The sequence below is a fragment of the Hymenobacter sp. BT18 genome (genome assembly GCF_012273015.1).
Classification (GTDB): domain Bacteria; phylum Bacteroidota; class Bacteroidia; order Cytophagales; family Hymenobacteraceae; genus Hymenobacter; species Hymenobacter lutimineralis.
In genome coordinates, this window is sequence record NZ_CP050954.1 from 2,323,182 (window position 1) to 2,380,852 (window position 57,671).

Here is a 57,671-nt window from a genome sequence, read left to right on the forward strand (position 1 = left end):
TCATCAAATTGTGGACGGAAGGCGGGCGTGCACTGCAGATCATCCGGCAGCCACTCAGCCACATCCAGTGCTGCCACCACTTCCCGGGCCGCTTCCCGGGCCTCCACCGGTTCGCCATCCAGTTCCAACGCCTGCAAATTCTGCTGTCCCCAGTACCCAATACGCCGATCAATGTAAGCCAACTGACTGTGGCAGGCATCCAGTTGCGTAACAAGGTCCTCAACGCGGCGGTTTGTAGCGGCAGGGTCCAGACGCTGAACCTCCTCGGCGATGCGCTGCACCGCGTGTTCAAATTGCTTCAGGCCCTCCCGCTCACTGGTTAGCAGGCTGATGGTCAGGGGCTGTACGGTGACCGGCAGCTTGTCACGTAGCACGGCCAGCGCAGGGTCCTTCATGGAGGTGACGAGTACCCGCCGGCCCAGTGCCAGGTAGTGGCAGATGACGTTGGCTATAGTATGTGTCTTGCCTGTACCCGGTGGTCCTTGTACCACCACACCCGGAGCATGCTCCAAGAGCTGCACGATGCGTACCTGCTCATCGTTGAATGGCAACGGAAAGTACAGCTCCTGGACACTGCTGCCCGGGGCCGGCTCACCCACCAGGGATAAACCGCGGAAAGAGGGCAGCACGTTATGGGTGTGGTAAGTGGCTGGGTTCCGCACTAGTGCAGCTACTGCAGCGGGCAGCTCAGCCGCCGGCCGCTCCACCTGGGCATGTAAGGCATCAAGGTCCTGCAACAAGACGTTATTGCTACGGGGACGGGCATACAGTACCCAGGTATCAGTAACCTGAAGTTGGGGTGTAGCCCGGGGCAGCAACCGGGCGGCATTAGGCGCATCATCGGGCAGGTAACGCCCTTGGGCGTCAAGGACTGCCGCCGCCAGTCGGAGCACGGCTTCGTAGCTGGAGGGCTCCGCAGGCGACAGATAAGGCTCGTTTTCCAACAGTGGGCGGCTACCTTGCTCCAACTGGGCAAGTCCCGCCACATCCAGCGCCACGTACGCATCCAGCTCCAGCCGGCTTGGCAGCTGCCGCGGGCGAACTTCCAGCGCCATATCGTCGGGATTTAGCGTCAGTTCTACCAGACGTGTCAGAAGAGGGTAGCGCACTTCTGACATGCCTGTTTGCCAGACGGTTACACCCATCCCCCATACTAGTTCCAGAGCGGTTTCACTCAGGCCACCTTCGAGCTGCTGCTTGAGCGCATAAAGGCGCGAGTACCAGTTTATGGTACGGCGACGTTGGGTTTCGGATAGCGCCCAGGGCTGCCACTGCTGCTTTGTGTACTGACTCAGCGCCGACTCAAGAAGAGGTGCTGCCGCCAAACGCCTGATGGACACCGGCACCAAGGGGTCGTAGCCGACGGCGGTGGCGGCTTCGGGGGGCAGTAAACCAAGCCGCAGAGCTGTTTGAGCGGATAGTTCGTTTTTTAGCTGAGGTGGCCGGCTTGGGTCGTTGTGCAGTTCCGTGAGGGTTGCCAGCTGAAGATCGGCAATCGGGGGCGGGGCCTGTTCTTTCAGCCGTTCCACCCGTAACCAAACCTCCGCGTTCGGGCTGATTCCGGAAGCTAAGCCCGGGCCCTTCGTATTGAGCCATACCCCGGGAAGTCCGTCGAGCTGTGCCTCCAACACGTGAAAAGGATGGTGCGTTACATCGGCTACCGGAACCGTCCGTAATCGTACGCTTTCTTTGGTATAGGCCAATAGAGCCAGGAGCCGCTCCCGCTCAACAGACCGGCCGGAAGATGAAGAGGATAGCATAAAAAAACCGTCCGGCTCTTACGCAAGTGTAGAAGCCGGACGGGTTCAAGATAATCTAAAATCTGTTTCGGCTTAGCTAGCCACCGGGCGGTTTTTCAAACCCAGCTTGGAGTGTTTGTAGCCGTAGTTGAAGTACAAGGCCAGCCCGATAATCAACCAGCCGAAGAACAGCAGCCAGTTGTTGATGCCCAGCTGCGTCATCAGGTAGAGGTTGGTGAGCAAGCCCAGCGTGGGCAGCAAGCTCAGCTTCTTGCGGAACGACAGCCAAGCCAGCGCCAGGCAGAACACGATGAACACCAGCATAGGAATATAGTGACGGAACTCCTCGTAGCCCCCGTCGCCGCGCACGGCGCTGCCAAACTCGCGCAGGCCGGCTTGGTTGTAGGCAAACAGCAGGCCCAGCCCGATGAGCATGATGAGCGGCGTCAGGAATTGCCCGTTGATGTAGGGTACCTTGAAGCGAGCATCGGAGCGGCCGTAGGGGTCGATGATGAGGATGCCGCCGCACACCAGCGCAAAGGCAAACAAGGTGCCGATGCTGGTCAGGTCAATTACCAGGTCCATGTTCAACAGCATGGCCGGCACGCCCACGAAAAAGCCCGTGACGATGGTGCTGAACGAGGGCGTGTGGAAGCGCGGGTGCACCTTCGCAAATACCGGGGGCAGCAGCCCGTCCCGGCTCATGGTCATCCAGATGCGGGGCTGCCCGATCTGGAACACCAGCAGCACCGAGGCCATGGCGAAGATGGCACTCACGGCTACTACGCCGGCCAGCCAGTTGAGGCCTACTTTCTGGAACACGAAGGCCAGCGGGTCGCCCACGCCCAGCTCCGTGTAGCTCACCATGCCGGTGAGTACCAGCGTGATGATGACGTAGAGCACGGTGCAGATAATGAGGGCGTAAATCATGGCCCGGGGCAGGTCGCGCTGGGGGTTTTTGCATTCCTCGGCCGTGGTGCTGATGGCGTCGAAGCCGATGTAAGCGAAAAACACTGCCGACACGCCCTTGAGTACGCCGCCGATGCCGTTGGGGGCAAACGGGCTCCAGTTGGCCGGGTTCACGTAGAACACGCCCACCCCGATAACGGTGGCTACCACAATCAGCTTGAGCAACACCAGCAGGTTGGAGGCGTTTTTGGATTCCTTGATGCCGATGTACACCACCGCCGTAATGAGCAGGGTGATGAGGCCAGCAGGCAGGTCGATAACCAAGCGAAGGCCGCCGAACAGCTCCGGGGCGGTGCTCCAGGCACGGTAGCCCACCATCTGCGCCGACTCGGCCGCGGGCAGGGGCTGGCCGGCCTGCATCAGCGCCAGCACTTCGTTGTAGTACTTGTGGGCGCTCTGCATGCCCATCGTAAGCCAAACAGGCACATTCACGCCTATCCCCGAGAGTAGCCCGGTAAAGTAATCAGACCAGGATATGGCCACCACGATGTTGCCAACGGCGTACTCCATGATCAGCGCCCAGCCGATAATCCAGGCAGCCAGCTCCCCGAAGGAGGCGTAGGCGTAGGTATAGGCCGAGCCCGAAACCGGAATGGTGGCCGCAAACTGCGCGTAGCACAAAGCCGAAAATGCGCAGGCTATGGCCGTGAACACAAACAGCAGCGACACGGCCGGGCCGCCGTCGTGGGAGGCATTGCCAATGGTGCTGAAGATGCCCGCCCCGATAACGGCGGCAATGCCCAGGGAGGTCAGGTCGCGCACGGTGAGGTGGCGGGCCAGGCCATGCTCGCCGGGGTGGGAGCCGTGCAGGTCCTCATCAGCCGGCGGGTTGGACAGCAGATCCGTGAGGGATTTGCGGCGGAACAGGCCGCTGGTACGCGTGGGAAGAAGCGGAGTAGACAATGTGGGTGTAGGGGCTGGTAGATGGGGTGAGGGAATTTCAGGCCCAAAAGATAGAGAATAATGCGGCGGGGCGCGGTATTCGGCGCCCTACCGACGAACAGGCCACCGATTTTTCCGGGGAAATGCCAGGATGCCGGTATGGAATCCGGCTGGCGGGCGCATCAACAAATAAACCTCGCCTTGCTATCTATGCCGGCCCGCCCTACTCTCACCGTTCCTTCACCCTGCCACGAAAGCTGGGCCGCCATGACACCCGACAATCAAGGACGCCATTGTGCCGCTTGCAATAAAGTGGTGGTCGACTTTACCCGCATGAGCGACGCGGAACTACTGGCTTTTCTACACCGGCAGCCAAGCACAAGCTGTGGCCGATTTACTTCGCAGCAACTCAACCGCCCCTTGATGATGCCAGCAGCGCCCACGCCGTGGCGGCTGTGGCTGGCGGCCGTTGCGCTGGCGCTGGGGTTGAGCGAGGTTGTAGCAAGTAGTGCTCGAGCACAAGCGCCAGCTTCACAGCTGGGGCAGCAGCCAGAGCCGGAGGGACAAGCGGCTGGCCTTTCGTCATTGCCATCCATTTCCTGTAAGCAGTCAACGAAGCTGGCTGCTACAGCTGTGCTATTTCACGGACGGGTAATAGCACCCGACACCAAAAAGGGCATCCTGGGGGTTACGGTTACGGTAGTGGGCCCCGGCATGAGCACATCAACACAAGCAGACGGCTCCTTTACCCTCCTGATTCCGGAAGACCAATTAACCCATAAGCGTAAAATCACACTGCGCTATTCCTTCGTTGGGTTTGTCAGTCGGGAGCAGCGGGTTCGAGTCAATGGCTCCTCCGTCGAGCTTGCACCCGTGCTACTACACTACGAAACTATCCTGCTAGGCGGTATAGCATTTCTACCCGCCTCAGATAGTTGGTACCGCCCTGCCAGGGTGGTTCAACAAGCCCGACTTGCCTGGCATACGATTGTCGGTTAATTCAGCCTTGCAGCAACCTAACAACTACCCTTATAACTCTATCATCAATAGATTTTTATGTTCACAATTCCTACCCCCTGCGGCGAGTCCTGGTCGGCCATGGCGCTGACAGCTGCCGGCCGTTTCTGCGGGAGTTGCCAGCACGAAGTAGTTGATTTCACCCGCATGACGGATGCGGAGCTGCTGGCGTTTCTGCAGGGGCAAACCAGTGGCTGCGGGCGGTTTCGGGCAGATCAGGTGCGACCAACGCTTCGCCAGCACCGGCGGGCTTGGCACCTTTGGGCGGCAGCGGTGGCTTGGGTGGGCAGCGTGCTGGTTGTTCCGCGTCCGGCGTTTAGCCAGCAAGCTGTTCAGGTTTCACCGTCGTGGCAGCCGGTAGCGTCGGTTCAGCCGAAACGCTTAATACACCCGGAACATGACGCACGTATTCTGCGAGGGGCGGTGGTCGACTCGCTACGTAACCCGTTGCCGTGCGTAACCGTGCTACTGAAAGGTACGCTGGTGGGAACCTTGACCGATGATACCGGACAGTTTGAACTGGCTCTGCCTGAGAGTTCATCAGCGGTAGAATATATAACTGTCACCTATATCGGCTACCAACCGCAGAGCTTACCTGCTACGCAATTTCTGCAGGCCGATGCCGTTGTCATACTCTATGCGGATTGGGTAATCATGAAGGATTCGACGGTAACCGGCGGCTACTGCGCCTTCCCTCATTGGTATACACCACGCGGGGTGTGGTGGCGGGTTACCCAACTATTCCGCCGCTAAGACTCTGCTAGCTCTTTCCTAACTTATGCTTACTATCAATATCCCCTGCGCCCAGCCCTGGGCAGGTATGACCCCAATTGCTGGTGGCCGCCATTGCGCCGCCTGCGAGAAGACGGTGGTTGATTTCACCCGGTTGACCGATGAACAACTACTGGCAGCCCTGCACCAGCCGGAAAAGGTATGCGGCCGGTTTCGGCCAGATCAGGTGCAGGCCCCGGCCTTGCCTGCTAGCCGCGCAGCCCGGAACTGGACACAATGGGTGGCCGCGGCAGCTATAACACTCAGCAGTTGCGGTACGCCCGACGCCCTGCCCCTACAGCTCCGGACTTCGCCCGTTACGGTTGACGGCAACTATGTGCTAGTGAAGGGCAAGGTGGTAGACAAAACAGACGGCCGCCCGCTACCCGATGCGCTGATCATCAGCTTAGCCGATACCTCCTTTCGCACCACATCCGATTCCACGGGGCACTTCACGCTGAAGCTACCGCAGCAGCTGCGCGACTCCCTGTTGTATGCGGTTGGCCACACTTCACCACAGGGGTATACCCAAGGCTACATCGGCCGGCGGCTGCGCCCGGAGCAAACGGCCGAGATACGGTTGCGCCCGGATCCTAACGCCGGGGTATTGGGCGAGCCAGCCCCAGTGACGCTGGAAGCCGGCGAAATGCGCTACCCCCTGCGCCTGCTGGCTCCCCCGCCCCCACCACCCCGCTTGTCTACCGTTCAATTCCCGGCGGCTGAAAGCGCCGGACCTACCGAAGACTCTGTCGAAGTATTTGAGGCTCCCTAGCTGCTTATCCCAAACCTTTCCCGCTCCAAAATCCTTATTCCAGCAGTATGAAACACCTGCTGCTGGCTTCCCTGCTATTCTTAGGCACCCTCTCGGGCTGCGTCCTCAAGCCTACCAACAAGTTCGACGTGTTCACGGAGCGGGCCCAGCTGCCCCAGGAGGAAGCCGTACATGCGCGCAACTCTCTGGAATGGTGGTATTTTACCGGCCACCTGCGCGACAAAGCCACCGGCGAAACCTTCGGGGTGGAGTACGTTTTCTTCCACTTCAACCTCACCGGCAAGCAGGACTGGCAGATGGTGAACTTTGCCCTCACCGACCCCAAAACCCAGCAGTTCCGCTACGACTACAAGGTGGAGAAGCTCCCCACGCTGCTGGCCCCCACCCTGCCCCTGGCCCTGAGCATGACCAAGCAAAACCAGCAATGGACGCTTTCCGGGCAGGAAGGCCGCTACCAGCTGCAGGCCCGCATGGCCCAGCACCCCGGTCAGGCCATCAACCTCAGCACCACGCCCAGCAAACCCATTCTACTACACGGCGGCACCGGCTACGAAAACTACGGCGACGTGGCCCGCGCCGGCTACTACAGCTACCCCCGCCTCCAGGCCACCGGCACCATCGAGGTCGATGGCAAAACCCACGAGGTGGAGGGCGAACTGTGGTACGACCGGCAGTGGAACTGCAACTCCGTCACCAACAAGGGCATTGGCTGGGACTGGTTCAGCATCCAGCTCGACGAGCCCCGGGAAGAGCTGATGGCCTACCACCTGTTCGACAAGAAAACCGGCAAAGCCGTGGATGGTGGCTCCCACTTCGGCCCCCAGGGCCAGAACACTCATCTGGCCGGCACCGACTTCCAGCTCGAAACCCTGGAGTACTGGACCAGCCCTACCACCCGACGGCGCTACCCCAGCAAGTGGCGCCTGCGCGTGCCCAGCCAGGGCTACGACCTCACCATCACCCCCGTCATGGCCGATCAGGAGCTGACGCTCCGGCTGTTTGCGGGCATCGGCATGAGCTACTGGGAGGGCATGTGCCGCGTGGAAGGCACCCACCACGGCCGTCCCGTCACCGGCAACAGCTATGTTGAAATTACCAACCGGGGGAAGGAGTGAAGTTTTATAGAACTGTCATCCTGAGCAAAGCGAAGGACCATATCCCGGTAGAACAAGTCGTTTACACGGGATAAGGTCCTTCGCTTTGCTCAGGATGACAGTTGCTTTTGTCTACTCTCTCATTTACTCATTGAGTATCAGCCGGAAGGTGGTGCCACGGCCTACTTCACTCCACTTCACGAAGAGCTTGCCCTCGTGGTAGTTCTCGATAATGCGCTTAGCCAAGGCCAGTCCCAGCCCCCAGCCGCGCTTTTTGGTGGTATAGCCCGGCAGGAATACCCGGTCTACTTTGCTTTTGGGAATGCCTTTGCCGGTGTCGGTAATATCAATGGCAATCTGGTGCTTGCTGCGCACGGGACGGCGCAGGTGCAGCGTGATGCTGCCCTTGCCGTTCATGGCATCCACGGCATTCTTGCAGATGTTCTCAATCACCCAGTCAAAGAGCGGTACGTTTACCTGGGCTGTGGTGCCCGGCAGCAGGTCGTCCTGAATGGTAAACACCACTTTCCGCGACAACCGGCTTTGCAGGTACTCGATGGCGTTGCGGGTGGTGGTGGCAATGTCTTCAGGCTTCAGAATGGGGACCGAGCCGATGTTACTGAACCGCTCCGTAATAATCTGCAGCCGCCGGATATCCTTGCTGAGTTCCTCCACAATGGGCTCATCCTTGAACCGCTCACTCTCAGCCAGGTAGCTCTGCCAGGCCATCAATGACGACAGCGGCGTACCCAACTGGTGGGCCGTTTCCTTGGCCAAGCCCACCCACACGCGGTTTTGCTCGGCCCGCCGCGAGTAGCTGAACGCGAAGTAGGCTATGACGCTCAGGCAGGTAATCACGGCCAGCTGCACCAGCGGGTAGGTGCGCAGTTGCCCCAGCAGCACCGAGTCGCGGTAGTAGATATAGTTGCGCAGGCCGGCGCCCAGTTCCACCACAATGGGCGGGTGCAGCTGCTTCATCTCCTCCACTTCCTCCCGCAGAAAGGCAATGCGCTTTTCTTCCGACAGCCGCGCCGGAATCGTCAGGTTGCGGGCATCCAAGGGGTTGCCGTCCCCATCGGTCAGGATAACGGGAATGGTTTTGTTGGCGTCGATGATTTCATTGGAGACGAAGTTGGTGTTGGCATCGTCTACCTCCGAGCTGATCATGAAGCGCAGGGTGCGGGCGTAGAGGTCAATTTGCTGCTGCTCCCGCTCCGAAAGGCGCTGCACCAGCAGGTTGGTATAAATCACCGTAATGGCCCCGATAAACAGCGCCACGCCCACAATGACGAGCTTAATGCGGGACTTCTGGTCGTAGATGGGCAGAGAGGGCACGGGCAGAGACGAGAGGTGTGGCCGCCAGCCCAAGGCACGGCGGCGTGAGGTAGGGGTACGAAAGTACGGGCTTCGTGGGCACAGCCCGGTGGTTTTTTGACTTTTTACGAACGCCCAGGCATCCCATAATGATGGGATGCCGAGTAGGGAAATGCATGATTTTTATCATCCTTTTCCAGCGCAGAGGCCTTTTTCAGCGAATTAGGCTTCATCAGTGCTTCCCCCGAACCCCTTAGGTGGATTGGCTGTTAGCATACTACTTAATTGTACCGTAATTTTGCCGCCTACCATACGCACTAATCCGCGCTATGCTCCACCCGTTCAAGGCCATTAGTCTTTCCTTCAAAAAAACGCCGCTCGCCATCCGCGAGCTGATTGCGTTGGACGAAACGGCCTGCCGCCATTTTCTGCACACCCTGCACCACGACCTGGGCCTTTCCGACCTGCTCGTGCTGAGTACCTGCAACCGCACGGAGGTCTACTACGCGTCTGAGCGCGACCATAGCCCCGCCATCATTGAGGCGCTGGCCCAGCTCAAAGGTCTCACCGATACCGACATCACGGAGTACTACCCCTACTTCGATCTGCTGAACACCTACGAAGAGGCCGTGCAGCATCTGTTTGAGGTAGCCATGGGCCTCGATGCCCAGGTAGTCGGCGACCTGCAGATCAGCAACCAGGTAAAGATGGCCTACCAGTGGTCGGCCGATGCCGATGCGGCCGGACCTTTCCTGCACCGCTTGCTGCACACCGTGTTCTTCACCAACAAGCGCGTGCAGCAGGAAACCTCCTTCCGCGACGGCGCCGCTTCTACCGCCTATGCGGCCCTGGAGCTGGTAGAGGAACTGACCGCCGACGTAGCCAACCCGCGCGTGCTCGTGGTAGGTCTCGGCGAAATCGGGGCGGATGTGTGCCGCCACCTCGGCGACAGCAAGGTGTTCCAGAACGTGACCATCTGCAACCGCACGCGCAGCAAGGCCGATGCCCTGGCCCAGGAGTGCGGCCTGCAGGTGCTCGACTTCGAGCGACTGGTAGAAGGCCTAAAGGATGCCGACGTCATCATCAGCAGCATAGCCCGCGACGAACCGTTCTTTACCCGGGAGCTGGTAGAGCGCCTGGAAGTGCTGAGCTACAAGTTTTTCATTGATCTTTCCGTCCCGCGCAGCATTGCCTCCGAGGTAGAGCAGGTACCCGGGGTGCTGGTATACAACATCGACGCTATTCAGAGCAAGGCCTCGGCCGCCCTGGAGCAGCGCTTGGCCGCCGTGCCGCACGTGCGGACCATCATTGCCGAAAGCATTGCCGGCCTCGCCGACTGGGCTAAGGACATGCTCGTCTCCCCGCTGATCCAGCGGATGAAAGCCGGGCTGGAGCAGTTGCGCCAGGAAGAGCTGGACCGCCACCAGAAGAAGCTCTCCGCAGAGGAAGCCAAGCGCCTCGACGACATCACCCGCAACCTCATGCAGAAGGTACTGAAGCAGCGGGTATTGCAGCTCAAAGCCGTGTGCCGCCGCGAAGATGCCGAGCAGCTTATCGATGTGCTGTCGGAGCTGTTCGATCTGGAAAAGCAGCCCACTTCCGCCTAAGCGTCCCTACTGTACACGAGCACGCCCCGTTTCTGCCAGCTGGCAGAAACGGGGCGTGTTTGTTTGTGGCCACAAAAAAGCCGCTTCGAAAGCGGCTTCTCTGCGGTAGGCAGCCAAGCTACCCGGCTTACATCGTATCGCAACACTCTTCGAGCGAGTCGATAACGTCCAGCAGTTTAGGAATTGAGAGGGAGTAGTAGATCTTGGTGCCGACCTTGAAGGAGGACAGAATCCCCCGGTCTTTCAACGTGATAAGATGCTGGGAGGCAATAGCCTGCGGCAAATCCAGGTTGCGGTATATCTCCGTAACGGTGAGTTTGTCTTCTTTACCCAGCAGATCGACGATGGCGAGACGCTTGGGGTGCGCTAGCACCTTCAGCATCGCGGCAGCTTTATCTACTTTCTTCGATTCGACGCGAGAAAGCAATGGTTTCATATAAAATGACGGTGTGAAAAGGCGGGGGGAGTTGAGTATGGTTAATACGCTATACACCACCCCCAAAGTTCCGATTATCCAATGTTATGCCTGAAAGATTTCCTCTGACCTGCTCAAAAAGCAGCTTTACGAATGACAAATAGCGACTAGGGGCGTTAAAATATCCAAAAATATTCAGAATCGGCGGCCTTTGCGGGGCGTGCTTACCTTTGCGCGCAATTCTACTCCACCCACCCTACCCCCTGCTGCCCATGCGCGACCTGTTAGCCAAGTTCGAAAACAAGCGCCCGGAAATCGTTTTTGAATGGAAAGATGCCGAAACCGAAGCCGAAGGCTGGGTCGTCATCAACTCCCTGCGGGGCGGGGCGGCCGGCGGCGGCACGCGCATGCGTAAAGGGCTGGACAAGCGCGAGGTAGAGAGCCTGGCCAAAACGATGGAAGTGAAGTTTACCGTTTCGGGGCCGGCCATTGGCGGGGCCAAGTCGGGCATCAACTTCGACCCGCAGGACCCGCGCAAACGCGGCGTGCTGGAGCGTTGGTACCGCGCCGTGATTCCGCTGCTGAAAAGCTACTACGGCACCGGCGGCGACCTGAACGTGGACGAAATTCACGACGTGATTCCGATTACGGAGGACTATGGCCTCTGGCATCCGCAGGAAGGCGTAGTAAACGGCCACTACCGCGCCACCGAGCCCCAGAAGATTCAGAAGGTAGGCCAGCTGCGCCAGGGCGTCATCAAGGTGGTGGAGAACGAGGAGTTCACCCCCGACCGCCGCCGCCGCTACACCGTGGCCGACCTGATTACGGGCTACGGTGTGGCCGAGGCCGTGCGCCACTACTACGAGCTGTGGGGCGGAGAGCTGGCCGGCAAGCGCGCCATCATCCAGGGGTGGGGCAACGTGGGGGCCGCGGCAGCTTATTACTTAGCGCAGCAGGGCGTGCGCATCACCGGCATCATCGACCGGGCCGGCGGGCTGCTCAAGCCCGAGGGCTTCTCGTTTGAGGAAATCCGGGCGCTGTTTCTGCGCCGCGAAGGCAACGCCCTCACGGCCGAAAACCTGCTCTCCTTCGAGGAAATCAACCAGCAGATCTGGACCAGCGGGGCCGAAATCTTCATTCCGGCGGCGTCCTCGCGCCTCGTGGCGCAGGGCCAGGTAGAGCAGCTGATTGCGGCCGGCCTGGAGGTCATTAGCTGCGGGGCTAACGTCCCGTTCCAGGACCCGGAAATCTTCTTCGGCCCCACCGGCGAGTACGCCGACCAGCACGTGTCGGTCATCCCCGATTTTATTGCCAACTGTGGTATGGCTCGGGTGTTTGCCTACCTGATGGAAACCAACGCCGAAATCACCGACGAGGCTATTTTCAGCGACACCTCACACATCATCCGCACGGCCCTGGCCCGCACCCGCCAGCAGGGTGAGCAGCGTACCGGTCTGGCCATGAAATCCTTCGAGCTGGCTTTGCGGCAATTAGTATAACAGGGAGTTAGGATTTTAAAGGCTTGGGTGGCGTTTAACTAACCGTTGTTCAGTAGAACGCCAACCAAATCCCTAAAATCCTGAGTTCCCAATACCCTAACCATGACTTTCCAGGAAATTCTGCGGATTCGGTTTCTCGGCAACGACGTAGCGGCGTATTTGTGGTGCGCGGGCATTCTGCTGTTTGGCTACATCTTCAAAACGCTGCTTTCCCGCCTGCTCTCCAAGCTGGTATTCCGGGCCATTCGCAAGCGTACCGAGGGCGTATCGGAACAGCAGTTTCAGGCTTTGCTCATTCAGCCGCTGTCCATCGTTATCTTCCTGATTACGGCTTACTTCGCCTTTCAGGTACTCGATTACCCGGTGCGCAGCTCCGAACTGACGCGCAACGAGCCGTGGCCGCAGGTGGCGCTGTTTCGGCTGTTTCAGCTGGCCGTGTTCATGGGCATTGGCTGGATTGGACTACGCCTGATTGATTTTCTGGTGCTGGTATTTCAGCGCCGCGCCGAAGCCACCCCGTCGCGCCTCAACAACCAGCTGATTCCCTTCGCCAAAGACCTACTGAAGGTGCTGGTGCTCACGCTCACGTTTCTGGTGATGCTGAGCCGGGTGTTTGGCGTCAACGTCACGGCGCTTATCGGGGGTTTGGGCATAGGCGGCCTGGCGGTGGCCTTTGCCGCCAAGGAAAGCCTCGAAAACCTGATTGCCTCCTTCACCATCTTCCTCGACCGGCCCTTTGCCGTGGGCGACCTGGTGATGGTGGGCGGCATTACGGGCACGGTGGAGAAGGTAGGCTTCCGGAGTACCCGCCTGCGCACGGCCGAGAAAAGCTACGTGACGGTGCCCAACAAAAGCATGATTGACAAGCCCCTGGACAACCTGTCCTTGCGCACGGCCCGGCGCGTGGGCTTTACCCTTTCCTTGAGTCAGCATACGACCAGTGAGCAGCTGCGCGCCATCGTGGAAGACGCCCGCGCCGTGATCAAGGCACACCCCTTGGTGACCGACGAGCCCGAAGTAAAGTTTGCAGCCCTCACGCCCACGGCCAAGGAAGTAACCGTGCAGTATTTCGTGAACACCACCAATTACGACGAGTACCTCAACGCCAAGGAAGCCCTGAACTACGAGCTGATCCATGCGGTAGAGCAGCACGGTGGCTCCTTTGCCAATGCGGGCACCACCGTGGTGCAGCTTGCTGGCCCCCTTGGGGGCATAGGGGGCAACCCTAGCCCCGCCGGGGCGGAATAGCCCAAAGCCCCCGAAGACAAGCCCATGAAAAAGCCCCGACCAGTTATGTGGCCGGGGCTTTTCTATATGATTTCCGGGTACTCTAACGGCCGCCGAGCAAACCGCCGAGCAAGCCACCCATGCCGCTGCCACCGAGCAGGCCGCCGAGGCCGCCCCCACCGGCACTGCGCGGCGCCGAGTTGGGCTGGCCGCCCAGGCCACCCAGGATAGAAACCAAAGAACCCAGGCCGCCGCTGCCCATGTGCGTACCCTGTTGCGGGTAGTCGCCGTAGCTGCCGGTGTTGGCCGAAGAGCCACCACCCAGCACGCCGCTCAGCAAACCGCCACCGAGCAGGCCGCCGAGCAAGCCACCCATCGAGCTGCCGCCCATCGCGCCGCCTAGCAGGCCGCCCATGCCGCCCATCTGGCCGCCCCGGCCGCCCATTACTTTGGAAATAACCATGGGGGCCACTACGCCGAGCAAGCCAGCCATCAGCGCCCCTTTTGGAATGCCTACGCTGTCGAGCTTGTCGCCGATGCCACCCAGGAAGCTTTGCTTGGCTGGGTCGCTGGCCGAGTGCGGCACCTGGGCCGCCTGGTCTACTACCTGCTCCAAAGCATGAGTCTGCTGGGGCGTGATGCCCAGGTAAGTTGAAATCTTATTGACCATTTCCTCCTCCGTGTTGGAGTAGGCCCCGTCGGCGCGGGCAAAGCTGATCAGGTCCGTCACCAGCGAAAAGCGCAGGTCGCTCTGGCGCAGGGCGTCTAGGTTGGCTTTCACGCTTTCGTTGGTGGAGTCGCGGGCGGCGGCAATGATTTGCTGGGTGGCGCCGCCGCCTAATCCGGCGGTATGGGCGAGTTGCTGTAAGAATTCTACTTCGGCGGCCGAGGCCTCGCGGTCGGCGGAGGCCAGACTGGCAATAACACTTAGATAGGCCGTTTTTTCAGCTTCGGAGTATTGCTGAAGCAGTTGCGTTTCGTTCATGGTGCGGGAGTTTTAGGAGAAAAAACAATTCCGCGTTTCTTAACGGTGGTGCGCCAGGAATGTTGACCTGCTCCACCGCCACCTTGCTGGCCGGTAGTGAGTCGCGTTTACTCGTCGGGAGTCTGGCCGAGCCGAAGGTCTTTTCCTTTCCGGCGCCTTACCGCCAGCTTTCTGCATCTACTTTATTATGGGTGGCTGCTCGCTCCAGCCCACTTCGCTGGGCAAAACCAGGGCTTCAGCAAAAATTTTCGTAATTTTTTTTACTTCCTGCACTTTTCTGATTCAGAATGATTTATGCCTTTTACAGCTACCAGAAGCCTGTTTTTCAAGAAAAAAAAGACGTTTTATCCAGCTCGGGTTTGGTGTAGCCAAAAACACCTGCCATATTTGTACCACCAAACGGGACATACCCGGTAAGGAAAAGGGAGATTAGCTCAGCTGGTTCAGAGCATCTGCCTTACAAGCAGAGGGTCACTGGTTCGAACCCAGTATCTCCCACCATTAAGAAGCCTCTCAGATGCACATCTGAGAGGCTTCTTCGTTTTTGATGCCTAGGCTGGAACATTGTATTGCTTTGGCAGTGCCCTAGGGCTCTACCGCTCCGTTCCGCCGTCGTCGCTGAGATGGGCATAGGGTGTGAGAAGAAACGTTCTGGCTTCGCGGTGTTTCACAGCAAAAATCCGCAACCACCATCCTATTATCCTGGTAGAACATTGCTGCGTAGATTTGGCATCTGAACTCTTCCTCAACACTACCCCACCTTGCGACTCTACTTTGAGAACCCTGTCGGCCGAATTCTCGAGCACCCTGCCGGCTACGTGGTCATTCAATACCATCCTGGAACGCGAGAAATATCCCATCTGCAGTCCTTTCTTACCCACACCGGTCGGCTACTTCAGTTACGGAGCTGGAATAAGTTATTCGGCGACCAGCGCCAGATGACTCCTTTCACGGAAGAAGAAAGCCAGTGGATTGTAGAATATTGGCTCAGCGAAGAAAGCCGAGGGCAACGGATTTACGCGGCCGTACTGCTGGACCCAGCCGCCTTTGCCAGCATTCCGGCGCAGGTAGCTTCCCAGGAGGCCACTGCCGCGGCCCTTACTTATCGGCTGTTCGACCAGACAGACGACGCGGAAGCCTGGTTACTCCAACGCTTCCGTAGCTAATACGCTGGTATTCCGGTACCCGCGTAGTCTGCCCCATCCTGCCTTCTTCCCGTCCCATCCCGACCATGGCCTCTGTTTCTCCTGACTACCAATACCTGTTTCGCCTTTTGCCGCACAACTACTTGTTGCTGTTGCCTGATGGTACAATCGTTGACAACTCTGACAAGCATGTGGGTGTGTCGATGCTAAACCGGGAGCAGGCGGTTGGCCGAAACATCTTTGAGGCCTACCCTTCCGCGCCCAAAAGCCAGCAGGAGCTGAACGACTCCCACGACTATGTGCGCCAGCATAAGCAGCCGCACACGATGCCGGTGATGCGCTACGACTTACTGCGGCCAGAGGCCGAGGGCGGGGGCTACGAGCAGCGCTACTGGCGCATCACGCATTATCCCGTTTTGGATGAACAAGGCGAGCTGCTTTACATTCTGCAGCACCCGGAAGACATTACGACGCAGCATCTGGCTGACCAGCAACGCTTGGCGGCCGAGCAAGCCCTGAGTCAGGCCCAGAAGCAGGCTCTCTTCACCTTAGAGGCTCTGCCGGTGATGGTTTGGACGGCTCAACCGGATGGCACCATTGACTATTTTAACCAGCGCTGGCTACAGTTCACCGGCCGTACCGGGCAGGAAGACCCTGCTGGCTCCTGGCAGGCAGTGATTCACCCCGAGGATTTACCCCACCTGAGCGAGTCCTGGGGCCAGGCCATTGCGGAGCGGCAGCCCTACGAAGCCGAGTTCCGCATGCGCCGTCACGATGGGCAGTATCGGTGGGTGCTGGCCCGCACCGTGCCCCAGCGCGAAGCCGATGGCAGTGTGCTGATGTGGGTTGGCTCCGGTATTGACATTCAGGAACAGAAGCAGCTGGTGCTGGAACTCACGGAGGCAAATGAGCAGCAGCTACTGCTATCGGAGCAGTCTTATCAGGCCGCGCAACTGGCGCAGCGGCAGCGCGAAACGTTCTACAACCTATTCATGGAAGCCCCCGCGCTGATTTCTATCGTGCGCGGATCGGAGTACCGGATTGAGTTTGCCAACCCGCCTTATCACGAGCTGTTCGCTACCAGCGAACTGGTTGGCCGTACCGTTCTGGAGGTGGTGCCGGAAGCCGCGGAGCAAGGCTTCATTGCGCTGCTCGATCATGTTTACCAAACCGGGGAGGCCTTCCAAGGCAGCGAAATGAAACTACAGCTGCATCGCCGGGCAACTGGCCAGATCGAAGAGCGGTATTTCGACTTTTCGTACCAGGCTTTCCGGGAGAACGGGCAGATTGTCGGCATTTTCAGCTTCGCCTTCGACGTTACGGAACGGGTGCACATGCGCCAGCAGCTCAATCAACTGCAAAACGCCCGTGGGACATCGCATGACTAAGCTGCTCCCGATGCCATTTTTCCCGCCTACCAGCCCGCCTTATGAACATCGATAGTCTGGATTTCCAGCAGGCCCGCATCAAGCTGGTCGTGTTCAAGTCCCGGCTGCGCTCGGTACTCTACGGCGTGCGCGAACCTGACCCGGCCCTGTTTTCGTTGGTCGACAATCCTTTTGGCCAGTGGCTGACCACGACGTTGGTGCCGCGCTACGGCAAGGTGAGCGAAGTGCAGGCCATGGAGCGCGTACTACAGCAAATGCTGCGATACGGCCAGGAGCTTGTGACCTTGTTCCGACAGGGCCGCATTGAGAATGCCCGGAGCGGACTGGAACAGATTGAAACCTATGCGGCGGAAATTGACGGCCTGTTGCGGCAGCTTGAGCAGCGCAATGCCGCCTAACCAGCCCGGCACTTCGCTGGGCCAAACGCCGGGGCGCCGACTGCTCGTCTTTCGCACCGCCGGCAGACTTCCCGGCATGAATTAGAACAAATTGCGGCAAGAGCCTTTAAATAAACGCCCCTGCTATTCTGCCCTACAAGGGAGAGTCCCTGCAAGGAGCCCAATACGACCCACCTCTGGGAAGCCGCTTAGTCGAATGATTAAGCGGCTTTTGTTTGCGGCCCGAAGGTCTCCATTGGCTGAAGCAGGGCGCCAACTTTCTGCCACCCGGCATTTTAGTGGCGCGCAACTACGGTAGGTTGTGTATATTTGATTAGGCTGCCCTTATTCCGGGGACACACAACTCCTAGCTTACCAGAAGGTTGCTTTCCTACCTGCGTTTCTACTCACTGCTCGCCGTTGGCTTGGCTCTTTTTGCCGGCTGCACGCATCAGCCGACGCCAGCCTACCGCATTGGTTTCTCCCAGTGCAGTATGAGCGGACCGTGGCGGCAGGCCATGCTGGCCGGCATGGAGCGGGAGCTGAGCTTTCATCCCGAGGTCCAGCTGCACATGCTGGATGCCCACGACAACAGCCGCGTGCAGCAGCAGCAGATTCGGGAATTGCTCCACGATGGAGTTGACCTGCTGATTGTGTCACCCTACGAAGCCGAGCCCGTCACACCCGCGGTGGAGGAGGCCATTGCCCAGGGCGTGCCCGTGGTGTTACTTGACCGGCGCACGGCCTCGCCCCAGTACTCAGCCTATGTGGGCGGCGACAACTTAGAAGTAGGCGAAACGGCCGCCCGCTACGCCGCTCGCCTACTGCAGCAGCACGGCTACGTAGCGGAGGTGATGGGCACCCCCGGCTCGTCGGCCACGGCCGAGCGGCACCAGGGCTTTGCGCAGGGCCTGCGCCGTTACCCGGGCATCCGCTCGGTGGGGCAGGTGACGGGCGACTGGAAGGAAAAGACGCTGAAGCCGGCCTTAACGAAGCTGCTGCAGGCCCACCCCGAAGTAACCGTCATCTTCGCCCACAACGATGCCATGGGCCGGGGCGCCCACGAAGTATGCCAGCAGCTGGGCCGGGCCGGGCAGGTAAAGGTTATTGGCGTAGATGGCTTGTCGGGCGCCGGCGAAGGCATCGACCTGGTGCAGCGCGGGGTGCTGGAGGCCTCGGTGCTTTACTCACCTGGGGGGGAGGAAGCCATGCGTACGGCCCTGAGCATTCTGCGCAAGCAGCCCTACAAGCGCGAAAACACACTGGGCACCATCGTCATCGACTCGACCAACGTGCGCACCCTGCAACAGCAGACCGACAAGATGGTGAGCCAACAGGCAGATATTCTGCGGCAGCAGGGTCTGCTGCAGTCCCTGCGCGCCACGTATGCCAGCCAGCGCACGGTACTCTACGGGCTGATGGTGTCCTTGCTGGGCGCCATTGTGCTGGGTGGCGTGGCCTGGCAGTCGGCGCGAAAAAACCGCCTGATTAATCAGAAGCTGGCTATTCAGAATGCGGAAATTGACGCCATCAACCACCAGCTGGTCAGCCAGAATGAGGAAATAAGCCAGCAGCGCAACCAGCTGGAGGCCATGGCGTCCCAGGCCCGCGCCGATACCGAAGCCAAGCTGCGCTTCTTCACCAACTTCTCCCACGAGCTGCGCACCCCCCTCACCCTCATTCTGGGCCCGGTGGAGGAGCTGCTCACCAGCTCGCCCGACCTGACCACGGCCCAGCGCCACGACTTGGGCCTGGTGCGCCGCAATACCCAGCGCCTGCTCCAGCTCGTCAACCAGCTGCTGGACTTCCGTAAGATTGAAGTCGGGAAGATGACGGTGCGCGCGACGGAAGGCGACTTGGTGGCCTTTGTGCGCGAAATCGTGGATGCCTTTGAAAAGCCGGCCCGGCTACGCGGCGTGCAGCTGCGCTTTCTGGCCGCCGAGCCGGTGCTCCGGGGGTGGTTTGATGGCAATATTCTGGATAAGGTGTTTTTCAACCTGCTATCGAACGCCCTGAAGTTTACTCCCGACCAGGGCCAGATTACCATCAGCCTGCAAGCCAGCCCCGATGGGCAAAACCTGCGGGTGAGCGTGGCCGACACGGGCCGGGGCATCAGCGACCAGGACCGCGCCCACATCTTCGAGTGGTTTTACCAGGGCGACCAGGGCGCCGTGGCCAAGGGCTCGGGCATGGGCCTGGCTCTGGCCCAGGGGCTTACCCGCCTGCATCAGGGGCAGCTCACCTTCAGCAGCCGCCCCGGGCAGGGCAGCACCTTCGTGGTGACAATCCCGCGCGAGCTGCCCCCCGACTTACGCTCCGCCGAGCCGGCCACAACCACCGTGTTTGCCCTGGATGAGCCCGAGCCGCTGCCGGACCTGGCCGAGCCGGAACGCGAACCTGCAGGCCTCGAAACGGGCAGTGAAACGCTGGTGCTGGTAATTGAGGACAACGCGGAGGTAAATAACTTTTTGGCCCGGAAGCTGCGCACCGACTTTCGGGTGCAAACCGCCACCGACGGGCACACCGGCTTCCGCATGGCCACCGACCTGATTCCCGACTTAGTGGTGTGCGACGTGATGATGCCCGGCCTCAGCGGGCTGGAAGTGGTGGCCAAGCTCAAGGAAGACTGGCGCACCTCCCACATCCCGGTGGTGCTGCTCACGGCCCGCAACGCGCCCGAGCAGCAGGTGGAGGGCGTGCAGGCCGGCGCCGACCTCTACCTGACCAAGCCGTTCAACCCAGCCTTCCTGCTGGAAAGCGTGCGGACGCTACTGGCCAACCGCAGCCGCCAGCGGGAGCATTTCCGGCGGGAGCTGAGCGTAGACGTAGCCACGGTCCCCGCCTCCAACCCCGAACAAAAGTTCCTGGCCGACCTCACGGCCATTGTGGAAGCCAACCTTACGAAAACCAACCTGAGCGTAGAGGACATTGCCCGGAGCCTGGGCATCTCGCGCATGCAGCTTTACCGCAAGGTAAAAGCGGTGCTGGGCACGGGCGTCACCGACTTTATCCAGGGCCTGCGCCTGACCAAAGCCCGCGAACTGCTGCTCGATGACACGCTTACCATCACCGATGTGGCCTACGAGCTGGGCTTTTCCTCCCCTTCCTATTTTTCTACTTCCTTCAAGACGCGCTACCAGATTTCTCCTACTGAGTTTCGTGCGCTACATATCACTCCGCACGCCTGAAACATTCTCTAAAGCGCGGTAATAAAATCAAAACCGAGTCTGAAAACAGGCTCGGTTTTTTGTTTTTAACTACACTGTATATCAATGCATTAGCAAAATATTAACCCTTGAACGCATTTTGAAATAAATGAGCAAGCCGTCGGTAGGCCAGCCGGTGACATTTGTGCAAAACACTGACTGTCATGCACACCGCTGCGCCCATCGTCTGCTTTGGAGAAATGCTCTGGGACGTGCTGCCTACCGGCAAGCAACCTGGCGGCACGCCCTTCAAGGTGGCCGTGCACCTGCAGCAGCTGGGCCAGGAGGTGCGGCTCATCAGCCGCGTAGGAGATGATGAGTTGGGCCAAGAACTGCTGGCGTATAGTGCCGCCCAGGGCCTCGACTGCAGCCTCGTGCAGCAAAGCGAAACCCACCTCACCGGCGTGGTGAAAGCCACCATCCGAGCCGGCCAGGCAGTGACGCACACGATCCTGAATCCGGTAGCCTGGGACTACATCCGGCACACCGACGCGCTGCGCGCAATCGTTTCCGGAGCAGCCATGCTCGTGTATGGCTCGCTGGCTACCCGTAGCGCCCTCAGCCGCGAAACGCTGTACCGCCTGTTGCAGGTGGCTTCCTTTAAGGTGTTTGACGTGAACCTGCGCGCCCCGCACTATACCTGGGCGGGCGTGAAGTACCTGCTTCGCCAGGCCGATCTGGTGAAGCTAACCCAGCCCGAGCTGACGGAGATGATGCGCTGGCTTGGTCAGCCCGCCGACGAAGAAACAGCCCTGCCGTGGTTAGCTCAGCAATTTAGCCTGCAGGCCGTGTGCCTTACCAAAAATCGGCATGGTGCCGCGCTCTGGACCGGTAATCAGCTGTTTACGCACCCAGGCTTTGCCGTGGCAGGGCCGGGTACCAGCGAAAGCGCCGCTGCTTTTCTGGCGGCCCTGCTGGCCGGCTGGCAAGCGCGCCAGCCCCCGGCCGATTCCTTGCGGCGCGCCTGTGCGGCCGGCGCGCTGGCAGCCACGCCACAGCCGGCCCAACCCGACCTAAGTGCCCTGCTCACTTACCGTGCCCCCTTCATCTGCTACACACCTAGTCCCGGCCGGTAGCACGCCTGCAGCCAGTGTTCCCGGCCACTTTCCCTCACCAATTCTTTCCCTTTCATCCCGTTTCCCATGCCGTCTCCTTTACAATTTCCACACGGCCGGTGGCCTCGCCCCAGAAGGCTGTTTACGCCTACGCTAGCGCTGAGCGGCGTGCTGCTGTCGGGCTTGGCCTTTGCGCACCCGGTCAGCCATGCTATTGCCGCCCCTGCTGTTTCGCTGGCCGACTTTTCGCGGAGCCGCACCGTAGCCAGTGGCTCTATCTCGGGCCGCATAGTTGATGCCAAAGGCGAAGCCCTGCCCGGCGTAACGGTCGTAATAGCGGGTACTACGCTTGGTAGCGCCACCAACAGCGACGGTACTTTCACGATTCAGAACGTGCCGGCCGGCCCGCAAACGTTGGTTATTTCATCGGTAGGCTTTACCACGCAACGCATTCCCGTAACGGTAACCGATGGGCAGGTAACTCAGGTAGCCAGCACCACCCTCGAAGAGAACCTGCAGGCGCTGAGTGAAGTAGTGGTAGTGGGCTACGGCACCCAAACCCGCCAGGAACTGACGACCTCCGTGGCCTCGGTGGGCGCCAAGCAGATTGAGCGTCAGCCCGTAGCTGGCTTCGACCAGGCGCTGCAGGGCCAGGCTCCCGGCGTGCAGGTGACCTCCCCTACCGGTGCTCCCGGCTCGGGTATCAACGTGCAGATTCGGGGCAACAACTCCATTCAGCTGTCGAACTCCCCGCTCTACGTAATTGACGGGGTGCCTGTGCTGCCTACCTACGACCGGGAGCTTAGCATTGGCAACCAGAAGCCCAATCCACTTAACACCCTAAATCCCAACGACATCGAGAGCATCGATGTATTGAAGGACGGGGCCGCCGCCGCTATTTACGGCCTGCGGGCGTCCAACGGCGTAGTGGTAATTACCACCAAGCGCGGCAAAGTGGGCAAGCCCCAGGTAGGCTTTAGCGCCTACTACGGCAAGCAGCAGCTGCGCAAAAAGCTGGATTTGCTGAACTCCCAGCAGTTTGCCACCCTCTACAACGAGATGCTGGTGAACAACGGCGAAGCGCCTTACTTCAACGCTCAGAATACCCCCGACTTCACCACCGACTGGCAGGATGAGGTGTACCGCTCGGCCGCTATCCAGAACTACCAGCTGAACGTGAGTGGCGGCACTGATAAGACGCGCTACTACGTTTCGGGCGGCTATTTCAAGCAGGATGGCATCATTCTGAACTCCGGATTTGACCGCTACAACTTCAAGCTGAATCTTGATCAGCAAGCCAGCAATCGTTTCCGGTTGGGCACCAACCTCAACCTGAGCCGCACGCACAACAACGGCAGCGTGCGCAGTGAAATGGCCTTGGGCAACTCCGGCACCGTACTCGGTACGCTGGCCCAGATTCCGACCATTCCGGTACGCGACGCCAACGGCGTGTACGCTACGAACCCCTTGTCCTTCTCCGACAACCCGGTTGGGAACCTGCTCGAAACCCGCAACAACGCCATTACCTACCAGGCTGTGGGCAACGTGTACGGGGAACTGGACATTCTGCAGAACCTGAAGTTCCGCTCCTCGCTGGGCATTGACTTCCGCTCCCAGCTCGAAAACGAGTTCATCACCCGCGAGTATCCCGGTACCTCCCGCTCCGACCCGTCCCAGCGCGGCAGCGCCCGCACCGGCACCACCCAGCAAAGCATCTGGCTGCTGGAAAACACACTGACGTACAACCCCGACCTCGGCGAGCGAAACAACCTGACGCTGCTGGCCGGCCAGTCAGTGCAGGAGTCGAACCGCTTTGCTTCCAACGCTTCTACCCGCTACTTCGCCTCCAACGCCGCGCCTTACCTGCCCGGCGGCTCGGAGCGCACCGGGGCCAGCAGCTACGAGGAAGAGTGGGGCTTGGTGAGCTACTTTGCCCGCGCCATTTACAACTACGATGAGCGGTACCTGGCCACGCTGAGCTTCCGGGCCGACGGCACCAGCCGCTTCGAAGACCACTTCGGCTACTTCCCCGCCGTGGGCCTGGGCTGGCGTATTTCCAAGGAGTCGTTCTTCCCGCAGGGCGGAAAAGTCTCGGACCTGAAGCTGCGCGGCAGCTTTGGCGCCGTTGGCAACCAGGAGTACCCGCCCTACGACCGGTTCAGCACCTACAGCACCGGCTACAACTACCAGGGCGCGGGGTCTACCATTGTGGGCGGCATCGGGCCGAACCGCATCGGCAACCTGGCGCTAAAATGGGAAACCACTTACCAGTACAACGCCGGCCTCGACTTGGGCTTGTTTGCTGACCGCGTGGTGCTGAACGTGGATGCCTACCAGAAGCGCACGCATGATTTGCTCACCAGAGTCCCATTGGCCTTAAGTACAGGAGCCCAGGTACTGGATATTATTCAAAACGTAGGTGAAGTAGAAAACAAAGGCTTGGAGTTTGGCCTGAACACGACGAACGTGAATGGCAGTGACGGCGCCTTCAGCTGGAACACCAACTTCAACATATCAATGAACCGCAACAAGGTGCTTGACCTGGGCACGCAAATCAATGCCGATGGCGTAGAAGTTGCGCGCGAAATCATCAACGGTTCCAGCATCACGCAGGTGGGCGCGCCCTTGGGCTCGTTCTACGGGCACCGGGTGCAGGGCATCTTCCAGTCGGATGCGGAAGTGGCTGAAGCGCCTACGCAAAACAACGCCAAGGCCGGGGACATACGCTTTGTGGACACCAACGGCGACGGCAAAATCACCGATGATGACCGCGTCATCATCGGCAACCCTAACCCCAAGGCTATTGCGGGCATCACCAACAACTTCGCCTTCAAAGGTCTGGAGCTAAGCGTATTCTTCCAGGGCTCCTTCGGCAACGACATCTACAACCAGAACCGCCAGACCCTGGAGGGCATGGCCGGCCCGGTCAACCAGACCACAGCGGTACTGAACCACTGGACGGAAACCAACCGCGACGCCGACCTTCCCCGCGCCGTTTTCAGCGACCCGAACCAGAACAACCGCTTCTCCACCCGCTTCGTGGAAGATGGCACCTATGTGCGCCTCAAGAACCTGACGCTGGCCTACAACCTGCCGACCAGCCTGATTGAGAAGGCCAAGTTCAGCGGCCTGCGCCTGTACGTGACGGGCCAGAACCTGCTTACCTGGACCGACTACTCGGGCTACGACCCGGAGGTTAGCGCCGACCCGTTCTCGTCCACCGGCTTTGGCCGCGACTTTGGGGTGTATCCGCAGGCCCGCACCTACACCGTAGGCCTCAACGCCACTTTCTAAGCTTCCCCTTTCATGAAAAAGATACTGCTTCCCATCTGTGCGGCGCTGGTTTTGCTCGGCAGCTGCAACGTGCTCGACAAAGAGCCCCTGCCCAGCGTAGCGCCCACCACGTTCTTCCAAACCGCCGACGACGCGGAATCGGCGCTGACGGCTGCCTACGACGGCCTGCAGAGCACGGGCCTCTACAGCCAGGACCTGATTGTGTTCGGCGAGATGCCCTCCGACAACTGCACCAGCACCAACGGCGACGTAACGCCCCTGGAAAACTTCACCTGGTCGCCGAACACCAGCCAGGTGTACAACATCTACCGCGACTCCTACCTGGGCATCAACCGCGCCAACGCCGTGATTAAGTATGTGCCCGGGGTATCGATGCCGGCCGAGCGGCAGGCCCAGATCCTGGGCGAGGCCTACTTCCTGCGGGCGTTGCACTACTTCAACCTGGTGCGGGTGTATGGCGGGGTGCCGCTGCGCCTGGAGCCCACCGAAACCGGCGACCCGGCCGTTATTGCCCTTCCCCGGGCTTCGGCCGAGCAAGTGTACGCGCAGATTGTAGCCGACCTCACGCAGGCTGCCAGCCTGACGACTACGGCCAACAACCCGCGCCGCGTTACCAGGGGTGCGGTTAATGCCCTGCTGGCCCAGGTGCACCTGACCCAGCGCCAGTGGAGCCAGGCGGCTACCGCGGCGAATGCCGCCATCAGCAGCGGCTACACGCTCGTGACGCCCTTCAAGAACCTGTTCCCGGCCGACAACAAGCCCGAGTCTATTCTGGAAGTGCAGAACTCCGGCACGGCCGATGGCAACAACATCCTGCCCGACCTGCTGCTGCCCGCCCCACCCGCCACGTACTCCTTCCCCAAGTTCAACATTCCCACCGCGGAGCTGATTACCCTGGCCACGTCGAATGCCAATGACAAGCGCTGGGCCACCATTGGGCCGGTTACGGGTGGCACCGACCACGCCAGCTACATTGAAGGCAGCGGCAGCGGCAACGACGCCGGCCCCTTCGTGTACAAGTGGCCCGGCAACCCCGGCGGTTTCAACTCCCCCGACAACACTTACATCCTGCGCCTGGGCGAAACCCTGCTCACCTACGCCGAAGCGGCCAACGAGCAGAACGGCCCCTCGGAAGATGTGCTCGGCAAGCTCAACCAGGTGCGCACCCGCGCCGGTCTGAGCTCCCTCACCATGGCCTCGCCGGAAGCCGCCAGCAAGCAGGCCCTGCGCAACGAAATAGACCTGCAGCGCCGCCTGGAGCTGGCCTTCGAAGGCTACCGCTGGTTTGACCTGGTGCGCTACGCCCGCCACAACCAGGCCGAAGCCGGCGCCCACGCTACTACGGCCCTCACCGTGATGCAGGCCAAGCTGGGCAAGAGCGACCCGAACCTGCTGCTGCTGCCCCTGCCCCAGGCGGAAATCAACAACAACCGGCAGGCGCAACAAAACCCGGGGTACTAAGCCCCACTTTCTGCGCCGGCGGTGCTGCAACACCGCCGGCCTGATTTTCCGCACCAGCCAGGCTGCTCTCAGCCTGCTTGCGGGGAGCCAGGGCCGGTTAGCTAGGTAAGGGGAGCATAACCGGCCCTCGTGCTGCCCGATTTTAATTGCCGCTCTTGGTTAGGCCCGCCCCGGGCGGGGCCGTATCTACGAGCTGCTCATTTGCTTTTCCCCTTCGCAATCTGTGTTTATGCTGCGTTTCCTCACCTTTTCCTGCACTCTTCTCTTCAGCCTCGGGCTGGGTGCCGGCTGTCAGCGCCCCGCTGCCAGCGGCAACGGGGCGGCCGCCGATTTCTGGCTGACCAACCCCGACAAAACGGCCTTGTTTCAGCGGCAGGCAGCACCTTTGACTTTCACAACGGACGCACCGGCTGCTTCCGTGATTGAGGTAGACGACAAGCAGGCTTTTCAGCCCATTGATGGGTTTGGCTACTGCCTCACGGGCGGCAGCGCCGAGTTGCTGCACGCCATGTCGCCCAAGGCGCGGCAGGCTCTGCTTCAGGAGCTCTTCGGCACCGACGGCACCAACATCGGCGTCAGCTACCTACGCCTGAGCATCGGGGCGTCTGACCTCGATGCCCGGGTGTTCAGCTACGACGACCTGCCCGCCGGCCAGACCGACCCGACGTTGAGCAAGTTCAGCCTGGAACCTGACCGCCCGCACCTGATTCCGGTGCTCAAGGAAATTCTGCGCATCAACCCCAGCATCAAGCTGATGGGCTCTCCCTGGTCGCCGCCCCCGTGGATGAAAACCAACGAAAGCTCCAAGGGCGGCTCCCTGAAGCCGGAGTTCTACCCGGCCTACGCCCAGTACTTCGTGAAGTACATCCAGGGCATGCAGGCCGAGGGCATCCGCATCGACGCCATTACCATTCAGAACGAGCCCCTGCACCCCGGCAACAACCCCAGCCTGCTGATGCTGGCCGAGCAACAGGCCGAGTTCATCAAGAAACACCTGGGCCCGGCCTTCAAGGCCGCGAAGCTGGACACGAAAGTTATTGTGTACGACCACAATGCCGACCGTCCCGATTACCCGATCAGCATCCTGAACGACCCCGAAGCCCGGCAGTACGTGGATGGCTCGGCCTTTCACCTCTACGGCGGCCCCATTGAGGCCCTCAGCCAGGTGCACGACGCCCACCCCGACAAAAACCTCTACTTCACGGAGCAGTGGGTGGGCTCGAAAAGCAAGTTTGAGGAAAACGTGCCCTGGCACGTGCGCACCCTCATCATTGGGGCTACCCGCAACTGGGCCCGCACCGTGCTGGAATGGAACCTGGCCGCCGACCCTCAGCAAAACCCGCACACGCCCGGGGGCTGCACCGAATGCCGCGGCGCCCTCACCCTGGACGGGGATAAGGTGACCCGCGAGGATGCCTACTACATCATTGCCCACGCCAGCAAGTTTGCCCGCCCCGGCTCGGTGCGCATTGCCACTACCGTGCCCGACAAGCTCCCCAACGTGGCCTTCCGCGCCCCCAATGGTCAGAAGGTGCTGGTAGTGCAAAACGATAACTCCGCCGCGCAGACTTTCTCGGTGCGCCACAACGGCCGCGTGTTTTCCTCCACACTGGGGGCCGGCGCGGTCGGCACCTACGTCTGGTAGTCAACCTCCTCACTTTTTGCCTTTTCCACCTTTCACCTCTTAGCTAATTCCCATGAAAAAACTCTTTACTCTTTCTGCTGTTGCCGCCCTTATGGCCGCTTCGTTGGGTGCCCAGGCTCAGTTTACCGTGAATGGCACACTCGATGCCACTGAAGTAGGCACCGGGGAAGGCAAGTACCAGCTGGTGGGCACCTACACCGGGGCCCACTCCATTGCCGACCGGGGCCTAAAAGCCCTGTACGTGGGCACCACGGCTACCACCCTGAACATCATGGTGGTGGCGTCTTCCGAAATTGACGGCTACAACTCCCTGGTGTTTTACCTGGATGCGCCTAACAAGACGGGCATTGCGGCCAACACCCAACTGCCGGGCAGCACCAACTCCGGCAATGATGGCCGGGAGTCGCTGCGGCAGCGCCCTACCCTGGATATGCCCGTGGATTTCGCGTTCCGCTGCACGACCTCGCCCTTCGGCAAACCCAATGAGAATGCCATTTACCTGAGCCGGGTAAACTACACCGAAACGCCCTACAACGAAGTGGGCATGGGCGCCGGCAAGAAAGATGGCTCCCTCACCACCGATGCCAACGACCCGGCCGGCGCGAAAACGGCTTTCCAGACCAGCGCCACGGGCAGCGTAGCCGCCAATACCACCACGGGCTGGGAATTCGAAATTCCACTGTCGGCCATCGGCGGGGCGCCCGCGGGCAGCAACCTCCACCTGATGGTGGCTTACATTGACGACTTCAAAAGCTTCAACTCCGACGTGCTACCGACGATTCAGGGCCAGACCACGGCCCTGGGCATCAACCCCGACTTCACCGCCATTCCCGGCAAGCAGTTCTACACCTACCAGGTAGGCTCGGGCGTGCTGGCCAGCCGCTCGGCCAGTGCCGCCCTGAAGGCCGCCGTGTACCCCAACCCACTGGCCACCAGCAGCCGCCTCACGTACAGCGTGCCCAGCCAGGCTCCGGTGAACGTGGCGGTGTATAATACGCTGGGCCAGAAGGTGCTGAACCTGCTATCGGACACGCAGCCGGCCGGTGCCCGCACGTTGTCTCTTGCGCCGCTCCGGCAGCTGCGCAGCGGCTCCTACGTTGTTACGGTACAGGTGGGCAATCAGCTCAGCTCCCAGCGGGTGCTGGTAGACTAACTCGTTACCGGTCAGGCCACCCGCCCAGCGCGTGGCCTGACCGATTTTTTTCCTTACCCCTTACGCTCATGCAAAAGATTCTGGCAGGTATTATGGGCAGCGCGCTCCTGGGGGCGCTAACGCTGACTGGCTGCGGCGGCGACAACAAACCCGACCCCAAGCCCACCCCACCGCCCCCGCCCCCGGCAGAAACCGGCCCCTCGCAGGTGGCTTTGTGGCTGACGACGTCCAGCCAGTCTACCTTGTTTCAGAAAAGCGCCCTGGTGCTCAACTTCAAGGAAACCACGGGCGCGGGTCCCATTATTTCGGTGGATACCACCACCACCTACCAAAGCATCGACGGGTTTGGCTACACCCTGACCGGGGGCAGTGCCATGCTCATCAACCAGCTGCCGGCCAGCAACCGCACGGCCCTGCTGAAGGAACTGTTTGCCACCGACGGCAACAACATCGGGACCAGCTACCTGCGCATCAGCATTGGCGCCTCCGACCTCAGTGACCGGGTGTTCACCTACGACGATGTGCCGGCCGGCCAGACCGACCCGACCCTGGAGAAGTTCAGCCTGGAACCCGAGAAGAAGGACTTGCTGCCCGTGCTCAAGGAAATCCTGGCCATCTACCCCGACCTCAAGATTCTCGGCTCGCCCTGGACGGCGCCGCCCTGGATGAAAGATAACGGCAGCTACAAAGGCGGCTCCCTAAAACCGGAGTACTACAGCGTATATGCCAACTACTTCGTGAAGTACCTGCAGGCTATGCAGGCCGAGGGCATCCGCCTGGATGCCATTACCATTCAGAACGAGCCCCTGCACGACGGCAACAACCCCAGCATGTATATGTCGGCCACGCAGCAGGGCACATTCATCAAAAACCACCTGGGCCCCGCCCTGAAAGCCGCGGGGCTGACCACCAAGATCATCCTCTACGACCACAACACGGACCGCATCGACTACCCGCTGGCTATCCTCAACGACCCCGAAGCCCGGCAGTACGTGGATGGCTCGGCCTTTCACCTGTACGCCGGCACTATTGAAGCCCTGTCTACGGTGCACAATGCCTTCCCCGACAAGCACGTGTACTTCACGGAGCAGTGGGTGGGTGGCCCCGGCAACTTTGCCGCCGACTTTAGCTGGCACGTGGGCACGCTCATCATTGGCGCCACGCGGAACTGGAGCCGGAACGTGCTGGAGTGGAATCTGGCGTCGGACCAGAACTACGGTCCGCGCACCGACGGGGGCTGCACTACCTGCCTGGGTGCCCTCACCATCAACGGCACTACCGTGACGCGCAACCCGGCTTACTATACCATTGCGCACGCCAGCAAGTTTGCCCGCCCCGGCTCGGTGCGCATCGATACGAACGTGCCCAACGGCTTGTCGAACGTGGCCTTCAAAAATCCCAGCGGGCAAAAGGTACTCATCGTGCAGAACAGCACCAGCAGCTCGCAGTCCTTCAACATCGCCTACCGGGGCAAGATGGTCAGCACCACGCTCCCGGGCGGGGCCGTGGGCACCTACGTCTGGTAAGACCACCCTTCTGCAACCCAGAACCCGCCGCCGATTTTTCCGGGCAGCTGCTGCCTTATCTTCTGCCCTTTTTTCGCGCCTCCATGCTGCGTCTCTCCCGGTTAGCCTTCCTTATGCTGTTGCTCGGCAGCAGCGCCATTGCGCGCGGCTGGGCGCAGAACATGGGCGGCCCGGTGGAAGTAAAAACGCGGCAAGGCCGGCTGCAGGGCAGCCGGGAAGCCAATCTGTGCGTGTTTCGCGGTATTCCGTACGCCCAGCCGCCCGTGGGGCCTTTGCGCTTTCGGCCCCCGCAGCCGCTACCCCGGCAGCACGGCCCGCGCCCCGCCTCGCAATTCGGCCATCGGGCCGTGCAGGCGGGTGGCCCCACGGGGGTGCAGGGCAGTGAGGATTGTTTGTACCTGAACGTGTGGGCACCCGCCTGGCCCACCCGCTCCCGCCCGGCTGGGGTACGCCCCGTGGTGGTGTGGGTACACGGCGGCGCTTTTACGGGCGGCTCGGGCCAGGACAATGACACCTGGACCTTCGCGGCCCAGGACAGCGTGGTGGCCGTGAGCCTAAACTACCGCCTGGGCAGCCTGGGCTTTCTGCACCTTGGCGAGGCCCTGGGTCCCGCTTACCGGCAGGCGGGCAACGTCGGCCTGCTCGATGCCGTGGCCGCCCTGCGCTGGGTGCACGACAACATCCGCGCTTTCGGCGGCGACCCTACGCGCGTGACGCTGATGGGCGAGTCGGCGGGGGCCAAGCTGGTGGGGGCTCTGCTCGTGACGCCGGCAGCCGAGGGCCTGTTTCAGCAGGTGATTCTGGAAAGCGGGGCCGTGCAGGCCATCCGCGACACGGCTACGGCGGCGGCGGTTACCCGTCAGCTGCTGGGCGAGCTGCACCTTGCCCAGCCCCAGGCCCTGCTCACGCTCCCCGCCGATACGCTCATTCGGGCGCAGGCGCGGTTTGCGAGTGGGGCGGGCGGCCTGCAGGTGTTTGGCCCCGTGCAGGATGGCCTGGCGCTGCCTCAACCGCCTTTCGCTTATTTGCGCCGCCTGAAGCGGCGCCCGCCGGCCGTACTGCTCGGCACCAATCTGGAAGAAGCCGGTTTGTTTACCGGCCCAGGCTCAGTGCTGGCTCAGCCCAATGAAAAGGCGCTGCAGCAGGTATTTGGCCGCAACGCGGCGGCGGTGTGGGCCGCTTATCGGCGCCTCAGCCAGACCCAGCCTGCCCAGCAGGCCTGGAACACCACGCTCACCGACTACCTCTACCGGCTGGCAACCTACCGCCTGGCCGATACCCTGGCCGCGCAAAACCGGCCCGTCTGGCTTTACCGCTTCGACTGGCACAATGCCACCCAGCGCCCCCTGCATGCCCAGGAGCTGGCGTTTGTGTGGAATGCCCCACTGGGCAGCTCCGGCGCGGCTCCAACCTTACCAGCCAGCCTGCCCGGCAAAGCTGCCGACGCGGCGCTGGCCGCCCGTATGCACGCCTATTGGGCCCGCTTTATCAAAACAGGCCGCCCGGGTCCCGACTGGCCCGCTTACTCAGCGCCGGGCCGCATGGTCATGGTGTTTGACTCGGCCAGTGGGCCCCGGCCCGCGCCCGATGCTTACCGGGACCCCGGCTTTCCAACCCAGGCCTACCGCCGCTAATACCCTACTCACCTCATCATGCCCAGCTAATTCCTCTGTCCTACCCGCTTGCGCCCACCTGTTCTTCGCTCTGCTCCCCGTTTTTTTCCACCATACCCCAAAAACCCACAGAACATGAACACCATTACCTCTTTCAGCCTCCGGCGTATGGCCCGCCGGATGCGGCAAGCGCTGCTACTCGTAGCGGGCCTCGGCATGGCGCAGCACGCCGACGCCCAAAGCTTTCTACGCGCCGACGGCCAGCGCATCGTGAATGCCAGCAACCAGGAAGTTATTCTCAACGGCATGAATCTGGGCAACTGGGCCGTGCAGGAAGGCTACATGATGAAAGTGGGCTGGCCTGGGGCCACAATAAACGGCGCCACGAAGCAGACGCAGGGCGCGGTAAAAAAGAGCCTCTACAACGCCGGCATGACTGATGCGGCCGTGGAGACATTCTACCAGAACTACCGCGCCAACTTTATCACCAAGCCCGACATCGACTACATTGCCTCCAAGGGCTTTAACTGCGTGCGCCTGCCCCTGCACTACGAGCTGTTCCTGACGCCTGCCCAACGGGCGGTGCGCAGCAGCGTGATGCGCGGTACCGTGAGCTACGACTCGTACGTGAGCCAGCTCACAGGCTGGTACAACAACAACCAGCTCTTTACTGACCCGGTCAACATGGCGGCGCTGGCCATGATTGACAACACCCTGGCCTGGGCCCAGGCCAACAACATGTACGTGGTGCTGGACATGCACGCCGTGCCCGGCTCCCAGGGCACCGACGCCAACATTGCCGACCAGATTGTAGCCAACGACCTGTGGAACCGCCAGATCAACCAGGATGTGCTCAACCGCCTGTGGTCGTTTGTATCGAACCGCTACAAGAACGACGCCCGCGTGGCCATGTACGACCTCATCAATGAGCCGAACAATGCGCCTAGCAACCCGCAGATCAAGACCGTGACGGAGCGCCTGATTAACACCATCCGGAACCAAGGCGACAATCACCTGATTCTGGTGGAAGGCAACGGCTGGGGCAACGACTTTAACTACCTGGAGCCCTTCAACTTCTCCAATCGCTCCAACCTGGTGTACAACTCGCACCGCTACAGCGGCACGGGTTATCTGATGGATAACGGCGTGAACTCCACGGGCGGCGGCCCCAACGACCTGCGCTTCATTGGCAACCTGCGCAACTTCCGCACCACCCACAACGTGCCGATCTGGGTGGGCGAAACCGGCGAAAACACCGACACCTGGATGCGCGACGCGGCCAAGAACCTCAACTCGGTGGGCATTGGCTGGTGCCACTGGACCTACAAGCGTTTTGAGGACCGCAGCAACCCGGCTTTCATGCACATCAACCCGCCCTACGTGGTGGACGGGCCCGCCGGCCTGAACCAGGTACTGACCAATATTCGGTTTGCCAACTGCGTGCCCAATACCACCGTGGCGGCCGTGTCGCCCAACCAGAACGGCATTGTGAACTACCCCGGCGGCGGCAACTACAATGGAACGAGCACTGTGCCCAGCGGCCCAACTATTGGACGCATTTACCAAATCAGCTGCAAGAATGGCGGCAAAACCATGGAAGTTTCGGCCAACTCTACCGTCAACGGTGGCCGCGTGCAGCAGTGGGGCTGGGCCCAAGCGGCCAGCCAGAAGTGGAAGCTGGTGGATGCCGGCGGCGGCTACGTACGTATCGTGAACCTGAACAGCAACAAGTCCTTGGATATTGCCGGCCCTTCCACCGCCGATGGTGCCAAAGCGCATCAGTGGGACTGGCTCAGCCAGGACAGCCAGTACTGGAAGATTGAAAGCAATGGCGACGGCACCTACCGCATCGTAAACAAGTTCAGCGGCAAGGTGCTGGACGTGGAAAATGGCTCCACTGCTGACGGCGCTGCTATTCACCAGTGGACCTGGGGTGGCTACAACAGCCAGCGCTGGTGGTTTTCCGACCAGGGTGCCGCCCGCACGGCCCTGTCCACAGTAAGCCCCGAAATGGAAGCCCGCCTGCAGCTCTACCCCACCACCGTGCAGTCGGAAATGACGTTTGACTACACTGCCGACCGGGCCCAACAGCTGCAGGTGCAGCTGGTAGATGTACTGGGCCGCTCGGTGCTACGTTCTGAGAAGAGCGTACAAGCCGGGGCCAACCATCTTTCCTGCAGCGTAGCAGCTCTGCCAGCCGGCGTGTACACGCTGCGCGTACTTACTCCCGAGGGCCAGTTGCAACGCCGCTTGCTGGTGCGCCGCTAGCCGCGGCCAGCGGGAGCCTGCTTCGTTTTTCACCTCCTGCCGGCCCGGGCACGTTGTCCGGGCCGGCAGGATAAGCGGAATCACCCGCATTTTTTCATTTTATGCGTACACCCTTTCTTCCTATGCTGATGCTGGCGACCCTGCCCTTTACGGGCGCCCTGGCGCAGAAATCAACCAAGCCGGCGACCAAAGCCCCGGCCTACTCGGCCGTCGGCAAAAAAGTACAGGTCTTTACCACGGCGGCCAACACAACCCACCGGTTGGCCGCTACCGGGGAGCTGCGCTTTCAGGAGCTCCGGCAGCCGCTGGAAACCCAGCCCACCGTATTTGTAGACCCCACGCATACCTTCCAGACCCTGGTAGGCATTGGCGGCGCCCTCACTGATGCGGCGGCCGAAACCTTTGCCAAACTGCCCAAGGCCGCCCAGCAGGAGTTCATGCAGGCGTACTACAGCCCCACCGCCGGCATTGGCTACACGCTGGCCCGCACCCACATCAACAGTTGCGACTTCAGCAGCGGCATGTATACGTATGTGGCCGACAACGACCAGGAGCTGAAGACCTTCAGCGTGAAGCACGACGAGCAGTACCGCATTCCCTTCATCAAGCAGGCCATAGCGGCAGCCGGTGGCAAGCTTCCGCTGTACGTGAGCCCCTGGACCCCACCCGCCTGGATGAAGGACAACAACGACCTGCAGCACGGCGGCAAGCTGCGCCCGGAGTTTCGCCAGGCCTGGGCCAACTACTACGTGAAGTTTATTAAGGAGTACGAGCGGCAGGGTATGCCTATTTGGGGCCTGAGCGTGCAGAATGAGGCCATGGCCAACCAGCGCTGGGAATCCTGCCTGTACACGGCTGAGGAAGAGCGCGACTTCATCAAGGAATACCTGGGCCCCACGCTCAAGAAAGGTGGCCTGGGCGACCGGAAACTCATTGCCTGGGACCACAACCGCGACCAAGTGTACCAGCGCGCCAGCACCATCCTCGACGACCCCGAAGCCGCCAAGTACGTGTGGGGCATCGGCTACCACTGGTACGAAAACTGGACCGGCAGCGACATGCTCTTCAGCAACGTGAAGCGCGTGCACGACACCTACCCCGACAAGCAGCTCATTTTCACGGAAGGCTGCATCGAAAAGTTCAGCCTCGACCGGGTAAGCGACTGGAAGCTGGGCGAAGTATACGGCCGCTCCATGATTGAGGACTTCAACGCCGGCACTGCCGCCTGGACCGACTGGAACATTCTGCTGGATGAAACCGGCGGCCCCAACCATGCCCAGAACTTCTGCTTTGCCCCCATCATTGGGGATACCCGGAGCGGCAAGCTGCTCTACACCAACATTTACTACTACATCGGGCACTTCTCGAAGTTTATCCGTCCGGGTGCCAAGCGCATCATCAGCTCCTCTACCCGGGACGTACTGCAAACCACCGCCTTCCGCAATACCGACGGTTCCGTGGCCGTGGTGGTGATGAATACCTCTGATAAGCCCATGGACTTTCTGCTGTGGCTGAAGGGCCAGGCAGCTTCCACTACGAGCCTGCCCCACTCCATAAGCACGTTTGTTGTAAACTAGCAGCCGATTTCTCCTCTATTCCTGAACCGTACTATGGCCCTGGCTGCTCCTTCCTCTCTTCCAACCGCTACTACCACCGACCCGGCGGGCGCTTCGCCGCGCTACACCTCGGCCCTGGCTTCGCTGACGGTGCTGTTCTTCATGATGGGCTTCATCACCTGCCTGAACGACATCCTGATTCCCTACCTGAAGGCCATCTTCCAGCTTTCCTACACCCAGGCCAACCTGATCAACCTCTGCTTTTTCGGGGCCTACTTCGTCATGGGTATTCCCGCCGGCAAGGTGGTGCAGCGCCTGGGCTACAAAGGCGGCATGCTGCTGGGCTTTCTCATTGCCGCCCTGGGCTGCTTCCTGTTCTACCCCGCCGCCGACAGCCGCTCCTACGCCCTGTTTCTGGGCGCTTTGTTCGTGCTGGCCACCGGCGTGGTGCTGCTGCAGGTAGCCGGCAACCCCTACGTGGCCATCCTGGGCCGGCCCGAGTCGGCCCCGGCCCGGCTCACGCTCACGCAGGCCTTCAACTCGCTGGGCACGACCGTAGCTCCGCTGCTGGGCTCGGCCCTGATTCTCTCCCACCTGCCCGACCTGGACACGGCCCACTCGGCCGCCGCCATCGACGTGCGGGCCGTGCAAACGCCTTACCTGGCCATTGGGGGTGTACTACTGCTGATTAGCGTGCTGCTGGCCTTTCTAAAGCTGCCGCGCATCACCCACGCGCCCACCCAGGAGGCGCCCAACCAGCGGGCCTGGCACTACCGGCACCTGGTGCTGGGCATGGTGGGCATCTTCGTGTACGTGGGCGGGGAAGTGGCCATCGGCTCGCACATCGTCTCCTACCTGCATTTGCCCGACGTGGCGGGCCTCGCCCCTAAGGTGGCCGGCGACAAGGTGACCTACTACTGGGGCGGGGCCATGGTGGGCCGCTTCCTGGGCGCCTACCTGCTCAACAAGGTAAACCCCGGGCGGCTGCTGGCCTTCAATGCCTTGGGGGCCATGGCCCTGGTGCTGCTCTCGCTGAGCACGAGTGGGCCCGTGGCCATGTGGAGCCTGCTGGCCGTGGGGCTGATGAACTCGATCATGTTTGCCACCATCTTCACGCTGGCCGTGGCCGGGCTGGGGCGCCACACGGAGGAAGCCTCGGGCCTGCTGAACGTGGCCATCGTGGGCGGGGCCCTGGTGCCCATGCTCTTCGGGGCCGTGGCCGACGCCAGTTCCCTGCGCCTGGCCCTGCTGCTGCCCGTGCTCTGCTACGCCTACATTCTCTGGTACGGCCTGAAAGGCCACGTCAGAACGGCTTAAGGCAGAAAATCACCCAGCTAAACAACAAAGGCAAGCCCGCGGGCTTGCCTTTGTTATTTTACCGCTTACCCGGTTCTCACCTCCAAGCAGTTATCCTTTGGGGTGAAGGCACTGGCCTAGGAGCCGTCTATTGTCCGCGGGCTGAAGTAATTTGCCCCTTCAACCCCACTGCCGTGCGCATCTCTTTTCTTCTGCTTATTCCCCAAGTATTGCGACGGCAGCGCAGCCAGCGGTGGGTGGTGGGTCTGTTTTTCGGCCTTTTGCTTTGCTTGGGGCTGGGCTTGCACCGCGACTACGGCATGTCCTGGGATGAGGTGAACAACCACCAGAACGGGCTGGTCAGCTTAAACTACGTGGCGCAACAGCTTGCCCCCGATCTGGCCCGGCGCGTGGCGGCTCACCACTCCCCCATCCCCGACATTCGCGACTTCCCGGACAGTGACCACGGGCCGCTTTTTGAGATGGCCGCCTCCGTGCTGGGCTATGCTCTCACCGATGGTGATTCTCGGTCCGTGTACTTCCTGCGGCATTTGCTGGTGTTCATCACCTTTATGCTGGGGGCCTGGGGGCTGTATTACATCGGCAAGCAGCGGTTCCGCGACTGGCGCTGGGGGTTGCTCGGCAGTTTGCTGTTGGTGGCTTCGCCCCGCTTTTTTGCTGAGGCTTTCTACAACGGCAAGGACGTGGTATTTATGTCCCTGTTCACGCTGGCCGTGGCCGGACTACTCTGGCTGCGGCGGCGCCCCAGTCTGTTCCGGGCCTTTGTACACGGCCTGCTCACGGCCATGGCCACCGACATTCGGGTGCAGGGACTGCTGATCATTTTACCTACGTTGTTTGTGCTGCTCGGCGCCCAAACCGGCCAGGCCGCTGCCGGGCGCCACCGGCTGGGGTTGTGCGCGGTGTATGTAGTAGCCGCGCTGGGCGGCACCTACGCTGGCTGGCCCTACCTCTGGGCCACGCCTTTGGCGGAGCTGCTGCAGGCTTTCCACCGCCTGCACAGCTACCCCTGGGCATTTTCCGTGCTGTACCTGGGCCAGCTGATTCCCGCCACCCAGCTGCCCTGGCACTACGTGCTGGTATGGCTGGGCATCACTACACCAGTAGCCTATTCTGCCCTAGCTATGGCCGGCACTGCTGCTTCTCTTGCGCAGGCTTTGCGCCTACGGGGCCGCTGGCTGCGCACGGCTGCCGGCCAGCTCGACTGCTGGCTACTGGTGTGGCTGCTGGGGCCTTTAGCCGTGGTTATCGGCACGCACGCGGTGCTCTACGATGGGTGGCGGCACCTCTACTTCATCTACCCGGCTTTCCTGCTGCTGGCCGTAAAGGGCCTGCGGGAACTTACGCACTTGGCCAGAGCCACCCGGCCCGGCCGCTGGGTGGCAGTCGTAGTGCTGCTGGCGGCTACTCTGGAGTTTCCGGTTACCGTTGTACGGATGGTGCGCCTGCACCCATTTCAGCAGGTGTACTTCAGCTTTTTGCCCGGCACCTGGGCCGAGCAGCTGTTTGAGCGGGACTACTGGGGGTTGGCCTACCGCCAGGGCCTGGAGTGGCTGCTACAGCGCGACGCTAGCCCCAAGCTCACCATTCAGGTGCCGTGGCACTACCCGCTGTACAATAACTCCCTGATTCTTCGCCCCGAGGAGCGGGCCCGGCTGCAGTATGAGCCCAGTGCCCGCGCCCGGTACTTTATCACAGGCTACCGCTGGCACCCACAGTCCTACCTGGATAGCGTGGGCCATGAGGTACACCAGGTCCGAGCCGGCGGCGTGAAAATTTTGTCGATTTTTGAGCGGCCCAACTAGCCTGACTTGCGGCTTTGGGCCTGGCTTTTGAGTTGACTCCCAGCCACCCTCTCCTACTACCGTTTACCCTTGCGCGCCTTCTAATGGCCTTAATCGAAGTAGTTACCGCTGAGCAAAAGCGTCTTTTCCGCGACTTCCCCGAACAGATTTACCGCGACCATCCGGCTTGGATCCGGCCGCTAGACGAGGACGTGGAAGCCACCTTCGACCCGGCCCGCAACCACAACTTCGAGCAAGGCGAGGCCATTCGCTGGGTGCTCACCAACGCGGCCGGCCAGCCTATTGGCCGGGTAGCCGCATTCATCAACCCCGCCACCGCCCACACCGACCCTACGCTACCCACCGGCGGCATGGGCTTTTTTGAGTGCATCAACGACCAAGCAGCGGCCGACACGCTTTTCACCGCCGCTCAGGCCTGGCTTGCGGCGCGCGGCATGCAGGCCATGGATGGCCCCATCAACTTTGGGGAGCGGGACCGGTTCTGGGGCCTACTGATAGCGGGCTTCACCGAGCCCAACTACGGCATGTTCTATCACCCGGCCTACTACCAACAGCTGTTTGAGAACTACGGCTTTCAGCTCTACTTCAAGCAGTACACCTGCTACCGGCCGGTTGCGGAGCCGCTCCACGCCAGCTTCCACAAGGCGGCCGAGCGCTACGCCCAGGAAAAGCCGGAGTTTCGCTTCGCCCACGCCAACCTGCGCGACCCGGAAAAGATGAGCCAGGACTTTCACCACGTCTACAACCTGGCCTGGGCCAATCATTCGGGCGTGGTGGCCATGTCGCTCGACAAAGCCCGGGCCCTGGTACGCCAGATGAAGCCCATTGTAGATGAGCGGATTGTCTGGTTTGCTTACCACCACGACGAGCCCGTGGCGTTCTTCGTTAGCCTGCCCGAGCTGAATCAGATTTTCAAGCACGTGGGTCCTCGCCTCGACCTGTGGGGCAAGCTGAAGTTCGTGTGGGAGCGGTGGCGCTACCAGCGGCGGCAACCCAAAAAAATGTTCGGGGTGATTTTCGGGGTGGTTCCGGCCTGGCAGGGGCAAGGCGTGGAGTCGGCTATGCTGGTGCACGCTCAGCAGTCCTTTATCGACGCAGGCTATACCGACATTGAAATGAACTGGATTGGAGACTTCAACCCCCGGATGCTGGCCGTGACGCGCTCCATCGGGGCGCGTATCTACAAAACGCACGCTACCTACCGCAAGCTCTTCGACGAAAGCCGCCCGTTTGAGCGGTGCCCCATTATTCGGTAGCTGCTGCCCGGGCCCGGAGCTGGGCATCCAGGGCGAGTACCTGTGGGATGAGCAGGTGCTCGTCGTCGTTGTGCAGCACGAAGTCGGCCCGGGTGAGCTTTTCCTCTTCGCTGAGCTGCTTGCCCATGATGCTCACAATGTCGTCGGCGGTGCGGTGCGGGTCGCGACGCAGGACGCGGGCGTGCCGGATAGCCGCCGGGGCAAAAACCGTGATGATCTGGTCGAGCTGCCGGTAGGCCCCGGACTCGTACAACAGCGCCGCTTCCTTAAGGATGTAGGGCTTCTGCGCCTGCTCGGCGGCCCAGGCAGCAAAGTCGCGCCCCACGTGCGGGTGTACCAGGGCATTGAGCTGGGAAAGCCGGGCAGGATCCGAGAAAGCCAGACGCGCCAGATATGGCCGGTCAAGCTGCCCATCGGCCCCGAATACGGCTGGCCCGAATGCGGTTATTAATTCCTGGCGCAGGGCCGTATCGTGGGCCATTACCCACTTGGCGCGGGCATCGGAGTCGTACACCGGCACGCCAAGAACCTGGAAAAGCCGGCAAACCACGCTTTTGCCTGACCCAATGCCGCCCGTAATACCAATGCGCAACATAGCTGAAGGAGTTAGTGGCGGGCGCGGTGCGTGGATAACGATACCCGCACCAAGGGCGTGAGCAGGCGGGCACCGCGCACAGGCGGCTGCGTCGGCATCAGCAGCGGCTGGAGCGTAGAATCCGCGGGGCGCAGCTGGCCAAAGTCCAGCAAGGCCCGCACCTGCTTCATGTCTAAGCGGGGCGTGTCTTCCGCAAAGCTCTGCACTTCCACGCGCAGCATCACCGGCCGGATGGTGTAAGGCTGGCCCACCGGAAAGTTGTGCAGGGCCGGCATCACCGAAATAACCTGGCTTACCAGGGGGCGGGGCTGCAGGCGCACGCGCACGTCCTGCACGTTCGTCGTCACGAGGCGGGGCCCCCCAATGGGCACCCGGATGCTGCCACTGCTGCTGCCGGCCGGGGCCTGGGGCAAGTGCACCAGGTAGGGACTAGATAGTCGCGCAATTACCTGAGAAGGCCCCCGGAAGGAAATACTATCGGGCTCGAACCGGGCGACAAATGGCAAGGCGGCCCCATCGGCGGTAGGGCTGAGCATGAGCGGCAGGCGCCGCGTTACCAGCCGGTCGAACTCCACGAAAATGGTGTCCGTGAGGACGTAGTTCAGCTGCAGGCCTTCCATGGCTGCCAGCAGGGAAGGGCGCATTTGCTGAGCCGCCACGAAGCGGGTAGACGGCAGACGCTCCAGTTGAATTTCGGCGGGGCGCACGTCCAGCATCAGGGAGCGGCGCAGCAGCTTCCAGCCCCGTCCGGTTACGTTCACGGCTACTTCCCGCGGCAACGGCTGCACCGGCACGTAGCGCCGGGCGTCGTAGCGCCATTCCAGCGGATACGTGATGCGCGTGGTGTAGACCTTGTTGAGGGCGTTAAGCAGCCAGAAGGTAGACGCAGCCAGAAAGCACGCCGTAATAGCCCGCCAATAGCTGCGCTCCTGCCCGGAAAACGGGCCGATAAACCAGCGGGCAATATTTCGGCTTCTCAGGAGCGGCACATCGTGCGGGGCTTATCGGTGATGGGGCAGTTACGCCGTGGGCTCAGTGGTAGCAGCCGGGGCTGCCGTGCCGGCCTGCCGGGCCACGGCGGAGCGGTCGAAGCGCAGGCGCAGCCCCCGTTCCACTTCCAGCACTACGGTTTCGGGCGTCACGTCCACCACTTTGCCGTGCAGGCCGCCAATGGTTACCACGTTGGTTCCTTTGGCAATGCTTTCCCGGAACTTCTTGGCTTCACTGGCGCGGCGCTGCTGCGGCCGGATCATGAAGAAGTACACAATCACGGCAATAACAACCGGAAAAAGCAGGGAGGTATAATTCTCGCCCGCGGGAGCAGCCTGTAGAAGAAGCGTCAGAAACATGAAAAGGAATGTGCTAATTGGGGTGAATGTGCTTCACTTCGCTAATGTGATAATCTAATGTGCTGAGGTGGAGAATGTGCTGAGGTGCTAATGAAAGAACAACCATTAGCACCTCAGCACATTCTCCACCTCAGCACATTAAAAACTACTGCCGAACCGGACCGGCCGAGGCGTCGGCCAGGATGTTGGTCTTGATGACAATCTTGTTGACGCTGGGCTGGGTGTTTGCCTGGATGGAAATTTCCTTGTGCTGCACGCCCGATTTGCCCTGGCTATTGAACTGCACGTCGATGGTGCCTTTCCCGCCGGGCTGGATGGGCTCCTTGGTCCAGTTAGGCGTGGTGCAGCCACAGGAGGCCACCGCGTTGCTGATCAGCAGCGGCGACTTGCCGGTGTTGGTAAACGAGAATGTGTGCTTTACCACGTCGCCGGGCTTAATGTCGCCAAAGTCATGCTCGGTTTCGGCGAAGGTCATCACCGGGGCGTTGGGGTTCGGCGTTTCCGATTCGGCCGTGGCGTTGGGGTTATCCACCGTGGGGTTGGCAGCGTCGGCTGCATAGGTAGCGGCGGCGTTCATGCCTTCCGTGCCTTCGGCAGCAGCTTTGTCGCGGTTGCAGGCGCCCATAAACAGGCCAGCCGACAGCAACAGCGCAGAAAACAGGGTACGTTTCATAAGAAAGCGAGGTGAGGGTAAGCAGCCCACGGGCTGCTCATCAGGTTAGAATTCAAATGTACAGCTTGTAGGCCGAAAACGAGTTGCCAGGGATTAGTTGCTCGTGGTCAATGTCAAACACCCGAAAATGCGTTGTCAGTTGCTTGGTGCCCGTGGTTAGGCCGCAAAAAGGCCGTTTACGCACGCACAACAAGCAACTGACAACAACTGATACGCTCCGCTTACTTGCCGAGGTTATCGATAATGGCCTGCGCAAACTCGCTGGTAGAGGCTTTGCCGCCCAGGTCGCCAGTGCACTTTTCCTTGTCTTTCAACGTCAGCTCCAGGGCTTTTTCCAGCTTGTCGGCGTGCTCATGCTCACCAATGTGGTGCAGCATCATCAGGGCCGAGCGCAGCAGAGCCGTGGGGTTGGCTTTGCCCTGGCCAGCAATGTCGGGGGCCGAGCCGTGTACGGCTTCGAAAATGGCCATATCGTCGCCGATGTTGGCGCCGGCTACCACACCCAGGCCGCCTACCAGACCGGCGCACAGGTCGGAGAGGATGTCGCCAAACAGGTTGGTCGTCACCACCACGTCGAACTGCTCGGGCTTGTTCACCAGCTGCATGCACATGTTGTCGATGATCTTGTCCTCGAAGATGATGTGCGGAAACTCGTTAGCGGCTTCTTTGCCGGCGTTAAGCATGAGCGTGCCGGCCATTTTCAGGATGTTGGCTTTGTGGGCCAGCGTCACCTTCTTGCGGCCGTGCTTGGCGGCGTAGGCAAACGCCGCGCGGCAGATCTTGCGGGAGCCTTCCTTGGTGATGCGGTTAAATGAGTCGGCAATGCCCAGCCGCTCATCGTATACTTCCAAGCCCGAGTACAGGCCTTCGGTATTTTCGCGGAACAGCACCAGGTCGATGCCTTCGTAGCGCGTAACAATGCCGTCTGTGGTTTTGGAGGGGCGTACGTTCTGGTAGAGGTCGTACTTCTGGCGCAGGGTCACGTTGATGCTGCGGAAACCCTTGCCCACCGGCGTGGTAATTGGTCCTTTCAGGGCCACCCGGTTTTTCTCCAGCGACGTGAGTAGGGCCTGCGGAATCAGCTCGCCCGACTGGTCGAAGGTGGTTTGTCCCGCGTTTTGCTCTTCCCACTGCACCGGCACCTGGGCGGCCGCAAAAATGTCCGTTACAGCCTTGGTAATTTCCGGCCCAATGCCGTCGCCGGGGATAAGGGTGATGATATGCATCTTGGTATGAGAATGTGAAAAATGTGAGGAATGTGGAAAATGTGGTAAATAAGCCTTCTGGCTCATTTCAGCACATTTACCACATTCCTCACATTTTCTGGTTACAGCGTGGTTCGCCGGGAATTGATCTGGTTGATGAGCTGATCAACGTCGCCGAGCAGCTGCTCCGCTTTGTCCTTGGCGTCCCGAATCACGCGCTGCCCTTCCGACTTGGCCGAGGAAGGCGCTACGTCGGTGCGGCTGGTGACCAGGCTTTCGGTCAGGTCGGCCAGGGTTTCGCGGTATTTCTCCAGCTGGTAGCTAAGCCAGCTGCGGGTTTCGCGGCCTTTTTCGGGGGCGTAGAGAATGCCTAGCACGGCCCCGGTGAGGGCCCCGCCGGCGAAGCATAGAATGCCGGTAGTGGTTTTGCTACCCATAGTGCAGAAGATGAGTACAGAGGTGGGAAAGAGAACTGGCCTTACTACGCAAAACTCAGCGTTTGGGTACCGGCCCGGGAAAGTATCGGGGGTGAATATAGAACATGAACCATACTCGCCCTAGTCCGCTACTGATTATCCAGTAGGCCGCGGCCCGATTTGCGGATGGCTCCGCTGGCCGTTAGCTCCTGCGCCAGCTTGTCCAGAATGCCGTTGATGAACTGCTTGCTTTTGGGCGTGCTGTAGAGCTTACTGATTTCGATGTATTCGTTGATGGTCACTTTCACGGGAATAGCCCGGAAGAGGTGCATTTCGCACAACGCCATTTTCAGGATAATCTTATCCGTCAGGGCCACGCGCTCCACGTCCCAGTTCTGCGCCGACTCGGCAATGAGCTTCTCGTACTTGGCGTCGTCGTCCAGCGTCTGTTTGTAAAGACTTTCGGCAAACTCCTTGTCATCCTGCCAGTTGGCCGACAAAGACATGAGCTCCAGCTCCTCGGTGGCGGCTTCGTCCAGCATCTTCACCGTCTTCAGCACCAGGCTTTTCACGATGGGCCGATTTTCCTCCCAGTTCAGGTCATCTTCTTCCAGGAAAGCCGGCAGGGCCGTGCCCTTAAACACGTACTCCTTGAAGAAGTACTTTAGTATTTCCTGGTCGGCGGCGTAGTCGCCGGCCGGGGCAGCCAAGTAGCTCTGTACTTCAGTGTCGTTGCGGATTTCATTGCGCCAGGCTTCGCGCAGGGCCTCCATTTCTTCCGCTCCGCTCCAGTCCATGCGGCGGCGGATGGTCAGGTCCTGCAGCTGCTTGTTGTCGGCCAGCTTCTGGAACACGGGGTTTTCCTCCAGACGCGTGGTATCGAGGCGGGCTTCCTTGGGAGCCGTGTAGCGCCGCGACTCCCGGCTTTTCTCTTCTTCAAACACCTGCAGCAAAGCCGAAGGCAGATTCAGCAGGTGAATGTACTGATCGTGGATGCTCTCGGCCGCGTGCACCAGCTGGCCCCCGTAGAAACCAGCGTCCTTGGCTTTGTTTTTCTGGTAGAAGCTGATGGCCTCCCGCACCGCATTGTTCACGTCCTTATCGTCCGTGGCTTCGGGCTCCTCGCCGTTCTTGTACCACTCCTTAAACATCACCTCGGCCATTTTGCGCTGGCCCTGCAGTACGCGGCGGTCCTGCGGTTCGGGGGAGTTCAAATCGGGCGCAAAGTCATCCGCGAAGCGGTCAATAGCTAAAAGCATATCCGAGCCTTCGGCCTGATGGTAGGCGTACAGGGCCTGCATGACCTTGATGCGGAGCGTGCGACGGTTGAGCATGGGTTGTTGGGGGCTTAGGGTCTTGGGGACTTAGGGTCTTGATTGCCGTTGGAATTGTCCGGTGCATTTGCCGCACCACAAAATCCAAGCCCCCAAGACCCCAAGACCCTAAGTCCCTTTTTTAATAGGTTGATTTGACTTTGCCGAGGGCCGCAATGCGTTCCTCAGCCTGCCGGATGGCAGCATGTTGGGGGTGACTCTGCTCCTGCTCGGCGCGCTGGAATACCTGCAGGGTGAAGTCGTAGATTTTTTCGGTTTGGGTAAGGGCCGACTGGCGGCTGCCGCCTACCACCTCGGAGTACACGTTGATCAGGCCACCGGCATTGATGAGGAAGTCGGGGGCGTACAGGATGCCGCGCTCTACTAGGCCGGGGCCGTGTACTTCCTCATCCTTCAGCTGGTTGTTGGCGCAACCCGCCACAATGCGGCACTTCAGCCGGTCAATCGTGTCGTCGTTGATGGTGGCCCCCAGGGCGCAGGGCGAGTAGATGTCCACGTCCTGGTCGTAGATTTCGTCGAGGCTCACGGCTTTGGCGCCAAAGCGGGCGGCGGCCTCCAGGGCGCGGTCTTCGTAGTAGTCCGTCAGCACCAGCTTGGCGCCTTCTTTCTGCAGGTATTCGAGCAGGTAGGTGCCCACGTGGCCCACGCCCTGCACGGCAATGCGCTTGCCCGCCAAGGAGTCGGAGCCGTACATTTTCTTGGCAGCAGCCTTCATCCCCATATAGGTGCCGTAGGCCGTTACCGGCGACGGGTCGCCGCTGCCGCCCATGCTCTCGGGCAGGCCAGCTACGTGCTTGGTTTCCATCCGGATGTACTCCATGTCCTTGGTGGTCATGTTCACATCTTCGGCGGTGATGTACTTGCCGTTCAGGTTTTTCACGAAGCGGCCGAACTTGCGCAGCAGGGCCTCAGTCTTCATGGTTTTGGCGTCGCCGATGATGACGGCCTTGCCACCGCCCAGGTTCAGACCCGAAATGGCGGCTTTGTAGGTCATGCCGCGCGAGAGGCGCAGCACGTCGTTCAGGGCTTCGGCGTCGGAGGCGTAGTGCCACATGCGCGTGCCGCCCAGGGCCGGGCCCAGCACGGTGTTGTGGATGCCAATGATGGCGCGCAGGCCCGTTTCCTGGTCGTGGCAGAAAACGACTTGCTCATGCTGATGCTCGGCAATCTGGCCGAAGACCGACGTATCGGTCAGGGTTTGTACTTCTACCATTGGGTGGGAAGAAATAAAAGGGTGGGTGGGAAATGTGGGGTAGTGGGAGGCGGTGATACTATCTTTGGGACGCCGCCCGCATAACGGGCGAGTGGCGGGGCCGAAACGTTGCACCATCCAAAGCAGTAGTACGGAAAACGGCGGGGTGACGAACGTCTTTCCCCGGCTTCGGTCCGCCCTTTTGGCGCTGGTTTGGGCCCTGTCCCAATTCGGGTGCAAAAGTAACCCATTTTCCGGTCCCGGTCATTGCCGGCCGTCATCAAACCGTTACGCTTTGCGGCGGTTTCCTGTCTTTACCTTCCTCAACTGTGCGCGCTTTAGCTTCTACCAACAAATACCTGTTTCGCTATAAGTGGCATTTCCTGGGCGGGGTGCTGTTCGTGGCGCTGAGCACCTTGCTGGCCATTTTCCCGGCTCAGATTGTGCGCTACGCCTTCGACCTCGTAGGTGAGGGCATCGACCTGTACCACTTGTATGCCGGCACCCAGGCCCAAAGCTTCGTGTATGAGCTGTTTGGGCGCAACGTGCTGCTCTATGGCCTGCTCATTGTGTTGATGGCACTGCTGCGCGGCATCTTCCTGTTTTTCATGCGCCAGACGCTTATCGTGATGAGCCGGCTCATTGAAAACGACCAGAAAAACGAAATCTACCAGCACTACCAAAGCCTGCCACTGGCTTTCTACCGCCGCCACAGCACCGGAGATTTGATGTCGCGCATTTCCGAGGACGTGGGCCGGGTGCGCATGTACATCGGGCCGGCCATCATGTATTTTCTGCAGCTGGTGGTGCTGTTCGTGCTCATTGTGCCGCTCATGCTGATGGTGAACGTGAAGCTGACGCTCTACACGCTGCTACCGCTGCCGGTCCTGAGTGTCAGCATTTTCTACGTCAACAACCTGATTGAGAAGAAGTCCGACGAAATTCAACGCTCCCTGGCTAGCATGACGACGTTCGTGCAGGAAGCCTTTTCGGGTATTCGGGTGCTGAAGTCGTTTGTGCGGGAGGAGGACTCGCACCGGCAGTTTGCGGTGGCGTCTGAAGACTATAAGCAGAAGTCTCTGAGTTTGAACTTCGTGAACTCCTTGTTTTTTCCGCTGATCCTGTTTCTGGTGGGCCTGAGCACCATCATCACGGTGTGGGTGGGCGGCCAGGAAGTTATTCGGGGCACCATCACCACGGGCAGCATTGCCGAGTTCCTGATTTACGTGAACCTGCTCACCTGGCCCGTCACGGCCTTGGGCTGGACCTCGTCGTTGGTGCAACGCGCTGAGGCTTCCCAGGCCCGCATCAACGAGTTCCTGCACCAGCAGACGGACATCGTCTCGCGCCAGAACCTGGCCCAGGAAATCCAGGGCGACATCGTGTTCGACCACGTTTCCTTTACGTATCCCGACACCGGTATTCAAGCCCTGAAGGACGTGTCGTTCCGCATCCGGCCGGGCCAGACGCTGGCCGTCATCGGCAACACCGGCTCGGGCAAAAGCACTATTGCCGTGCTGCTCTGCCGCCTGTTCGACGTGACGGAGGGCAGCATTCGGATTGATGAAGCCGACGTACGCGACTTTGCCCTGACTTCCCTACGGGAACAGATCGGCTACGTGCCCCAGGACGTGTTCCTGTTTTCCGACTCCATCCGCAACAACATCAACTTCGGCCTCGACCAGCCCAACGAAGCCCGGATGCTACAGGCCGCCAAGGACGCCAACGTGCACGAAAACATCCTGCGCTTCCCCGAGGGCTACGACACGAAAGTGGGCGAGCGGGGCATTACGCTTTCCGGGGGCCAGAAGCAGCGCGTAAGCATTGCCCGTGCCCTGGTGAAGGAACCCAAAATCCTGATTCTGGACGATTCGCTATCGGCGGTAGATACGAACACCGAAAACGCCATTCTGGCCAGCCTGCAGCGCATCATGCACAACCGCACCAGCCTTATCATCTCCCACCGCGTGAGCTCCGTGAAGCTGGCCGACGAAATCCTGGTGCTCGACGACGGCCAGATTGTGCAGCACGGTACCCACGAGGTGCTCATGCAGGATGAGCAAGGCCTCTACCGCGCCCTCTACGAGCGTCAGCTGCAAAGCGAAGAAACGTCTCTTTAATGTGCTAATGTGTAGGCATGTGCTGATGTGCTAATGGTCGTTCTTTCATTGGCCCATCAGCACATTCTCCGCATTAGCGAAGCGCAGCACATGCCTACACATTCACCCACATTAGCACATTAATCTCGCAGCGCAGTAGCCGCTGCCGGTGCCCATGGCCACGCCCATACCATTGCAGCGCGCAGCCACGAAAATGCGCGGCTCTACTTCCTCGATAATGGGCTCCAGCTCTTCGCCAAAAGCCATAACCCCACTCCAGCGGTAGTCGATTCGGAGGCGCTGACCAGGCAGGATGACGGTAGTGAGCAAGTGCTCCAACTGCTCCTGCACCCGCGAGGTGAGGCCTGGTTGGGTGGTAGTTTCCGTGGCGAAATCCAGGTTACGGCCGCCACCCAGCAGCACCCGGTTGCCCACGTGGCGGAAATAATAGTAGCCTTCGTCGTAGTGAAAGGTACCCCGCAGGCGCAGGTTGGCAATAGGCTCCGTTACAAGCACCTGCCCACGTCCCGGCACCACATCCAGCGTCGGAAAAAACTGTTGGGTGAAGGCGTTGGTGGCCAGCAGCACCTGCCCGGCACCAATTGGACCGGCGGTGGTTTGCACGCGCACCTCGGCATCGGCACCGTCTATGGCCTCTACCGGGCAGCCGTGCAGCACCGTTACGCCGGCCTGCCAGGCCCGGCGCAGCAGTGCTTCCATCATGCGGCCCGTATGCAGGCTGCCCTCGGCGGCGTTTTCCAGCATAGCTTCCACGCCCGCCAGGCCCATAGTGCTTATCTGGCTGGTTGCATCCCGGAAAATCCGTTCGGCCCCGATGATAGGCGCCAAAAGCTGATTGTAATAGTCGATATGGGCCCGGCTGCGCTCAGCCATTGCCCGATCTTCCGGCCGAAACAGCTCAAAGCCCCCCACCCCTTCATACCCGCTAACCTCGTCGCCCAACAGGCCGCGCAGCCGCGCTAGCCCGTCCCAGCGGGCCTGCACTACGCGCAGCAGTGCGGCGGTGCCGCTTTTTTGCTCCTGGGCCAGCAGCTCTGAGATACTGCCGAAACAGGCAAAGCCCGCGTTTTTGGTGCTGGCCCCATTAGGCAGCAAGTCGCGCTCTAGCACGCACACCCGAGCTGTGGGCCGCAGCTGTCGGGTGTAGATGGCCGCCGACAAACCCACAATACCCCCACCGACAATTACCACATCATAGTAGCCCAGGAAGGTTTGCCGCTCCCAGTAGGAAAAATTCTGCTCTGCCATCATACCTCAAAAATAACAACCCATAAAAAAAGCCCGCCAACTACAGTTGGCGGGCTTTTTTTATGGGTTACAGCGTAGGGCCTACTTGCCCAGCATGACGCGCTTCATACCGGTACGCTCGCCGGAGGTGCACTTCACAATGTAGTAGCCAGCTGGCAGGTTGCTTACATCAATCGTGGCTACATCATCGCCCGAAACCAGGTCACTAGTTACCACGGGGCGGCCGGCTTCGTCGTTTACCTCCACACGGGTGGGACCGGTGGCATTGGTGCGCACCTGCATGCGTTTAGTAATGGGATTGTTTTCCAGGCGCACCTTCAGCGTGGTGCTGTTGGGGGCCGCCGGCGCCAGCTTGTCGCTGATCAGGACGGCCGGGGCCGGGGCTGCCGCAGATGAGGTAGCTGGGGCTGCTTTGGCGCCGGCTGCCAGCGGCTTGGCCGGAGCAGCCGCGGGTTTGGCCACCGTTGCGGCAGGTTTAGCTACGGGCTTGGCCGCCGCAGCTTTTGCCGTGGGCTTGGCTGCTGGTTTAGGCGCGGGCTTGGTTTGCGCACTGGCTACGTGCACGCCCAGCACCAATGTTAATGCGGCCAGAAACGAGGAGAAAGATTTCATAGGTGTTCGTAGTGAGCCGATAAACAGCAGAAGTAAAATTACGATTTTATGCATCCACTCTGCATAAACCAGGCCAGGAAATACTTTTTTTCTTTAAACCATTTCCCTGATTTTCAGCCGTCAGACGCTGCTTACCGCCCTTTTTTGAAATTTTATACTCCCGAAAGTTGGGTTTCTCCTACAAAGCCGCTTACATTTGCAACTCAATTCCTCGGGGTGTAGCGTAGCCTGGTATCGCGCCAGCATGGGGTGCTGGAGGTCGTAGGTTCGAATCCTGCCACTCCGACCGAAGAATTACTGTTCGAAAAGCCTCTGGGAACCCCACCCGGAGGCTTTTTTCGGCAGAAGAAGAGAGTAACAGCCCGTTGATTCATCAGCGGGGTGTAGCGCAGCCCGGTAGCGCGCGTCGTTCGGGACGACGAGGCCGTAGGTTCGAATCCTGCCACCCCGACACTGCTGCTCTCTTGCAAAAAGGCCCACTGACCCAAGTTCAGTGGGCCTTTTTCGTTTATTGCTTGGGCTCGGCACCGCCAGAGAGCCGGCCTTGGCCTTGCTAACTCCTCCATTACTACGGCCAGCTCAGGGCAGATAAAACAGGGCAGGGCGATTTTGGCCAACCCTTCGGCGGCCTGTTGCCGGGCTATTTTACCAGCGCCAGCACTTCTACCGGCCCCTGCGCTGGGAAACGCTCCACGTATACCTTGCCCAGCTTGATCTTCTCCTGCTCGGCGAAGTGCTTGATGCCGGAGTACAGCTTGTCGGGGGCTACCATATAGCTGGCCTGGACCCGCGCCCGCACCACGCGCTGGCCTCCACTGAAGGTGCTGTAGCGGTAGCCAGTAGGTAGGGTTTGTGAAGTGGTATCCGCCACGATAAGGCCCACAAAGGCTTTTACCGTATCACCGGCCGCTTCAGGGTCGTTATAATACACGTTACCCAGGTCGCCGCGCAGCTGGCCGCTTTCCTGGAGCTGGTGAGCCTGCCGGAACAGCGGACCGAAGTCTTTGCTATCGGCGCGGCCCTGGAAATAGCGGCCCGCCAGAAAGATAGGCTCCTTGGTCGTGAGCAGCTCCACTTCAGCAGTGGTGAACCCACCCAAGTAGGCATAAATGCCCGCTACAGTAGCTATTACAGCCAGGGAAAGCAACAGAAACCAACGGTTCATCCGGAAAAGTTAAGGGTGATTAAGCCAATGCATCTTTGTACTGCATCTGGTAGAGCTGGGTGTAGTAGCCGCCCAGGCGCAGCAGTTCCTCGTGAGTGCCGCTCTCCTTGATTTCGCCTCGGTCGAGCACGATGATGCGGTCGGCTTTCTGGATAGTGCTCAGACGGTGGGCAATAACGAGGGAAGTGCGGCCCTGCATCAGCTTTTCAATGGCTTGCTGAATCAGCTCCTCCGTCTCGGAGTCAACCGAGGAGGTGGCCTCATCCAGAATGATGATGCGGGGCTGATACACCATGGCCCGCACGAAGCTAATAAGCTGGCGCTGGCCCACGGACAATGTGGCGCCGCGCTCCATCACCTGGTAGCCCAGGTCGCCGGGCAGCCGCTCGATAAAGCGCCGAGCACCTACCAGGTCGGCGGCTTGCCAGATCTGCTCATCGGTGATGTCGGCGTTGCCCAGGGTGATGTTGTCCCGAATGGTGCCGGCAAACAGAAACACGTCCTGGAGCACCACGCCGATGTGGCGGCGCAGGTGCTTGAGGTCATACTCGCGCAGGTCGTGCCCATCGATGCGGATGGTGCCCCGGTTGATTTCGTAGAAGCGGCTGAGCAGGTTGATGATGCTGGTTTTGCCGGCGCCCGTGGCCCCCACGAAGGCCACCGTCTGGCCAGCCTGGGCTTGGAAGTTGATGTCGCGCAACACCCATTCTTCCTCGTTGTAGGCAAACCACACGTGGTCAAACTCCACGTCGCCGCGCAGGGTAGCAGGGGTGTAGGTGCCGTTATCGGCAATCAGCTCCTTGCTGTCCAAGAGCTTGAGCAGGCGCTCCGTGCTTACCAGGCCCAGCTGCAGGGTATTGAACCGGTCGGCAATCTGGCGGATGGGGCGGAAAAACAGCGCGTTATACATGATGAAGGCAATAAGTGCGCCCTTGGAAATGGTGCCCTCAATCTGGCCCTGGGCCGCGTACCACACCAACAGCCCCACCCCTACTGCCGCCAGCACCTCGGCCACCGGAAAGTAGATGCTGTAATACAGTACCGAGCGGATGTTGGCGCGGGTATGCTCACGGTTGATTTTCTCGAACTTGCGGAATTCGCGCTGCTCGTTGTTGAAGATCTGCACCACGTTCATGCCAGTCAGATGCTCCTGCACAAAGGAGTTGAGGCTGGCTACGGCCGTGCGCACTTCCTGAAACGACTTCTTGACCTTCTCCTTGAACACGTAGGTGCTGAACAGCAGCGGCGGAATAACGGAGAGGCTCACCAGCGTCAGGCGCCAGTCGATGTAGAACATGAAGGCCATGATGAACACCAACTGCAGGATGTCGCCAATCATGGCCGCCAGCCCTTCACTGAACACGTCGGACAGCGTTTCCACGTCGGAGATATTGCGCGTCACGAGCTGGCCGATGGGCGTGCGGTCAAAGAACTTCAGACGCAGGTCCAGAATGTGGCGGTAAAGGTCCACCCGAATGTCGCGCACGATGTACTGGCCTAGCCAGCCGCCAAAGTACGTTTGCAGGTAGCTGACCAGGGTGTGGGCCACCAGCAGCACAATCAGCAGCCCGAACATCTTGTTCACGCCCACCATGTCGCCCTGCTCGATGCTCACGTCCACCATTCGCTGAATGAGGAAGGGGCGCAGCGTGCCTAGGGCGGCGGTAGCAATGGTCAGAAAAATCAGGAAGTAGAAAATGCGCTGGTAGGGCCGCACGTACGTCATCAGCCGGCGCAGCACCTGCCAGTCGAAGATGTTACCGGTTTTGGTGGCGGTAGTGGCTTGCTCCATATAGTGCTAGGTAGTGAGGTAACAGGTAACAAGCGAGAAGCCCTATTGCTTTGCTCGCCCTAGTGCCATACGCCTGTTACGTACTGGCAAAGTACGGCAAACCCACGGGCAGGGTCACGTTGGCGACCAGCTCGGCGGGGTACTCTACGCGGCACAGGAACAAGCCCTGGGCCGCTGCCGCGCCGCTCGCGTGCACGCGCTGCAAGCTGCGCAGCACGTCGCCATACTGGGCCGGCGTGAGCTTACCCCGGCCTACATCCAGCAGGGTACCCACCACCAGCCGCACCATGCCCCGCACAAAACGGTTGGCCCGGATCTGGAACACCAGTCCGCCCGGTACGCGGTGCCAACCCGCCTCGTAGCAGTGGCAGCGGTAGTGCTTTTCGCTGCCTTTCACCTTCGAGAAGCTGGTGAAGTCATGCTCACCCACGAGAAAGGCAGCGGCTTCGTTCATGGCCTCCACGTCGGGGGCGCGGTCCAGGTACAGGGTGTGGGCCGGGGCGAATGGGTCGGGCACGAGGCGCACATGGTACTGGTAGGTGCGGGCGGTGGCATCGAAGCGGGCGTGGGCTGCGGCGGGCACTGGGTGCACGGCCAGCGCCCGGATATCCTGAGGCAGGGCCCGGTTGAGGCGGTAGAGAAGCGTAGGCAGGTCGAGGCTTTCGGGCACCTCGGCGTCGAAGTGCGCTACCTGGTGGCTGGCGTGCACACCCGAGTCGGTGCGGCCGCTGCCCAGGCAGTACACCGGCTGGCGCAGCACCTGCGAAAGGCGCCGATCCAGCTCCTGCTGCACCGTTACGGTATTGGGCTGAATCTGCCAGCCGTGGTACTGGGTACCGTCGTAAGCCAGGTGAAGAAAGTAGCGCACGAATAAATGGGTAAGAGTTGAAGGCTCTATGGCTAAAGTCGGACAGAAAGAGGGTAGCCGAGTCTGAAAACCCTGCTACCCTCCCGCTAACTGATATCCGGCTACCGCCTTATACCTTCTCGTAGATGACGGCGGCACCCTGACCTACGCCCACGCACATAGCGGCCAGGCCGTAGCGGGCCCCTTCGCGGCGCTGCATTTCGTGCACCAGGGTAGCCGTGATGCGGGCGCCGGAGCAGCCCAGCGGGTGCCCAATGGCAATAGAGCCCCCGTTCACGTTCAGCTTAGTGGTGTCGAGGCCCAGGTCGCGGATGCAGGCTAGGCTCTGGGCGGCAAATGCTTCGTTCAGCTCAATCAGGTCGATGTCGTCGAGGGTGAGGCCGGCGCGCTGCAGCACTTTGCGGATGGCGGGTACCGGCCCGATGCCCATGTAGGCGGGGTCGACGCCGGCCACGGCCGAGGCCACCACGCGGGCCAGAGGCTTTAGCTTGAACCGCTCCAGGGCCTCGTCGTTGACGAGCATCACGGCGGCCGCACCGTCGTTGATGCCCGCCGAGTTACCGGCCGTTACGGTGCCGTCCACGGGCTGAAAGGCGGGCTTGATGGTGGCCAGTTTTTCCAGCGACGACAGGCGCGGCTGCTCATCGGTATCGAACAGGGCCGCATCGCCCTTAGGCTGCTGAATGAACACGGGCACAATTTCGCGACGGAACCGGCCTTTCTCGTTGGCGCGCTGGTACTTTAGCTGCGAGTCGAAGGCAAACTGGTCCTGCTCCTCCCGGGTAATGCCGTAGCGCTTGGCCACGTTCTCCGCCGTTTCACCCATAGCAAACGGGTGATGCATTTTGGCCAGCTTGGGGTTCACAAAGCGCCAGCCCAGGGTAGTGTCGTGGGCGGTGAAGTCGCGGGCAAAGGCCGTGGAAGACTTGGCCACCACGAAAGGAGCGCGCGTCATGCTCTCGGCCCCGCCGGCCAGGTACACGTCGCCCTCCCCGGCTTTGATAGCCCGGGCAGCGTCGATGATGCTTTGCAGGCCGGAGGCGCAGAGGCGGTTTACAGTGTTGCCGCCTACTGATAGGGGCAAGCCGGCCAGCAGCGCCGCCATCCGGGCCACGTTGCGGTTGTCTTCGCCAGCCTGGTTGGCGGCACCCATGATGACGTCTTCAATAGCCGCTTTATCCACGGAGGGGTTGCGGCGGAGTAGCTCGCGCAGCACGTGCGCGGCCATGTCGTCGGGACGTACGCTGCTGAGCGCGCCGCCGAATTTGCCGATGGGCGTGCGGACGGCGTCCACGATATAGGCTTGGGGCATGGAAGTAAAATGCGGTTTTTCCGGTGGTTGTTGGCTACTTTTGCCGGCCCTGGCATGGCCAGGGCTTCGTTGAATCAATCAACCCACAAAGATGATACAAAGAATTCAAAGCGTATTCCTTCTGCTCCTGGCATTGGCCATGTTAAGTGTGGTATTCCTGCCGATCTGGTCGAAAACTGATCCGCTTTCCAATCAGGAAGTTGTGCTTACCGCCACCAAGCTCGCGTTTACCAAAGGTCAGGGCCCGACCACCAATACCTGGCCCATTGCGGCGCTGGCGGTAGCGGCGGCGGCCGTGGCCGTGTTCGAGATTTTTCAGTTCCGCAACCGGATTCGTCAGCACCAGATCGGTGTTTTCAACCTGTTGCTCATCATGAGCACCATCGGGGCAGGTTTTTACTATTCCAGTATTGGTGAGCGGCTCCTGAACATCAAAGTACCCGGCACCTTCGAAGCCGGCTTTTACCTGCCCACGCTGGCGCTGTTGCTCAACGTACTGGCTAACCGTTTTATCCGTCGCGACGAGAAGCTCGTGCGCAGCATGGACCGGCTTCGCTAACACCGTAGCCAAACAGAAAAGAAAGGCCCCCTTGTTCAAGGGGGCCTTTCTTTTTTGGGGTTTGTAGCCCACTACCGGCGGGGCTGCTGGCTTACGTATTCCTGGAGTTCCTTCACATTCGAGTTGAAGCTGAACAGCTCGTATACCTGGTAGAAGTTCTGGGGGTCGATGAGGCGGCCGTAGGCATACTTGGCCAGCGCTACCCGCTGGTCTTCAAAGCTGAAGACGCGCAGCAGACGCTTGAGGTCCTCGGTGCGCAGGGCCGCGCGGGACACACCATCCTGCAATATGACTAGCTTGTCTTTATCAAATGCCTTGCGCTCGGCCGCCCGCACTAGGGCTTCTACTTCCTGAGACTTCAGCACAACGGGATAGTTGTTGCGGTAGTCGTCGGCGGGGCGGCTTTGGGCGCTGTACTGCTGCAGTTCCTTTACGTTGGAGTCGAAGTTGAACAGCTCGTACACTTGGTAGAAGTTCTGGGGGTCGGCCACGTGCTCGTACGAGTACTTGGCCATTTCCAGGCGCTGGCTTTCAAAGTCGAAGCCTTTAAGCAGGCGCTTGAGCTCTTCCGTACGAATAGCCGACTGCGCCAGGGCTTCTTTGGCAATGGGCAGCTTTTCACTATTGAAGGGCTTTTTATCCAGCACCCGAAGCAGCGCGTCCACATCGGCGGAACTCATCAGGGAGCGGTACTGCCCGTTATAGTAGTCGGGGCGGCGGTCATCTTCCCGGTCATCCCGCCGGTCGTCGTAGCGCCCGTCGCGGTCCGGGCGGTCTTGGTCGCGGTTGCCATAGTTGCCCTCGCGGTCCTGGTCGCGGTTGTCGTAGCGGCCGTTGCGGTCATCGTCCCGGTCGTCGTAGCGCGGGTCGGGGTT

45 protein-coding genes and 3 tRNA genes (2 of these 48 cut by a window edge) are annotated in these 57,671 nt (G+C 60.6%); 28 read left to right on the top strand and 20 right to left on the bottom strand.

The window, feature by feature from the left end; translation table 11 throughout:
- On the bottom strand, positions 1 to 1,760 hold the beginning of the coding sequence (locus HER32_RS09765; RefSeq protein WP_168681742.1) for an AAA domain-containing protein. It extends 2,890 nt beyond the left edge of the window; 1,760 of the gene's 4,650 nt are visible here — the first part of the coding sequence; it begins with the start codon at positions 1,758 to 1,760; the stop codon falls past the left edge of the window.
- A gap of 72 nt (positions 1,761 to 1,832) precedes the next feature.
- Positions 1,833 to 3,611: an amino acid permease gene (locus HER32_RS09770; RefSeq protein ID WP_410503895.1), complete on the bottom strand. Its 1,779-nt coding sequence runs from the start codon at positions 3,609 to 3,611 to the stop codon at positions 1,833 to 1,835.
- Between the two features lie 405 nt (positions 3,612 to 4,016).
- Here HER32_RS09770 and HER32_RS20420 point away from each other — a divergent pair, with 405 nt between their 5' ends.
- The 4 genes from HER32_RS20420 to HER32_RS09790 all read left to right on the top strand — a co-directional run bounded on the left by HER32_RS20420 (position 4,017) and on the right by HER32_RS09790 (position 7,265).
- Entirely contained in the window at positions 4,017 to 4,589 is a 573-nt protein-coding gene (locus HER32_RS20420) for a carboxypeptidase-like regulatory domain-containing protein (protein WP_410503897.1), read from the top strand.
- A 99-nt stretch (positions 4,590 to 4,688) separates the two neighbouring features.
- Positions 4,689 to 5,360, top strand: coding sequence for a carboxypeptidase-like regulatory domain-containing protein (locus HER32_RS09780; protein ID WP_168681744.1), 672 nt, complete (start codon positions 4,689 to 4,691; stop codon positions 5,358 to 5,360).
- A 67-nt stretch (positions 5,361 to 5,427) separates the two neighbouring features.
- On the top strand, positions 5,428 to 6,150 hold the full coding sequence (locus HER32_RS09785; RefSeq protein ID WP_168681745.1) for a carboxypeptidase-like regulatory domain-containing protein: 723 nt from the start codon (positions 5,428 to 5,430) through the stop codon (positions 6,148 to 6,150).
- Between the two features lie 47 nt (positions 6,151 to 6,197).
- Positions 6,198 to 7,265 (top strand): lipocalin family protein, encoded by a 1,068-nt coding sequence (locus tag HER32_RS09790; protein ID WP_168681746.1) that lies wholly within the window; start codon positions 6,198 to 6,200, stop codon positions 7,263 to 7,265.
- A gap of 123 nt (positions 7,266 to 7,388) precedes the next feature.
- Here HER32_RS09790 and HER32_RS09795 read toward each other — a convergent pair whose 3' ends face one another.
- The gene (locus HER32_RS09795) at positions 7,389 to 8,579 is read right to left on the bottom strand and encodes a sensor histidine kinase (RefSeq protein ID WP_168681747.1); all 1,191 of its coding nucleotides are present in this window, start codon (positions 8,577 to 8,579) and stop codon (positions 7,389 to 7,391) included.
- 308 nt (positions 8,580 to 8,887) lie between these two features.
- Here HER32_RS09795 and hemA point away from each other — a divergent pair, with 308 nt between their 5' ends.
- Positions 8,888 to 10,165, top strand: coding sequence for a glutamyl-tRNA reductase (gene hemA / locus HER32_RS09800; RefSeq protein ID WP_168681748.1), 1,278 nt, complete (start codon positions 8,888 to 8,890; stop codon positions 10,163 to 10,165).
- Positions 10,166 to 10,292: 127 nt separating this feature from the next.
- On the opposite strand, the gene HER32_RS09805 is transcribed toward hemA, so the two are convergent.
- Positions 10,293 to 10,601 (bottom strand): ArsR/SmtB family transcription factor, encoded by a 309-nt coding sequence (locus HER32_RS09805; protein WP_149071165.1) that lies wholly within the window; start codon positions 10,599 to 10,601, stop codon positions 10,293 to 10,295.
- A gap of 251 nt (positions 10,602 to 10,852) precedes the next feature.
- On the opposite strand from HER32_RS09805, the gene HER32_RS09810 reads away from it, so the two are divergent.
- Together HER32_RS09810 and HER32_RS09815 are read left to right on the top strand one after the other, a co-directional pair.
- Complete coding sequence (locus HER32_RS09810; RefSeq protein WP_168683258.1) at positions 10,853 to 12,079, top strand: Glu/Leu/Phe/Val dehydrogenase dimerization domain-containing protein; 1,227 nt, start codon at positions 10,853 to 10,855, stop codon at positions 12,077 to 12,079.
- Positions 12,080 to 12,181: 102 nt separating this feature from the next.
- Positions 12,182 to 13,327: a mechanosensitive ion channel family protein gene (locus HER32_RS09815; protein WP_149071163.1), complete on the top strand. Its 1,146-nt coding sequence runs from the start codon at positions 12,182 to 12,184 to the stop codon at positions 13,325 to 13,327.
- 82 nt (positions 13,328 to 13,409) lie between these two features.
- Here HER32_RS09815 and HER32_RS09820 read toward each other — a convergent pair whose 3' ends face one another.
- Positions 13,410 to 14,291: a TerB family tellurite resistance protein gene (locus HER32_RS09820; RefSeq protein ID WP_168681749.1), complete on the bottom strand. Its 882-nt coding sequence runs from the start codon at positions 14,289 to 14,291 to the stop codon at positions 13,410 to 13,412.
- A 423-nt stretch (positions 14,292 to 14,714) separates the two neighbouring features.
- Between HER32_RS09820 and HER32_RS09825 the strand changes: the two genes are divergently transcribed.
- The 17 genes from HER32_RS09825 to HER32_RS09905 all read left to right on the top strand — a co-directional run bounded on the left by HER32_RS09825 (position 14,715) and on the right by HER32_RS09905 (position 40,356).
- Positions 14,715 to 14,792: transfer RNA gene (locus tag HER32_RS09825), tRNA-Val, on the top strand.
- A 437-nt stretch (positions 14,793 to 15,229) separates the two neighbouring features.
- Positions 15,230 to 15,457, top strand: coding sequence for a hypothetical protein (locus HER32_RS09830; RefSeq protein ID WP_149071161.1), 228 nt, complete (start codon positions 15,230 to 15,232; stop codon positions 15,455 to 15,457).
- A gap of 65 nt (positions 15,458 to 15,522) precedes the next feature.
- Positions 15,523 to 16,824, top strand: a complete 1,302-nt coding sequence (locus tag HER32_RS09835; RefSeq protein WP_168681750.1) for a PAS domain-containing protein — start codon at positions 15,523 to 15,525, stop codon at positions 16,822 to 16,824.
- 41 nt (positions 16,825 to 16,865) lie between these two features.
- Positions 16,866 to 17,222 (top strand): hypothetical protein, encoded by a 357-nt coding sequence (locus HER32_RS09840; protein WP_168681751.1) that lies wholly within the window; start codon positions 16,866 to 16,868, stop codon positions 17,220 to 17,222.
- A gap of 404 nt (positions 17,223 to 17,626) precedes the next feature.
- On the top strand, positions 17,627 to 20,389 hold the full coding sequence (locus tag HER32_RS09845) for a substrate-binding domain-containing protein (protein ID WP_262888187.1): 2,763 nt from the start codon (positions 17,627 to 17,629) through the stop codon (positions 20,387 to 20,389).
- 182 nt (positions 20,390 to 20,571) lie between these two features.
- On the top strand, positions 20,572 to 21,483 hold the full coding sequence (locus tag HER32_RS09850; RefSeq protein WP_232066466.1) for a PfkB family carbohydrate kinase: 912 nt from the start codon (positions 20,572 to 20,574) through the stop codon (positions 21,481 to 21,483).
- A 66-nt stretch (positions 21,484 to 21,549) separates the two neighbouring features.
- A complete protein-coding gene (locus HER32_RS09855) occupies positions 21,550 to 24,756 on the top strand; it encodes a SusC/RagA family TonB-linked outer membrane protein (protein WP_149071157.1) in 3,207 nt (1,068 codons plus the stop codon).
- 12 nt (positions 24,757 to 24,768) lie between these two features.
- Positions 24,769 to 26,217 (top strand): RagB/SusD family nutrient uptake outer membrane protein, encoded by a 1,449-nt coding sequence (locus HER32_RS09860; RefSeq protein ID WP_168681753.1) that lies wholly within the window; start codon positions 24,769 to 24,771, stop codon positions 26,215 to 26,217.
- 229 nt (positions 26,218 to 26,446) lie between these two features.
- Positions 26,447 to 27,862 carry a glycoside hydrolase family 30 protein gene (locus HER32_RS09865; RefSeq protein WP_149071155.1) on the top strand — a complete coding sequence of 472 codons (1,416 nt, stop codon included), beginning with the start codon at positions 26,447 to 26,449 and terminating at the stop codon, positions 27,860 to 27,862.
- Positions 27,863 to 27,914: 52 nt separating this feature from the next.
- Entirely contained in the window at positions 27,915 to 29,015 is a 1,101-nt protein-coding gene (locus HER32_RS09870; protein WP_168681754.1) for a T9SS type A sorting domain-containing protein, read from the top strand.
- A gap of 68 nt (positions 29,016 to 29,083) precedes the next feature.
- Complete coding sequence (locus HER32_RS09875) at positions 29,084 to 30,541, top strand: glycoside hydrolase family 30 protein (protein WP_232066221.1); 1,458 nt, start codon at positions 29,084 to 29,086, stop codon at positions 30,539 to 30,541.
- A gap of 83 nt (positions 30,542 to 30,624) precedes the next feature.
- Positions 30,625 to 32,175 carry a carboxylesterase/lipase family protein gene (locus HER32_RS09880; protein WP_168681755.1) on the top strand — a complete coding sequence of 517 codons (1,551 nt, stop codon included), beginning with the start codon at positions 30,625 to 30,627 and terminating at the stop codon, positions 32,173 to 32,175.
- A gap of 114 nt (positions 32,176 to 32,289) precedes the next feature.
- Positions 32,290 to 34,422 carry an RICIN domain-containing protein gene (locus HER32_RS09885; RefSeq protein ID WP_168681756.1) on the top strand — a complete coding sequence of 711 codons (2,133 nt, stop codon included), beginning with the start codon at positions 32,290 to 32,292 and terminating at the stop codon, positions 34,420 to 34,422.
- A gap of 101 nt (positions 34,423 to 34,523) precedes the next feature.
- Positions 34,524 to 35,999 carry a glycoside hydrolase family 30 protein gene (locus tag HER32_RS09890; RefSeq protein ID WP_168681757.1) on the top strand — a complete coding sequence of 492 codons (1,476 nt, stop codon included), beginning with the start codon at positions 34,524 to 34,526 and terminating at the stop codon, positions 35,997 to 35,999.
- Between the two features lie 33 nt (positions 36,000 to 36,032).
- Positions 36,033 to 37,295, top strand: coding sequence for a sugar MFS transporter (locus tag HER32_RS09895; RefSeq protein ID WP_168681758.1), 1,263 nt, complete (start codon positions 36,033 to 36,035; stop codon positions 37,293 to 37,295).
- A gap of 173 nt (positions 37,296 to 37,468) precedes the next feature.
- On the top strand, positions 37,469 to 39,100 hold the full coding sequence (locus HER32_RS09900) for an ArnT family glycosyltransferase (protein ID WP_168681759.1): 1,632 nt from the start codon (positions 37,469 to 37,471) through the stop codon (positions 39,098 to 39,100).
- A gap of 83 nt (positions 39,101 to 39,183) precedes the next feature.
- On the top strand, positions 39,184 to 40,356 hold the full coding sequence (locus HER32_RS09905; protein ID WP_168681760.1) for a hypothetical protein: 1,173 nt from the start codon (positions 39,184 to 39,186) through the stop codon (positions 40,354 to 40,356).
- Here HER32_RS09905 and coaE read toward each other — a convergent pair.
- The 8 genes from coaE to HER32_RS09945 all read right to left on the bottom strand — a co-directional run bounded on the left by coaE (position 40,346) and on the right by HER32_RS09945 (position 47,141).
- The gene (coaE, locus tag HER32_RS09910) at positions 40,346 to 40,951 is read right to left on the bottom strand and encodes a dephospho-CoA kinase (protein ID WP_168681761.1); all 606 of its coding nucleotides are present in this window, start codon (positions 40,949 to 40,951) and stop codon (positions 40,346 to 40,348) included. The two genes, HER32_RS09905 and coaE, sit on opposite strands and share 11 nt — an antisense overlap.
- Before the next feature lie 11 nt (positions 40,952 to 40,962).
- Positions 40,963 to 41,940: a hypothetical protein gene (locus tag HER32_RS09915; RefSeq protein ID WP_168681762.1), complete on the bottom strand. Its 978-nt coding sequence runs from the start codon at positions 41,938 to 41,940 to the stop codon at positions 40,963 to 40,965.
- Positions 41,941 to 41,970: 30 nt separating this feature from the next.
- Complete coding sequence (gene yajC, locus HER32_RS09920; protein ID WP_168681763.1) at positions 41,971 to 42,300, bottom strand: preprotein translocase subunit YajC; 330 nt, start codon at positions 42,298 to 42,300, stop codon at positions 41,971 to 41,973.
- A gap of 145 nt (positions 42,301 to 42,445) precedes the next feature.
- Entirely contained in the window at positions 42,446 to 42,973 is a 528-nt protein-coding gene (locus tag HER32_RS09925; RefSeq protein ID WP_149070359.1) for a DUF1573 domain-containing protein, read from the bottom strand.
- A gap of 221 nt (positions 42,974 to 43,194) precedes the next feature.
- Positions 43,195 to 44,199, bottom strand: a complete 1,005-nt coding sequence (locus tag HER32_RS09930) for an isocitrate/isopropylmalate dehydrogenase family protein (protein ID WP_149070358.1) — start codon at positions 44,197 to 44,199, stop codon at positions 43,195 to 43,197.
- Positions 44,200 to 44,300: 101 nt separating this feature from the next.
- Entirely contained in the window at positions 44,301 to 44,615 is a 315-nt protein-coding gene (locus HER32_RS09935) for a YtxH domain-containing protein (RefSeq protein WP_149070357.1), read from the bottom strand.
- 128 nt (positions 44,616 to 44,743) lie between these two features.
- Positions 44,744 to 45,928, bottom strand: a complete 1,185-nt coding sequence (nusB, locus tag HER32_RS09940) for a transcription antitermination factor NusB (protein WP_149070356.1) — start codon at positions 45,926 to 45,928, stop codon at positions 44,744 to 44,746.
- Positions 45,929 to 46,049: 121 nt separating this feature from the next.
- Positions 46,050 to 47,141, bottom strand: coding sequence for a Glu/Leu/Phe/Val dehydrogenase dimerization domain-containing protein (locus tag HER32_RS09945; protein WP_149070355.1), 1,092 nt, complete (start codon positions 47,139 to 47,141; stop codon positions 46,050 to 46,052).
- Positions 47,142 to 47,449: 308 nt separating this feature from the next.
- Between HER32_RS09945 and HER32_RS09950 the strand changes: the two genes are divergently transcribed.
- Positions 47,450 to 49,240 carry an ABC transporter ATP-binding protein gene (locus HER32_RS09950; RefSeq protein WP_168681764.1) on the top strand — a complete coding sequence of 597 codons (1,791 nt, stop codon included), beginning with the start codon at positions 47,450 to 47,452 and terminating at the stop codon, positions 49,238 to 49,240.
- Positions 49,241 to 49,351: 111 nt separating this feature from the next.
- Here HER32_RS09950 and HER32_RS09955 read toward each other — a convergent pair whose 3' ends face one another.
- Positions 49,352 to 50,491, bottom strand: a complete 1,140-nt coding sequence (locus HER32_RS09955; RefSeq protein WP_168681765.1) for an NAD(P)/FAD-dependent oxidoreductase — start codon at positions 50,489 to 50,491, stop codon at positions 49,352 to 49,354.
- Between the two features lie 78 nt (positions 50,492 to 50,569).
- Complete coding sequence (locus HER32_RS09960; RefSeq protein ID WP_168681766.1) at positions 50,570 to 51,100, bottom strand: T9SS type A sorting domain-containing protein; 531 nt, start codon at positions 51,098 to 51,100, stop codon at positions 50,570 to 50,572.
- Between the two features lie 212 nt (positions 51,101 to 51,312).
- Between HER32_RS09960 and HER32_RS09965 the strand changes: the two genes are divergently transcribed.
- Both HER32_RS09965 and HER32_RS09970 read left to right on the top strand, forming a co-directional pair.
- Positions 51,313 to 51,386, top strand: a tRNA-Pro gene (locus HER32_RS09965).
- A 91-nt stretch (positions 51,387 to 51,477) separates the two neighbouring features.
- Positions 51,478 to 51,551, top strand: a tRNA-Pro gene (locus tag HER32_RS09970).
- Positions 51,552 to 51,740: 189 nt separating this feature from the next.
- Here HER32_RS09970 and HER32_RS09975 read toward each other — a convergent pair.
- The 4 genes from HER32_RS09975 to HER32_RS09990 all read right to left on the bottom strand — a co-directional run bounded on the left by HER32_RS09975 (position 51,741) and on the right by HER32_RS09990 (position 56,237).
- The gene (locus HER32_RS09975; protein WP_149070351.1) at positions 51,741 to 52,265 is read right to left on the bottom strand and encodes a hypothetical protein; all 525 of its coding nucleotides are present in this window, start codon (positions 52,263 to 52,265) and stop codon (positions 51,741 to 51,743) included.
- A gap of 19 nt (positions 52,266 to 52,284) precedes the next feature.
- Positions 52,285 to 54,057, bottom strand: a complete 1,773-nt coding sequence (locus tag HER32_RS09980) for an ABC transporter ATP-binding protein (protein ID WP_168681767.1) — start codon at positions 54,055 to 54,057, stop codon at positions 52,285 to 52,287.
- 76 nt (positions 54,058 to 54,133) lie between these two features.
- Positions 54,134 to 54,925 (bottom strand): tRNA pseudouridine(38-40) synthase TruA, encoded by a 792-nt coding sequence (gene truA, locus HER32_RS09985; protein ID WP_149070349.1) that lies wholly within the window; start codon positions 54,923 to 54,925, stop codon positions 54,134 to 54,136.
- A gap of 109 nt (positions 54,926 to 55,034) precedes the next feature.
- Positions 55,035 to 56,237 (bottom strand): thiolase family protein, encoded by a 1,203-nt coding sequence (locus HER32_RS09990; RefSeq protein WP_168681768.1) that lies wholly within the window; start codon positions 56,235 to 56,237, stop codon positions 55,035 to 55,037.
- A 91-nt stretch (positions 56,238 to 56,328) separates the two neighbouring features.
- Between HER32_RS09990 and HER32_RS09995 the strand changes: the two genes are divergently transcribed.
- Complete coding sequence (locus HER32_RS09995) at positions 56,329 to 56,796, top strand: DUF4293 domain-containing protein (protein ID WP_168681769.1); 468 nt, start codon at positions 56,329 to 56,331, stop codon at positions 56,794 to 56,796.
- Between the two features lie 71 nt (positions 56,797 to 56,867).
- Here the strand turns inward: HER32_RS09995 and HER32_RS10000 are convergent, their stop codons facing one another.
- Positions 56,868 to 57,671, bottom strand: partial view of a DUF4476 domain-containing protein gene (locus HER32_RS10000; protein ID WP_168681770.1) — the 3' portion only. It continues 387 nt past the right edge of the window; 804 of the gene's 1,191 nt are visible here — the last part of the coding sequence; the start codon falls outside the window, past its right edge; its stop codon occupies positions 56,868 to 56,870.

What these genes read in the sequence shown, in the direction of transcription:
- HER32_RS20420 (WP_410503897.1), top strand. Translation starts at nt 4,017, where the DNA reads ATGCCAGCAGCGCCCACGCCGTGGCGGCTGTGGCTGGCGGCCGTTGCG.
- HER32_RS09780 (WP_168681744.1), top strand. Translation starts at nt 4,689, where the DNA reads ATGGCGCTGACAGCTGCCGGCCGTTTCTGCGGGAGTTGCCAGCACGAA.
- HER32_RS09785 (WP_168681745.1), top strand. Translation starts at nt 5,428, where the DNA reads ATGACCCCAATTGCTGGTGGCCGCCATTGCGCCGCCTGCGAGAAGACG.
- HER32_RS09790 (WP_168681746.1), top strand. Translation starts at nt 6,198, where the DNA reads ATGAAACACCTGCTGCTGGCTTCCCTGCTATTCTTAGGCACCCTCTCG.
- hemA (WP_168681748.1), top strand. Translation starts at nt 8,888, where the DNA reads ATGCTCCACCCGTTCAAGGCCATTAGTCTTTCCTTCAAAAAAACGCCG.
- HER32_RS09805 (WP_149071165.1), bottom strand. Translation starts at nt 10,601, where the DNA reads ATGAAACCATTGCTTTCTCGCGTCGAATCGAAGAAAGTAGATAAAGCT.
- HER32_RS09810 (WP_168683258.1), top strand. Translation starts at nt 10,853, where the DNA reads ATGCGCGACCTGTTAGCCAAGTTCGAAAACAAGCGCCCGGAAATCGTT.
- HER32_RS09815 (WP_149071163.1), top strand. Translation starts at nt 12,182, where the DNA reads ATGACTTTCCAGGAAATTCTGCGGATTCGGTTTCTCGGCAACGACGTA.
- HER32_RS09820 (WP_168681749.1), bottom strand. Translation starts at nt 14,291, where the DNA reads ATGAACGAAACGCAACTGCTTCAGCAATACTCCGAAGCTGAAAAAACG.
- HER32_RS09830 (WP_149071161.1), top strand. Translation starts at nt 15,230, where the DNA reads ATGACTCCTTTCACGGAAGAAGAAAGCCAGTGGATTGTAGAATATTGG.
- HER32_RS09835 (WP_168681750.1), top strand. Translation starts at nt 15,523, where the DNA reads ATGGCCTCTGTTTCTCCTGACTACCAATACCTGTTTCGCCTTTTGCCG.
- HER32_RS09840 (WP_168681751.1), top strand. Translation starts at nt 16,866, where the DNA reads ATGAACATCGATAGTCTGGATTTCCAGCAGGCCCGCATCAAGCTGGTC.
- HER32_RS09850 (WP_232066466.1), top strand. Translation starts at nt 20,572, where the DNA reads ATGCACACCGCTGCGCCCATCGTCTGCTTTGGAGAAATGCTCTGGGAC.
- HER32_RS09855 (WP_149071157.1), top strand. Translation starts at nt 21,550, where the DNA reads ATGCCGTCTCCTTTACAATTTCCACACGGCCGGTGGCCTCGCCCCAGA.
- HER32_RS09860 (WP_168681753.1), top strand. Translation starts at nt 24,769, where the DNA reads ATGAAAAAGATACTGCTTCCCATCTGTGCGGCGCTGGTTTTGCTCGGC.
- HER32_RS09865 (WP_149071155.1), top strand. Translation starts at nt 26,447, where the DNA reads ATGCTGCGTTTCCTCACCTTTTCCTGCACTCTTCTCTTCAGCCTCGGG.
- HER32_RS09870 (WP_168681754.1), top strand. Translation starts at nt 27,915, where the DNA reads ATGAAAAAACTCTTTACTCTTTCTGCTGTTGCCGCCCTTATGGCCGCT.
- HER32_RS09875 (WP_232066221.1), top strand. Translation starts at nt 29,084, where the DNA reads ATGCAAAAGATTCTGGCAGGTATTATGGGCAGCGCGCTCCTGGGGGCG.
- HER32_RS09880 (WP_168681755.1), top strand. Translation starts at nt 30,625, where the DNA reads ATGCTGCGTCTCTCCCGGTTAGCCTTCCTTATGCTGTTGCTCGGCAGC.
- HER32_RS09885 (WP_168681756.1), top strand. Translation starts at nt 32,290, where the DNA reads ATGAACACCATTACCTCTTTCAGCCTCCGGCGTATGGCCCGCCGGATG.
- HER32_RS09890 (WP_168681757.1), top strand. Translation starts at nt 34,524, where the DNA reads ATGCGTACACCCTTTCTTCCTATGCTGATGCTGGCGACCCTGCCCTTT.
- HER32_RS09895 (WP_168681758.1), top strand. Translation starts at nt 36,033, where the DNA reads ATGGCCCTGGCTGCTCCTTCCTCTCTTCCAACCGCTACTACCACCGAC.
- HER32_RS09905 (WP_168681760.1), top strand. Translation starts at nt 39,184, where the DNA reads ATGGCCTTAATCGAAGTAGTTACCGCTGAGCAAAAGCGTCTTTTCCGC.
- coaE (WP_168681761.1), bottom strand. Translation starts at nt 40,951, where the DNA reads ATGTTGCGCATTGGTATTACGGGCGGCATTGGGTCAGGCAAAAGCGTG.
- yajC (WP_168681763.1), bottom strand. Translation starts at nt 42,300, where the DNA reads ATGTTTCTGACGCTTCTTCTACAGGCTGCTCCCGCGGGCGAGAATTAT.
- HER32_RS09925 (WP_149070359.1), bottom strand. Translation starts at nt 42,973, where the DNA reads ATGAAACGTACCCTGTTTTCTGCGCTGTTGCTGTCGGCTGGCCTGTTT.
- HER32_RS09930 (WP_149070358.1), bottom strand. Translation starts at nt 44,199, where the DNA reads ATGCATATCATCACCCTTATCCCCGGCGACGGCATTGGGCCGGAAATT.
- HER32_RS09935 (WP_149070357.1), bottom strand. Translation starts at nt 44,615, where the DNA reads ATGGGTAGCAAAACCACTACCGGCATTCTATGCTTCGCCGGCGGGGCC.
- nusB (WP_149070356.1), bottom strand. Translation starts at nt 45,928, where the DNA reads ATGCTCAACCGTCGCACGCTCCGCATCAAGGTCATGCAGGCCCTGTAC.
- HER32_RS09945 (WP_149070355.1), bottom strand. Translation starts at nt 47,141, where the DNA reads ATGGTAGAAGTACAAACCCTGACCGATACGTCGGTCTTCGGCCAGATT.
- HER32_RS09955 (WP_168681765.1), bottom strand. Translation starts at nt 50,491, where the DNA reads ATGATGGCAGAGCAGAATTTTTCCTACTGGGAGCGGCAAACCTTCCTG.
- HER32_RS09960 (WP_168681766.1), bottom strand. Translation starts at nt 51,100, where the DNA reads ATGAAATCTTTCTCCTCGTTTCTGGCCGCATTAACATTGGTGCTGGGC.
- HER32_RS09975 (WP_149070351.1), bottom strand. Translation starts at nt 52,265, where the DNA reads ATGAACCGTTGGTTTCTGTTGCTTTCCCTGGCTGTAATAGCTACTGTA.
- HER32_RS09980 (WP_168681767.1), bottom strand. Translation starts at nt 54,057, where the DNA reads ATGGAGCAAGCCACTACCGCCACCAAAACCGGTAACATCTTCGACTGG.
- HER32_RS09990 (WP_168681768.1), bottom strand. Translation starts at nt 56,237, where the DNA reads ATGCCCCAAGCCTATATCGTGGACGCCGTCCGCACGCCCATCGGCAAA.
- HER32_RS09995 (WP_168681769.1), top strand. Translation starts at nt 56,329, where the DNA reads ATGATACAAAGAATTCAAAGCGTATTCCTTCTGCTCCTGGCATTGGCC.